Origin of the sequence: Pseudomonas sp. GZJR-8, from assembly GCF_002916705.1 — a bacterium.
In the GTDB taxonomy this organism is placed as follows: Bacteria; Pseudomonadota; Gammaproteobacteria; order Pseudomonadales; family Pseudomonadaceae; genus Aquipseudomonas; species Aquipseudomonas synxantha_A.
Map to the genome: position 1 here is coordinate 163,575 of NZ_JXSI01000010.1, position 57,671 is coordinate 221,245.

47 protein-coding genes and 3 pseudogenes (2 of these 50 cut by a window edge) are annotated in these 57,671 nt (G+C 60.1%); 20 read left to right on the forward strand and 30 right to left on the reverse strand.

The genetic code is table 11. The features are described 5' to 3' along the window. The 4 genes from proB to rplU all read right to left on the reverse strand — a co-directional run. Positions 1-28, reverse strand: partial view of a glutamate 5-kinase gene (gene proB / locus TK42_RS19795; protein ID WP_005791305.1) — the beginning only. 1,091 nt of this gene lie to the left of the window's left edge; 28 of the gene's 1,119 nt are visible here — the first part of the coding sequence; it begins with the start codon at positions 26-28; its stop codon lies beyond the left edge, outside the window. Between the two features lie 109 nt (positions 29-137). Next, positions 138-1,361, reverse strand: a complete 1,224-nt coding sequence (gene cgtA / locus TK42_RS19800; RefSeq protein ID WP_005791308.1) for an Obg family GTPase CgtA — start codon at positions 1,359-1,361, stop codon at positions 138-140. Between the two features lie 192 nt (positions 1,362-1,553). Then, complete coding sequence (rpmA, locus tag TK42_RS19805) at positions 1,554-1,811, reverse strand: 50S ribosomal protein L27 (protein ID WP_003176049.1); 258 nt, start codon at positions 1,809-1,811, stop codon at positions 1,554-1,556. A 34-nt stretch (positions 1,812-1,845) separates the two neighbouring features. Continuing rightward, a complete protein-coding gene (gene rplU, locus TK42_RS19810) occupies positions 1,846-2,160 on the reverse strand; it encodes a 50S ribosomal protein L21 (RefSeq protein WP_003176051.1) in 315 nt (104 codons plus the stop codon). Between the two features lie 239 nt (positions 2,161-2,399). On the opposite strand from rplU, the gene TK42_RS19815 reads away from it, so the two are divergent. From TK42_RS19815 to TK42_RS19825, 3 genes are all read left to right on the forward strand, one after another. Next, entirely contained in the window at positions 2,400-3,368 is a 969-nt protein-coding gene (locus TK42_RS19815; RefSeq protein ID WP_005791318.1) for a polyprenyl synthetase family protein, read from the forward strand. 181 nt (positions 3,369-3,549) lie between these two features. Continuing rightward, a complete protein-coding gene (locus TK42_RS19820) occupies positions 3,550-3,891 on the forward strand; it encodes a zinc ribbon domain-containing protein YjdM (RefSeq protein ID WP_005791320.1) in 342 nt (113 codons plus the stop codon). 159 nt (positions 3,892-4,050) lie between these two features. Then, positions 4,051-4,308, forward strand: a complete 258-nt coding sequence (locus TK42_RS19825; protein ID WP_005791321.1) for a hypothetical protein — start codon at positions 4,051-4,053, stop codon at positions 4,306-4,308. 60 nt (positions 4,309-4,368) lie between these two features. On the opposite strand, the gene TK42_RS19830 is transcribed toward TK42_RS19825, so the two are convergent. Next, the gene (locus TK42_RS19830) at positions 4,369-4,986 is read right to left on the reverse strand and encodes an FKBP-type peptidyl-prolyl cis-trans isomerase (RefSeq protein WP_014719893.1); all 618 of its coding nucleotides are present in this window, start codon (positions 4,984-4,986) and stop codon (positions 4,369-4,371) included. Between the two features lie 104 nt (positions 4,987-5,090). Continuing rightward, positions 5,091-6,314, reverse strand: a complete 1,224-nt coding sequence (locus tag TK42_RS19835; protein WP_371920274.1) for an OprD family porin — start codon at positions 6,312-6,314, stop codon at positions 5,091-5,093. 183 nt (positions 6,315-6,497) lie between these two features. Between TK42_RS19835 and TK42_RS19840 the strand changes: the two genes are divergently transcribed. The 5 genes and pseudogenes from TK42_RS19840 to TK42_RS27410 all read left to right on the forward strand — a co-directional run. After that, on the forward strand, positions 6,498-7,394 hold the full coding sequence (locus TK42_RS19840; RefSeq protein ID WP_032879529.1) for a LysR family transcriptional regulator: 897 nt from the start codon (positions 6,498-6,500) through the stop codon (positions 7,392-7,394). Positions 7,395-7,501: 107 nt separating this feature from the next. After that, a complete protein-coding gene (locus tag TK42_RS19845) occupies positions 7,502-8,929 on the forward strand; it encodes a YfcC family protein (protein WP_032879527.1) in 1,428 nt (475 codons plus the stop codon). A 19-nt stretch (positions 8,930-8,948) separates the two neighbouring features. Beyond that, positions 8,949-10,778, forward strand: coding sequence for a CocE/NonD family hydrolase (locus tag TK42_RS19850; RefSeq protein WP_103734922.1), 1,830 nt, complete (start codon positions 8,949-8,951; stop codon positions 10,776-10,778). Between the two features lie 166 nt (positions 10,779-10,944). Then, positions 10,945-11,961: pseudogene (locus TK42_RS27405) on the forward strand (methyl-accepting chemotaxis protein); the annotation flags it as partial. 306 nt (positions 11,962-12,267) lie between these two features. Next, positions 12,268-12,864: pseudogene (locus TK42_RS27410) on the forward strand (methyl-accepting chemotaxis protein); the annotation flags it as partial. Between the two features lie 626 nt (positions 12,865-13,490). On the opposite strand, the gene TK42_RS19860 reads toward TK42_RS27410, so the two are convergent. From TK42_RS19860 to TK42_RS19875, 4 genes are read right to left on the reverse strand one after another with little or no spacing between them, the layout of a single operon-like run. After that, on the reverse strand, positions 13,491-13,859 hold the full coding sequence (locus TK42_RS19860; RefSeq protein WP_032879523.1) for a glyoxalase superfamily protein: 369 nt from the start codon (positions 13,857-13,859) through the stop codon (positions 13,491-13,493). A 29-nt stretch (positions 13,860-13,888) separates the two neighbouring features. Beyond that, entirely contained in the window at positions 13,889-15,352 is a 1,464-nt protein-coding gene (locus tag TK42_RS19865) for an amidohydrolase family protein (protein WP_103734923.1), read from the reverse strand. Position 15,353: 1 nt separating this feature from the next. Then, a complete protein-coding gene (locus TK42_RS19870; RefSeq protein WP_032879520.1) occupies positions 15,354-16,214 on the reverse strand; it encodes a MurR/RpiR family transcriptional regulator in 861 nt (286 codons plus the stop codon). A gap of 25 nt (positions 16,215-16,239) precedes the next feature. Next, positions 16,240-17,589: a gluconate:H+ symporter gene (locus tag TK42_RS19875; RefSeq protein WP_256584611.1), complete on the reverse strand. Its 1,350-nt coding sequence runs from the start codon at positions 17,587-17,589 to the stop codon at positions 16,240-16,242. A 246-nt stretch (positions 17,590-17,835) separates the two neighbouring features. On the opposite strand from TK42_RS19875, the pseudogene TK42_RS19880 reads away from it, so the two are divergent. Further along, positions 17,836-18,217 (forward strand): annotated as a pseudogene (locus TK42_RS19880) (lysozyme inhibitor LprI family protein). 36 nt (positions 18,218-18,253) lie between these two features. Here the strand turns inward: TK42_RS19880 and TK42_RS19885 are convergent. The 4 genes from TK42_RS19885 to TK42_RS19900 all read right to left on the reverse strand — a co-directional run bounded on the left by TK42_RS19885 (position 18,254) and on the right by TK42_RS19900 (position 22,595). Continuing rightward, on the reverse strand, positions 18,254-19,699 hold the full coding sequence (locus tag TK42_RS19885; RefSeq protein WP_032879517.1) for a SulP family inorganic anion transporter: 1,446 nt from the start codon (positions 19,697-19,699) through the stop codon (positions 18,254-18,256). 195 nt (positions 19,700-19,894) lie between these two features. Next, positions 19,895-20,788: an NAD-dependent epimerase/dehydratase family protein gene (locus TK42_RS19890; protein WP_103734925.1), complete on the reverse strand. Its 894-nt coding sequence runs from the start codon at positions 20,786-20,788 to the stop codon at positions 19,895-19,897. 103 nt (positions 20,789-20,891) lie between these two features. Then, positions 20,892-21,788 (reverse strand): LysR family transcriptional regulator, encoded by an 897-nt coding sequence (locus TK42_RS19895; protein WP_103734926.1) that lies wholly within the window; start codon positions 21,786-21,788, stop codon positions 20,892-20,894. 42 nt (positions 21,789-21,830) lie between these two features. Next, a complete protein-coding gene (locus tag TK42_RS19900) occupies positions 21,831-22,595 on the reverse strand; it encodes a sulfite exporter TauE/SafE family protein (RefSeq protein WP_103734927.1) in 765 nt (254 codons plus the stop codon). 189 nt (positions 22,596-22,784) lie between these two features. Between TK42_RS19900 and TK42_RS19905 the strand changes: the two genes are divergently transcribed. Then, on the forward strand, positions 22,785-23,675 hold the full coding sequence (locus TK42_RS19905; RefSeq protein ID WP_078822291.1) for a LysR substrate-binding domain-containing protein: 891 nt from the start codon (positions 22,785-22,787) through the stop codon (positions 23,673-23,675). Here TK42_RS19905 and TK42_RS19910 read toward each other — a convergent pair. Beyond that, positions 23,621-25,027: an amino acid permease gene (locus tag TK42_RS19910; protein ID WP_103734928.1), complete on the reverse strand. Its 1,407-nt coding sequence runs from the start codon at positions 25,025-25,027 to the stop codon at positions 23,621-23,623. The genes TK42_RS19905 and TK42_RS19910 overlap by 55 nt on opposite strands. A 153-nt stretch (positions 25,028-25,180) precedes the next feature. Next, positions 25,181-26,431 carry a kynureninase gene (kynU, locus tag TK42_RS19915; protein WP_103734929.1) on the reverse strand — a complete coding sequence of 417 codons (1,251 nt, stop codon included), beginning with the start codon at positions 26,429-26,431 and terminating at the stop codon, positions 25,181-25,183. A 144-nt stretch (positions 26,432-26,575) separates the two neighbouring features. Here kynU and TK42_RS19920 point away from each other — a divergent pair, with 144 nt between their 5' ends. Then, entirely contained in the window at positions 26,576-27,049 is a 474-nt protein-coding gene (locus tag TK42_RS19920; RefSeq protein ID WP_103734930.1) for an Lrp/AsnC family transcriptional regulator, read from the forward strand. Positions 27,050-27,180: 131 nt separating this feature from the next. On the opposite strand, the gene catA is transcribed toward TK42_RS19920, so the two are convergent. The 3 genes from catA to TK42_RS19935 are packed head-to-tail and all read right to left on the reverse strand — an operon-like array spanning position 27,181 to position 29,581. Beyond that, on the reverse strand, positions 27,181-28,110 hold the full coding sequence (catA, locus tag TK42_RS19925; protein ID WP_032879505.1) for a catechol 1,2-dioxygenase: 930 nt from the start codon (positions 28,108-28,110) through the stop codon (positions 27,181-27,183). Positions 28,111-28,150: 40 nt separating this feature from the next. Further along, the gene (gene catC, locus TK42_RS19930) at positions 28,151-28,441 is read right to left on the reverse strand and encodes a muconolactone Delta-isomerase (protein WP_032879502.1); all 291 of its coding nucleotides are present in this window, start codon (positions 28,439-28,441) and stop codon (positions 28,151-28,153) included. Between the two features lie 12 nt (positions 28,442-28,453). Then, positions 28,454-29,581 (reverse strand): muconate cycloisomerase family protein, encoded by a 1,128-nt coding sequence (locus tag TK42_RS19935; RefSeq protein ID WP_103734931.1) that lies wholly within the window; start codon positions 29,579-29,581, stop codon positions 28,454-28,456. 114 nt (positions 29,582-29,695) lie between these two features. On the opposite strand from TK42_RS19935, the gene TK42_RS19940 reads away from it, so the two are divergent. Further along, complete coding sequence (locus TK42_RS19940; protein WP_032879497.1) at positions 29,696-30,571, forward strand: LysR family transcriptional regulator; 876 nt, start codon at positions 29,696-29,698, stop codon at positions 30,569-30,571. Between the two features lie 132 nt (positions 30,572-30,703). Here the strand turns inward: TK42_RS19940 and TK42_RS19945 are convergent, their stop codons facing one another. After that, positions 30,704-31,696, reverse strand: coding sequence for an AraC family transcriptional regulator (locus TK42_RS19945; RefSeq protein ID WP_103734932.1), 993 nt, complete (start codon positions 31,694-31,696; stop codon positions 30,704-30,706). A gap of 313 nt (positions 31,697-32,009) precedes the next feature. On the opposite strand from TK42_RS19945, the gene antA reads away from it, so the two are divergent. From antA to TK42_RS19965, 4 genes are all read left to right on the forward strand, one after another. Further along, entirely contained in the window at positions 32,010-33,401 is a 1,392-nt protein-coding gene (gene antA, locus TK42_RS19950; protein WP_032879492.1) for an anthranilate 1,2-dioxygenase large subunit, read from the forward strand. Beyond that, the gene (gene antB / locus TK42_RS19955; RefSeq protein ID WP_005791362.1) at positions 33,401-33,892 is read left to right on the forward strand and encodes an anthranilate 1,2-dioxygenase small subunit; all 492 of its coding nucleotides are present in this window, start codon (positions 33,401-33,403) and stop codon (positions 33,890-33,892) included. The genes antA and antB overlap by 1 nt, the downstream gene beginning before the upstream one ends. Before the next feature lie 18 nt (positions 33,893-33,910). Beyond that, positions 33,911-34,918, forward strand: a complete 1,008-nt coding sequence (gene antC / locus TK42_RS19960) for an anthranilate 1,2-dioxygenase electron transfer component AntC (RefSeq protein WP_032879489.1) — start codon at positions 33,911-33,913, stop codon at positions 34,916-34,918. A gap of 71 nt (positions 34,919-34,989) precedes the next feature. Then, positions 34,990-36,390 (forward strand): amino acid permease, encoded by a 1,401-nt coding sequence (locus TK42_RS19965; protein ID WP_005791366.1) that lies wholly within the window; start codon positions 34,990-34,992, stop codon positions 36,388-36,390. Positions 36,391-36,472: 82 nt separating this feature from the next. On the opposite strand, the gene kynA is transcribed toward TK42_RS19965, so the two are convergent. Then, positions 36,473-37,330 carry a tryptophan 2,3-dioxygenase gene (gene kynA, locus TK42_RS19970; RefSeq protein WP_005791367.1) on the reverse strand — a complete coding sequence of 286 codons (858 nt, stop codon included), beginning with the start codon at positions 37,328-37,330 and terminating at the stop codon, positions 36,473-36,475. Then, entirely contained in the window at positions 37,327-37,977 is a 651-nt protein-coding gene (gene kynB, locus TK42_RS19975; protein ID WP_005791369.1) for an arylformamidase, read from the reverse strand. The genes kynA and kynB overlap by 4 nt, the downstream gene beginning before the upstream one ends. Before the next feature lie 369 nt (positions 37,978-38,346). Here kynB and TK42_RS19980 point away from each other — a divergent pair, with 369 nt between their 5' ends. The 3 genes from TK42_RS19980 (at position 38,347) to TK42_RS19990 (ending at position 42,681) form a co-directional block, all read left to right on the forward strand. Next, on the forward strand, positions 38,347-38,691 hold the full coding sequence (locus tag TK42_RS19980; protein ID WP_003194115.1) for a cupin domain-containing protein: 345 nt from the start codon (positions 38,347-38,349) through the stop codon (positions 38,689-38,691). A gap of 506 nt (positions 38,692-39,197) precedes the next feature. Next, entirely contained in the window at positions 39,198-39,398 is a 201-nt protein-coding gene (locus TK42_RS27175; protein ID WP_005791371.1) for a hypothetical protein, read from the forward strand. Positions 39,399-39,798: 400 nt separating this feature from the next. Next, the gene (locus TK42_RS19990) at positions 39,799-42,681 is read left to right on the forward strand and encodes a Mur ligase family protein (RefSeq protein ID WP_256584612.1); all 2,883 of its coding nucleotides are present in this window, start codon (positions 39,799-39,801) and stop codon (positions 42,679-42,681) included. Here the strand turns inward: TK42_RS19990 and TK42_RS19995 are convergent. The 7 genes from TK42_RS19995 to TK42_RS20030 form a co-directional block, all read right to left on the reverse strand. Next, on the reverse strand, positions 42,678-43,574 hold the full coding sequence (locus TK42_RS19995) for a S9 family peptidase (protein ID WP_103734934.1): 897 nt from the start codon (positions 43,572-43,574) through the stop codon (positions 42,678-42,680). The two genes, TK42_RS19990 and TK42_RS19995, sit on opposite strands and share 4 nt — an antisense overlap. Positions 43,575-43,583: 9 nt before the next feature. Further along, positions 43,584-44,750 (reverse strand): HlyD family efflux transporter periplasmic adaptor subunit, encoded by a 1,167-nt coding sequence (locus TK42_RS20000; RefSeq protein ID WP_218276555.1) that lies wholly within the window; start codon positions 44,748-44,750, stop codon positions 43,584-43,586. A 50-nt stretch (positions 44,751-44,800) separates the two neighbouring features. After that, entirely contained in the window at positions 44,801-46,984 is a 2,184-nt protein-coding gene (locus TK42_RS20005; RefSeq protein WP_103734936.1) for a type I secretion system permease/ATPase, read from the reverse strand. After that, the gene (locus TK42_RS20010; RefSeq protein ID WP_050549390.1) at positions 46,981-48,378 is read right to left on the reverse strand and encodes a TolC family outer membrane protein; all 1,398 of its coding nucleotides are present in this window, start codon (positions 48,376-48,378) and stop codon (positions 46,981-46,983) included. The genes TK42_RS20005 and TK42_RS20010 overlap by 4 nt, the downstream gene beginning before the upstream one ends. 187 nt (positions 48,379-48,565) lie before the next feature. After that, complete coding sequence (locus tag TK42_RS27045; protein WP_218276554.1) at positions 48,566-52,801, reverse strand: BapA/Bap/LapF family large adhesin; 4,236 nt, start codon at positions 52,799-52,801, stop codon at positions 48,566-48,568. 927 nt (positions 52,802-53,728) lie between these two features. After that, on the reverse strand, positions 53,729-54,616 hold the full coding sequence (gene mmsB, locus TK42_RS20025; RefSeq protein ID WP_005791381.1) for a 3-hydroxyisobutyrate dehydrogenase: 888 nt from the start codon (positions 54,614-54,616) through the stop codon (positions 53,729-53,731). 15 nt (positions 54,617-54,631) lie between these two features. Then, complete coding sequence (locus tag TK42_RS20030; protein WP_032879481.1) at positions 54,632-56,149, reverse strand: CoA-acylating methylmalonate-semialdehyde dehydrogenase; 1,518 nt, start codon at positions 56,147-56,149, stop codon at positions 54,632-54,634. Between the two features lie 133 nt (positions 56,150-56,282). Between TK42_RS20030 and TK42_RS20035 the strand changes: the two genes are divergently transcribed. Further along, positions 56,283-57,230, forward strand: a complete 948-nt coding sequence (locus TK42_RS20035; protein WP_032879480.1) for a LysR family transcriptional regulator — start codon at positions 56,283-56,285, stop codon at positions 57,228-57,230. A gap of 127 nt (positions 57,231-57,357) precedes the next feature. Here the strand turns inward: TK42_RS20035 and TK42_RS20040 are convergent, their stop codons facing one another. Continuing rightward, a protein-coding gene (locus TK42_RS20040; RefSeq protein WP_032879478.1) for an OmpA family protein crosses the window boundary here: on the reverse strand, positions 57,358-57,671 show its 3' portion. Its footprint extends 178 nt past the window's final position; 314 of the gene's 492 nt are visible here — the last part of the coding sequence; its start codon lies off the right edge, out of view; the stop codon is at positions 57,358-57,360.

Here is a 57,671-nt window from a genome sequence, read left to right on the forward strand (position 1 = left end):
GCTGCGCACCTGTCACTTTGCTCCGCATCATCTTCAACCTTAGAGTGAGGGCCGCGCGACCCAGCGCCGCCCATAACGTTATACCCGGATACCAAAACGCCGCTCCAGGGAGCGGCGTTCAAGTTTATCGCAACGAATCAATCGCGCACGTAAATGATTTCCGGACCGTCTTCATCATCCACGTCTTCTTCGTCCCAATCATCGTCGCCGATGTCATGGACCGACTTCACGCCGCTGCGGCGCAGGGCACGCTGGTCGTCCAGGGCCTGCAACTGGGCACGGGCTTCGTCTTCGATCTGCTGGTCAAGCTCGGCAAGCTCGGCCTTGAATACCGGGTCGGCCGCCAGGCGGTCGGCTCGGTCTTCCAGGTAACGCATGATGTCGCGGGTCAGGCGTTCGGTGCCTTCTTTGGCAATGGCCGAGATCACATAGACCGGGCCTTCCCATTCCAGGCGATCGACGATTTCCTTGACGCGCTCTTCGTGCTCTTCCTCAAGGATCTGGTCGCACTTGTTCAGGACCAGCCAGCGATCACGCTCGGCCAGGGCCGGGCTGAACTTGGTCAGCTCGCTGACGATCACTTCGGCGGCATCCGCAGCGCTGGTGTCATCCAGCGGCGCCATGTCGACGAGGTGCAGCAGCAAACGGGTGCGGGACAAGTGCTTGAGGAAGCGAATGCCCAGACCAGCACCGTCGGAAGCCCCTTCGATCAGGCCAGGAATGTCGGCAACCACGAAGCTCTTCCAGCGGTCGACGCTGACCACGCCCAGGTTTGGCACCAGGGTGGTGAACGGGTAGTCGGCGACCTTCGGCTTGGCGGCCGATACCGAGCGGATGAAGGTACTTTTGCCGGCGTTCGGCAGGCCCAACAGGCCCACGTCGGCGAGTACTTTCATTTCCAGCTTCAGGTCACGCTGTTCGCCCGGCTTGCCCGGCGTGGTCTGGCGCGGCGCACGGTTGGTACTGGACTTGAATCGGGTGTTACCCAGGCCGTGCCAGCCGCCCTGCACAACCATCAGTTTCTGGCCGGCCTTGGTCAGGTCGCCAATCACTTCCTGTGTCGCGGAATCGATGATCGTGGTGCCGACCGGTACGCGCAGTACCAGGTCTTCACCTTTTTTGCCGGTGCAGTCGGTGCTGCCGCCGTTGGAGCCACGCTCGGCATCGAAGTGCCGGGTGTAACGGTAGTCGACCAGGGTGTTGAGGTTTTCGTCGGCCATCATGTAGATGGAGCCACCGTCACCGCCGTCACCGCCGTTCGGACCACCGTTTTCGATGAATTTTTCGCGACGGAAACTCATGCAACCGTTACCGCCGTCGCCTGCTTTTACTCGGATGGAAACTTCATCAACGAACTTCATAACAAAACGCCTCTCGCCGCATGGACGAGCTTAAGAAACCAAGACATAAGACTCTTGCAAAAATGAGCGCAGCGACCTCAATCAGCGACCGCAAACTTGCGCCTGAGCTCATCACAAACAGCTTTGCAAGAGACTCACTCCACAAACGAAAAAGCCCCGTCGCAAGACAGGGCTTTTCCAGCGATCTCGCAATTAAGCTGCGACAACGCTCACGTAACGGCGGTTGAACGCGCCCTTTACTTCGAACTTGATCACGCCTTCGATTTTAGCGAAGAGGGTGTGATCTTTACCCATGCCAACACCGTAACCGGCGTGGAATTGGGTGCCGCGCTGACGCACGATGATGTTGCCCGGAATGATTTTCTGGCCGCCATACATCTTCACGCCAAGGCGTTTGGCTTCTGAGTCGCGACCGTTACGGGTACTACCACCAGCTTTTTTGTGTGCCATGAGTCAATTCTCCTAGTGAGGAATTAGGCTGAAATTAAGCCTGAATACCGGTGATTTTGATCTCGGTGTACCACTGGCGGTGGCCCATACGCTTCATGTGGTGCTTACGACGACGGAACTTGATGATGCGGACTTTATCGTGACGACCTTGGGAGATCACTTCAGCCACAACGGTAGCGCCAGCAACAACTGGAGCGCCGATGTTCACGTCATCGCCATTGGCGACCAACAGAACGCGATCAAAAGTAACGGATTCGCCAGTAGCGATTTCCAGTTTTTCGATCTTCAGGTATTCACCTGGGGCGACTTTGTATTGCTTGCCACCAGTAACAATTACTGCGTACGACATGGTATTTCTCCGATAATCCTGCTCACCCAGCGCTTTATAAGAAGAGGTATTGGCTGGCATGGCTGCATGGGATGGACGTCCCGAATGCAATTGCGTAAGGCAGGTGCTGCCCAGGAAGTTCAGGGTGCGCGATTGTACGCAAGCTATGGGAGGCTTGCAAGGGGCCGTCTATCGCGCCTTGACACTGCGGGGTCAGGGTCCTAGCATGCCGCGCAACCCTTCTGGAGCGACTGTCGCTGATGCAACCCCAAGCTTTCTACCGCGCGGTCGCGGACGATTTTAGCGCCGTCGACGGCATCATCAAGCAGCAGCTGACGTCTAAAGTGCCGCTGGTCTCCAAAATTGGCGACTATATTACGTCGGCGGGCGGTAAACGCCTGCGTCCTTTATTAGTACTGCTGTGTGGCAAGGCGCTGGGCCGCGAAGGCGATGACCTGCGCTTGCTGGCCGCGACCATCGAGTTCCTGCACACCGCCACCCTGCTGCATGACGACGTGGTCGACATGTCCGGTATGCGGCGTGGCCGCGAGACCGCCAATGCCATGTGGGGCAACGCACCCAGCGTGTTGGTGGGCGACTTCCTGTACTCGCGCTCGTTCGAAATGATGGTCGAACTGGGCTCGATGCCGGTGATGAAGATTCTTTCACAGGCCACGCGCATCATCGCCGAAGGCGAAGTGTTGCAGCTGTCCAAGGTCCGCGACGCCAGCACCACCGAAGAAACCTATATGGAAGTGATTCGCGGCAAAACCGCGATGCTCTTCGAAGCGTCCACCCACAGCGCTGCCGCGCTGTGTGGCGCCACCGCCGAACAGGCCGAAGCCCTGCGTACCTTTGGCGATCACCTGGGCGTGGCGTTCCAACTGGTGGATGACCTGCTCGACTACAAGGGCGATGCCGAGACCCTGGGCAAGAACGTCGGTGACGACCTGGCCGAGGGCAAGCCAACCTTGCCGCTGATCTACACCATGCGCGAAGGCACGCCGGAACAGGCCGCCCTGGTGCGCAAGGCCATCCAGAAAGGCGGGATCGAAGACCTGGAGGCCATCCGTGCCGCCGTCGAAGCCTCCGGTTCCCTGGAGTACACCGCGCAACTGGCGCGTGACTACGTGGCGCGGGCGATCCAGTGCCTGGAAGCCTTGCCGGCCAGTGAATACCGGGATGCATTGGTGGAACTGAGTGAGTTCGCTGTGGCCCGTACTCACTGATTCCGCGTTGATTAATGTGGGAGCTGGCTTGCCTGCGATGACGGTAGTGAACTCACCATCGCTATCGCAGGCAAGCCAGCTCCCACATTTAGATCGCATTCACCACTGACCTCCCCGCTCTCGCCGCAAAACCCTATATAATGTGCGACTTTTAGTCATCCCTGAATCTCAAGGAGCTTTAGTGAGCACGTTGCCACCCTGCCCGAAATGCAATTCCGAATACACCTACGAAGACGGCACCCAACTGGTCTGCCCGGAATGCGCCCATGAGTGGTCCGCCAATGGCGAGGCCGAAGTGGCCGGCGATGAGACCGTGAAGAAAGACTCTGTGGGCAACGTCCTGCAGGACGGCGACACCATCACCGTGATCAAGGACCTCAAGGTCAAGGGCACCTCACTGGTGGTCAAGGTCGGCACCAAGGTCAAGAACATCCGCCTGTGCGACGGAGACCACGATATCGACTGCAAGATCGACGGTATCGGCCCGATGAAACTCAAGTCCGAGTTCGTGCGCAAGGTCTGAAGCTGCTGCATCCATCCCGCGCCCGCCGCGGGATGGCGTTTCGCCCTCCTGATTGATCGAAAACAATATCCACACAAAAAAACCCGGAAACCGCCAATAGATACTTGCTATTCTACGAATAAGAATTATTCTCATTGAAACTCATCAAGGAGAACGACCATGACTTATTTGATAGATGCCTGGCTGGATCGCCCCCACCCTTACCTGCGAATCCTGCATCGGGAAACCGGCGAAGTCTGTGCGGTGCTTGAGGAAGAAGCGCTGAACGAACTACAGGACCAGGGTGACCTGGACGTCAATGGCCTGAGTTCCAGTGAGCCTGGAGTACTGAAAGAAGTGGTGAGGAATTTGTTTCTGTTCTGCTATGCCCGAGCATTGCGCCCGGCGACCGACTTGAATGGCAAGTTCCATCCATGAAGAAACTGGCAAATGCCTGTTGGGGCGAACGCGTTCGTCCCAACAGGTAACCAGCAGGTCTTACAGAACGTCGAGCAGCTCGACGTCGAATACCAGAACGCTGTGCGGCGGGATGCTGCCAACGCCTTGAGCGCCGTAAGCCAGTTCGCTCGGCACGTACAGACGCCATTTGCTGCCGGCATTCATCAGTTGCAGGGCCTCGGTCCAGCCGGCGATCACGCCGCCAACCGGGAATTCTGCAGGCTGGCCGCGCTCGTAGGAGCTGTCGAACACAGTGCCGTCGATCAAGGTGCCGTGGTAGTGGGTACGCACTTGATCTTCACGGGTCGGCTTGGCGCCGGTGCCGGCAGTCAGCACTTCAAATTGCAGGCCGGAAGCCAGGGTGGTGATGCCATCACGCTTGGCGTTTTCAGCCAGGAAAGCCAGGCCGGCACCCGCGGCGGCTTCAGCCTTGGCAGCGGCTTCGGCTTGCATGATCTCGCGGATCACTTTGAAGCTGGCAGCCATTTGCTCCTGGTCAACACGGCTCGGCTGGCCTGCAAATGCGTCGGTCAGGCCGGCCAGGATTGCGTCCAGGCTCACGCCCGGCGGCGGGTTGTCGCGCAGTTGGTCGCCCAACTGACGGCCGATACCGTAGCTGACGCGGGTTTCGTCGGTGGACAGATTAACTTCGGACATGAAGAGGCTCCGCTGTAGGACAACAGGGTTTCCCGCGCTGCCCAGGACTAAAAGGGCCCGCAGACTAGCACACAAGAGCAGCCCATGATCAGCCCCCTCCCCGGCTACCAGAGCGCCAGGTCGTAGGTCAGGTACAACCGGTAGTTGTCCCGATCACTGGCATAAGTCGAGCGGTAAGTGGCCTTGCGCAACTCCATGCCCAGTCCTTTGAACGTGCTGTCCTGGACCACATAGCGCAGATTCGTGTCGGACTCCCACTCACGCGCCTCGCGCCCTTTGAACTCGCCGTTTTGCCCTTTGTAGTAGCGGGTCATGAAACTCAAGCCCGGCAGTACCGCCGTCAAGTCATAGTCGTAGCGCAGCATCCATGTCTGCTCACCAGCCTGGATGAACTTGCCAACACCGGCGTTACTGAAGGAATACACCGTCGACACGCTGGCATACGGCAACGCTGTGTCGCCGCTGACTTTCTGATAACCAACACCCAGCGCCTGCGGGCCCAGGCGGTAAGTGAACAGACCGCTGAACATGTCACTGTCGACCTCGCCGTTACGCGCCTCACCCGCTTCGTTACTAATGAAGTAGCGCAAGTCGCTGGTCAGTGTGCCGCTGCCCAACGGCTGCTTATGCACCAGGCCAAAGAATTGCTGGCGATAGAATTGGCGCATTTCACCGTAGTACCAGGTGCCGCTGAGCTTCGGCGTAAACGCGTAGCTAGCGCCGGCAAAATCGAAATCACTACCCTTTTTTCCGCTGTAGCCCTGGGGATAAATATCCACACTGTCAGTGGAGTTACGCAACTTGAATTTGTCCAGGTGCCCAGCGTGCAGGTACAGGTCACGAATACCACTGTATTCCACTTGTGTGCCCTGGAAGGTCTGCGGTAACAAGCGGCCATCGTTGTGCACCAGCACCGGGATTTTCGGCAGCAACGTGCCGGTTTTCACCACTGCATCGCCCCAGCGCATCTTGGCCGTGACGCCCAGGCTGGAAAACTCACTGGCCGCATGACCATCGTCGTGCACAGGTAACAAGCCCGTCCCGGCGTGCGTCGGGCTGGAGTCGAGACGCAGGCCCGCCAGCCCCAGGGCATCCAGGCCAAAACCCACGGTGCCCTCGGTATAACCAGACTGAAGATTAAGCAGAAAACCCTGAGCCCATTCCTTGCGGTCTTCACCACCGTCGCGGTAACCGTCGTTGAAGTAGAAGTTGCGCAAGGTCAATCGGCCGTGGGAATCCTCCCAGAAACCCTGGGCCATCAATGTCGGTGACAGGCTCGCCAGCAGCCCCGCCGAGACCATTCCCCCTTTCGTGAAAAACTCACGCATAAACCATTCCTCAATGCCGTGTTGTGTTTTTTATGGGCAGTTGCACCGCGCGGCAGGCTGGACGGCATGTCGCGTTGGAGCGGACACTAACGGCTCGTCGACAGCCCCACAACGTTATGCGAGAAGCGCATCAGGCTATGCGTGAAGTACCGGCCGCCCTTCCCAACCGACAGGAAAAACACGGTGAACCTCAAGCAACTCGAAGCCTTCAAAGCGATCATGGCCACCGGCTCGACCATCGGCGCAGCAACGCGCATGGGCCTGTCGCAATCGGCGGTCAGCCGCCTGCTGAGCCAGTTGGAAGAGCACTTGGGTTTTGCCTTGTTCCTGCGCAAGAAGGGCCGCCTGATGGCGACGCCCGAAGCCGAGGAACTGCTCGCCGAAGTCGCCGGACTGGTGGATGGCATGCAACGAATCCAGCGCCTGGCCGACGAAATGCGCGTGGGCCGCTCACGCAAGAGCCTGCTCAAGGTCGGGGTGCCCACCAGCATGACCCAGGAGCTGTTGCCGCGCATCGTGGCGCAGTTTCTCAAGGAGCATGACGACATTGTCGTGGAACTGCTGACCGGTTCTTACGACACGATCGAGCGTGCGGTGCTGGACCGTTCCGCCGACCTGGGCTTTGTACGCCTGCCCACGGAAATACCTGACTTCGATGTCGAGCCGGTGCTGCAAACCGAAGGCGTCTGCGTGATGCCCGCCGACCATCCGCTGACCCGTCACGCCTGCATCGAAGTGCAGCATCTGCGCGATGTGCCGTTGGTGATGCTCGGCCGGCAACGGGCATTGCGGGCCGAGCTGAACCAGGTGTTTCGTGCCGCCAACCTCACGCCGCAGGTGCGGGTCGAGGTGCACTCGGTCGGGGCTGCGTGCAGCTTCGTTGCCGAGGGGCTGGGGGTGTCGATCGTCAATGGTCTGCTGGCCAGCCACTTCCGGCACTTGCCCATCGTCACCCGCCCGTTTCGCCCGGCGCTGCCCTACGCATTCGGCCTGGCGTTTCGCGCCAACGAGCCCAGGTCGCAGCTGGTGAACGCGTTTGCCAAGCATCTCAAGCAGCGTCTGTCCGCACAAAACGCATAGCCCAACCCAACCCACGCATAACGTTGTCGCCGCGAAAACTTTGCCCTAGTGTCCGCCCCACACGTGTCACCCCTATAACAATAACGGCGCAAGCCGGGGCCACTAGCATGAGCGAATCCCAGAGCATCCCCACCCAAGCAGCGGTGGGAAATACCACGCAACGCAAGCAGATCAATCCCGCCATCATCCTGCTGAGTATCGTCCTGCTCGCAGTGGCGTTTACCTACGCCGTGAACTCGGGCACGTTCCAGCGCCAGAATGGCCTGGTGATCCCGGGCTCTTACCAGGTGCTGGAAAAACACGACTCCCTGAGCCAACTGTTCGCACTGGAACCACGCAAAGCCGGCGACACCGTGGCTCGCCCGGTGTCCCTGGTGGAAGGCTTCATGGCGATTCCCCAGGGCATCGAGAAGCGTGCGGCACTGATTTTCATGGTGCTGTTCATCGGTGGCATGTTCGGCGTGCTGAACAAGGCCGGGGTGATCGACGCCGGGCTGGAGCGCATGCTGGGTCTGACACGGGGCAATATCTATGTGCTGGTGCCGTGCCTGATGCTGGTGTTTTCCGCCGGCAGTACCTTCATGGGGCTGGCCAAGGAATTTATTCTCATCGTGCCGTTGATGGTTGCCATGGCTAATCGGCTGGGGCTGTCGAACCTGATCGGGCTGGCCATCGTCACGATCTCAGTCAAGATCGGCTACCTGGCCTCGATATCCAATCCAGTGGCGCTGTCCGTGGCCCAGCCGATGGTCGGGCTGCCGATCTTCAGTGGCCTGAGCATGCGTGTGCTCGCCTACTGCAGCTTCCTGCTGGTGGGCATTGCCTTCGTGCTGTGGAGTATTCGCAAGCACGGTTACGATGCTACGGCGCAGATCACTTTCGAAAGTACGCCGTTGCCCCTGCGCCATCTGATCAACCTGATCGTACTGCTGACGGGCATCGCTTTCCTGGTCTACGCCTCCAACCGCTGGGGCTGGAAATACCATGAGCTGTCGGCGTTCTACCTGCTGCTGACGCTGGCCTTCAGCGTGATCGCCGGGCTCGGCGCCAGCGTTGCCGCCAGTGCCTTTGTCGATGGAATGAAGAAGGTGCTGATCGCCGGCGTGCTGATCGGTCTGGCTACCGCCGTGGAGATCATCCTCAGTACCGGCCAGGTCCTGGACACCATCGTCAACAGCCTGGCCAACCTGGTGGGCGACCATGGTCCGATCGTGTCGGCCTACGGCATGTTCTTCGCACAACTGGGGCTGGATGTGCTGATCCCATCCACCTCCGGCCAGGCGGCGGTAACCATGCCGATCTTCGGGCCCTTGGGTCAGTTGTCCGGCGTCAGCCCGCAGACCACGGTGTTCGCATTTCTGATGGGCAATGGCCTGACCAACATGATCACCCCCACGTCCAGCGGCCTGCTGGTGCTGTTGGCCACCGCCAATGTCGGTTGGGGCCAATGGGCGCGCTACATCCTGCCGCTGTTCCTGATCTACGCCGTGCTGGCGATGGTGTTGCTGGCCATTGCGGTAACGAGCGGGTACTGAATCGATGAGTGTTCTCCCCATGCATATTCTGCACAACCAAATGATCCGGATGCGTGACGGCATCCACCTGGCCACTGACATCTATGTGCCGGAGGACAGCAATGGGCCGTTTCCGGTGGTGATCGAGCGCACGCCCTACGACAAGAGCAAACCCTCCCGCTCGGAAAAACAGCTCGACGGCCAACACATCTCCCGTGAGCAAATGGCCGCACGGTTTACCGAGCAAGGCTTTGTCGCAATTTTCCAGGACTGCCGTGGACGCTACGCCTCCGAAGGCACATTCACCAAATACACCGCCGAGGGCGAAGACGGTTTCGACACCCTGGCCTGGATCATCCAACAGCCCTGGTGCAACGGCAAGATCGGCAGTATGGGCTTGTCTTATGCTGCCCACACACAACTGGCGATGGCTTGCCTGCACCCGCCGGGCCTGAGCAGCATGGTGCTCGACAGCGGCGGCTTCGCCAACGCCTACCATTGCGGGATTCGCCAGGGCGGCGCCTTCGAACTCAAGCAGGCCACCTGGGCCTTTCGCCAGGCCAAGGAAAGCCCTGCTGCCCTGGCCGACCCGTTGGTTCGTGAAGCGCTGGAACAGGAAGATATTTATCAGTGGTTCACGCGTATGCCATGGCAACCCGGGCAATCGCCCCTGCGCCATGTGCCGGAATACGAAGCCTATGTGTTGGAGCAATGGGCTCAGGGCACCTTCGGTGAGTATTGGCAAAAGTCTGGCCTCTATGCCGAAGGTCACTACGCACAACTGCCCGATATCCCGGTGCTGTTCATGTCCAGTTGGTACGACGCCTACGTCAGTTCGACCCTGGCCAATTACCGCGCCTTCACACTCCAAGGTACGGCCAGCCAACGACTGGTGATGGGCCCGTGGCTGCACGGCGACCGTAATATCAGCCACAGCGGCGATGTGGAATTCGGCCCGCAAGCCGCCTTTGACGGCCAGGTCGATCAGGATTGGCTCAGTTGCCGACTGGCCTGGTTCGAGCAATCCCTCAAGCCGTCGCCGCGAACCACAACGGCCAGCGTACAGGTGTTTCTGATGGGGGGCGGCAGCGGTAACCGCGACGAAAACGGACGCCTGCACCATGGCGGCCGCTGGCTGCACACCACGCAATGGCCGCTGCCCGGCAGCCAAACACTGACCCTCTATCTGAATGCACACAGGCAGTTGAGCCACACGGCACCTGTCGAGGCTGACGCCCACTTGAGTTACCGCGCCGACCCGGCCCACCCGGTCCCGACCATCGGCGGCGCGCTAACCTCCGGTGCCCCCGTGTTTGTCGGCGGAGCCTTCGATCAACGGGAGCGCCTCGATTTTTTCGGCACCCAAGGGGACAACCGTCCCCTGGCCCAGCGCGATGACGTGCTGGTGTTCCAGACCGAGCCGCTCGACGACGACCTGATCGTCGCCGGTGACGTGCAGATCGAGCTGTGGATCGACAGCGATGCACCCGACACCGACTTCACCGCCAAACTGGTGGACGTGTACCCGCCCAGCGCCGACTACCCCGAGGGCTTTGCGATGAACATCACCGACGGCATCCGTCGCTGCCGTTATCGCGACTCATGGGAACAACCGACGGCCCTGACGCCGGGTGAGCGAGTGAAAGTGCTGATCGAGCCTTTCGCCACCTGCAACCTGTTCAAGCGCGGCCATCGGTTGCGCCTGGACATCGCCAGCAGCAATTTCCCGCGCTTTGACGTCAACCCCAACAGCGGCGAGCCTTCAGGCCAGGCCAGCCACCCTCGGGTTGCCCACAATAATGTGCACCTGAGCCACGCCGCCGCCTCCTGCCTCAGGCTTACCGTGGTGCCCAACACGGCGGAGTCCTGAGCGCATCGGATCGCCATTGCTGCACGGTAATGGCGACCCTTCGTCACCCCGCAAGAAAAGTACTTCAGAATCATCCTTTGCCGCCGATACAGCCCTACACATCTTGGCTGGCTCAAACAACAACACACCGTCCAGCAGACAGACATCACTCTTCAAGGAGCTTTCGATGAACAGCTGGTTCGGTAACATCAGCGTCAATCTCAAACTCGGCCTGGGCTTTGGCCTGGTGCTGGTCCTCACCTCGATCCTGGCGCTCACCGGCTGGACCAGCCTGGGCGGCCTGATCGACCGCAGCAACTGGATGAGCGACATCACCCAGCTCAACGCCTCGCTGACCAAGCTGCGGATCGTACGCCTGCAATACATGCTGGCCAATGGCGACGAAGCCGTGGCGCAGAATGTGCAGACCAGCCTGGATGCCTTCGCAGCTCAACAACAGAAATTGCTGGACAGCTTCAAGAGCCCGGAAAACCTCAAACTGCTCAATGACCAGAAAGCCGTCATCACTGCTTACCGCCAGTCCCTGAACAAAATGCGCGAGGCCTACCGCAATGGCAACGCTGCGCGCGACGTCATGGGCGCCAAAGCCGATGTCGCCAACGCACAAATCAATGCACTGGAAACCAGTGTGCAGCAGGCGCCCGATAGCCCGGAGCGCTTCACGCAATTTCTGGCCGTGACCCAAGCCAAGAATGAGTTCCAGCAAGCTCGCTACGAAGTGCGCGGCTATACCAATAGCCCCAACGCAGAAACCGAAGCCCGCGCTGCTGCGCAACTGGAAAAAGCCGTCGGCGGTTTGAAGGGCCTTAGCGCGGCGTTCGGTACCGGCCAGCAAAACGCATTGTCCGCACTGGAAGCCGCCCTCGGAGCCTATCGCAGCGCCGTGCAGAGCTACAAGGCAGCCAACGCCAATATCGTCACCGCCCGCGCCGAAATGACCACCCAGGGCGCCGATATCGTGACGATCAGCGACAAGCTGTACGACATCCAACTGGAACGTCGCGACGCTGAAAGCACCCAGGCCCGCAGCCTGCAATTGATCAGCACCTTGTTGGCACTGCTGGTCGGCGTGATTGCCGCCTGGGTCATCACCCGTCAGATCACCCGCCCGATCCAGGACACCCTGGCGGTGGTGGAGCGCATCGCTTCAGGCGACTTGAGCCACAACATCCAGGTGACCCGTCGTGATGAGCTGGGCGTATTGCAACAAGGCATCCAGCGCATGGGCACGACCCTGCGCGAGTTGATCAGCGGCATCCGCGATGGCGTGACCCAGATCGCCAGCGCCGCTGAGGAGCTATCAGCCGTGACCGAGCAAACCAGCGCCGGTGTGAACAGCCAGAAGATCGAGACCGATCAGGTGGCCACCGCCATGCATGAAATGACCGCTACCGTGCAGGAAGTTGCGCGCAATGCCGAGCAGGCGTCCCAAGCCGCCTCCGACGCCGACGGCCAGGCCCGCGAAGGCGACAAGGTGGTGGCCGAAGCTATCGCCCAGATCGAACGCCTGGCGGCCGAAGTCGCCCGCTCCACCGACGCCATGACGCACCTGCAACAAGAGAGCAACAAGATCGGCAGCGTGATGGACGTGATCAAGGCCGTGGCCGAACAGACCAACCTGCTGGCCCTCAACGCCGCGATTGAAGCCGCGCGTGCCGGTGAGGCCGGCCGTGGCTTTGCCGTGGTCGCCGACGAAGTACGCGGCCTGGCCCAGCGTACACAGAAATCCACCGAGGAAATCGAAGGCCTGGTGGCCGGCTTGCAGAACGGCACCCAACAAGTCGCCAGCGTGATGAACAACAGCCGCAGCCTCACCGACAGCAGCGTCGAACTGACGCGCAAGGCCGGGGTATCCCTGGAAAACATCACCCGTACGGTGTCGAATATCCAGTCGATGAACCAGCAGATCGCAGCGGCCGCCGAACAGCAAAGCGCCGTGGCGGAAGAGATCAGCCGCAGTATCGTGAATGTGCGGGACGTGTCCGAGCAGACGGCGACGGCCAGTGATGAGACAGCCAAGTCGAGTGTGGAACTGGCTCGATTGGGTAGCCAGTTGCAGCAGATGGTCAGTCATTTCCGGGTGTAGAAACCAAAAAGCCGCCTCGATCTAGACCGAGGCGGCTCCACCTCTCAGACCTTAACGGTCATCGAAGCTGTCCCGCAGGAACTTCCATACGTGATACGCACGCAGGCAGTTCACTACGAGGTTCCATGTACGTCGTGCAAACTTAGACATACTCGGCCCTCCGTGAGTTGGGCCTTACCTCCAGCGCACTTACCGGAACATGTGGGCCTTTGGATGCACACCAGTGCTCCTGTGAGGCGGCTGGGCTTATGGTCCTCCTGCGTGAATCCGGCACGGATTACTAGCCCGTGGCGGGCGGTCCAAAATTTGCGCGCGAACCCAGCCAACCTACTTCACGACGAACACAGAACGAGGGCGATACTAGCTCAGCACTCTGCTCCAAGGTGTAACGAACAACGGCCAGCTAGCCTTAAAATCTGTTGCTGTTTTTTGCAAAGTTAAACAACACAAAAGATCAATGCTGCCGTGAAAAACTCTTGTTCGTCTGATGTTGCATAACGCCCTAAAGCAGCAGTAGTATTGTGACCACGCCAGTGCTCCTGTGAAGCCGCAACCCCAGCCACTAACTGGGTTTGCAAAAAAAACCGCCCTATCAAGGCGGTTTTTTATTGCCTGCCATTTGCCACTTAGCCCTCGCTGTCCTCGACAAACACCAAGCGATTCCCGAACGGATCCCGGATGCTCATTTCCCGCGATCCCCAAGGCGTTTCCTCGACCCCAGGCTTGGCATAGCGGTAATCCTTGCCGAGCAATTGCTGCTGGTACGCATCCACCCTTTGCGCCTGGATCCGCACCGCCGCGCCCGGCGAAGCATCGCCATGGTGCTCGGACAAATGCAACACGCACTCACCCAGCGACACTTGCAGGTACAACGGGAAATTCGCCTCGAACCGATGCTGCCAATCGACCTTGAACCCCAGGAAGTCGACGTAGAATTCCAACGCTTTGGTCTCGTCGAAAATCCGCAGGATGGGGGTGACTTTTCCTAAGTGCATGGCGACCGCTCCGTGTATGAGAACGCCCACTATAAAGACGAAAAGCCGCCACGCAAATCCCCACTGCGCGCCAGGAATCGCCCTGGCCGCTGGCCGTTGGCCTGCCCATTGCTGTAGCTCAGTACGCCGTTAACCCACACACCGTCGATCCCTTCCGCTGCACGTTGCGGTGTGTTGAAATCTGCCACATCACGCACCCGCAACGGGTCGAACAACACCAGGTCGGCCCAGTACCCTTCGCGGATTTCGCCACGCTCGGATAAGCCAAAGCGCGCTGCCGACAGACCAGTCATCTTGTGCACCGCCGTGTGCAACGGGAACAAGCCGATATCGCGGCTGAAGTGCCCCAGCACCCGCGGGAACGCCCCCCACAAGCGCGGGTGGGGAAACGGATCTTCGGGCAAACCATCGGAGCCCACCATCGACAACGGATGGGCGAGGATGCGCCGCACATCGTCTTCGTCCATCCCGTAGTACACCGCTCCCGCCGGTTGCAGGCGACGGGCAGCGTCCATTAGCGAAACGCCCCACTCGGCAGCGATAGCCTGCAGATCCCGCCCACCCATTTCGGGGTGCGGCGTCGACCAGGTGATGGTGATGCGAAATGCGTCGGTGACTTGCTTGAGGTCCAGAGTCGAGGAGCTGGCGGCATAGGGATAGCAATCACAGCCCACCGGATGGTTTTTTGCCGCAGCTTCCAGGGCCGCCAACAACTGCGGACTACGCCCCCAGTTACCGGCACCAGCGCATTTAAGGTGGGAAATAATCACTGGCACCCTGGCATGTCGGCCGATCAGAAACGCCTCATCCATTGCCTCCAGCACCGGCTCGAACTCGCTGCGTAGATGCGTGGTGTACACCGCACCATAGGCCGTCAGTTCCTCAACGAGTTGCAACACTTCATCGGTCTCGGCGTTGAATGCGCTGGCGTAGGCCAGGCCTGTGGATAACCCCAGGGCACCGGCCTCCAGGCTCTCTTGCAACTGCACGCGCATGGCCGCGATTTCATACGGTGTGGCGGTGCGATGCAGGTCATCCATATGGTTGCTGCGCAGCGCGGTGTGGCCGATCAATGCCGCAACGTTCACTGCCGGATGGGCGCCTTGCACTGCGTTGCGATAATCGCTGAACCGCGGATAACAGAACTGCTCACGGCTGCCCAACAAGTTCATTGGGTCTGGCGGGTCACTGCGCAAACTCACCGGCGAAGCGCTGATGCCACAGTTGCCGACAATCACCGTGGTCACGCCCTGGCTGAGCTTGGGCAGCATCTGCGGCTGGCGGATCACCACCGTGTCATCGTGGGTGTGCACATCGATAAAGCCCGGCGCCAATACCCGGCCATGCGCATCGATGACATGCGCGGCCTCGTCGGCGGACAGGTCACCCATCGCCTGGATGCGCCCACCGCGCACGCCCACATCGGCGACAAACCCTTCGGTGTTGCTGCCATCAATGACCAGCGCCTGGCGAATCAGCGTGTCGTATTTCATATCAGTCTCCAAGCGGCAGGCTGTCAGGGCCGCCGCGGTAATCATCCAGGGCCAGCTTGATCCGGCGCAGGCGTTCCTGATTGTCGTCCGGCAAGGCCAGCGCCAGCTCGGTGGCAAGCAGGTCGATGGCCAGTAACATGCCGTAGCGGGCGGCGGTGGGTTTGTAGATAAAGCTGGTCTCCGCCGGTTGCAGCGGCAGCAACACATCCGCCAGTTCGGCCAGGGGTGAGTCCGCGAGGGTGAGGGCAATAATCCGCGCGTCGTAGTTGCGCGCCAGCTTCACCACATCCAGTAATTCGGGCGTACGACCGGTGAGGGAACAGACAATCAAGGCATGTTGCGGGCCCAGGGTCGCGGCCGTGACGCGCATCATCACCGGGTCATGGCAGGCGGCAATCGGGTAGCCCAGACGCACCAGGCGCACTTGCAGTTCATCACTGCACAGGCTGGAGGGGCCGCCCATGCCGAACGCGTGAATCATCCGCGCCTTGCTCAGCAAAGTGACCGCGTCGGCAAAGCTGTGCTGGTTGAAACCTGACAAATGCTGGCGCAACGTCGCTTCGATATCGCCCAGGATTTGCCGATGAAAGGCCGACTGTTCCGGCAGCCCCGCCGGGTCCAGGAAGCGACTGCCCACGCCACTGGCCTGGGCCAGTTGCAGGCGCAAATCGCGCAAGTCACGGCAGCCGACGCTGCGGGCAAAACGCGACAAGGTCGCGGTGCTGACCTCGGCCCGCTGAGACAACGCCTCCAGGCTGGCCGAGGCGGCAAAGCCCACATCCTCAAGCATCAACTTGGCGATACGCCCTTCGCCGGCGCTGAACGAGTCCTGGCGGGCGCGGATCTGGTAGAGGATGTCCATGGAGGCTCCGGTTAGAGGGTCAGGCTCATAAAACCAGTGACAGGCCGTAGGTCAGACCGAAGGCGACCAGCGAAATCAGGGTCTCCAGTACGGTCCAGGTCTTGAAGGTCTGGATCACCGTCATATTGAAGTATTCCTTGATCAGCCAGAAGCCGCCGTCGTTAACGTGGGAAAAAATCACCGAACCCGCGCCGGTCGCCAGCACCAGCAATTCGGGGTGTGGATAACCCAGGCCCAAAGCAACGGGCGCGACCACCCCGGATGCAGTGGTCATGGCAACGGTGGCCGAGCCCGTGGCGATGCGCATCAACGCAGCGAACAGCCAGCCCATCACCAGCGGCGACAAGTGGAACGTGTGGGCCAGGCCGAGGATTTCATTGGTCACACCGGCGTCCACCAGAATGCGATTCAAACCACCGCCCGCGCCCACCAGCAAGGTGATACTGGCGGTCGGCGCCAGGCATTCGTTGGTGAACTTGAGAATCGACTCCCGGTTGAAGCCCTGGGCCAGGCCCAGGGTCCAGAAACTCACCAGGGTCGCCACCAGCAGGGCAATTACCGAGTTACCGATAAACAGCAGGAACTGATTGAAACCGCTGCCCGGGGTGGAAATCACATTGGCCCAGCCGCCGATCATCATCAGTACCACCGGCAACAGGATGGTGCCCATGGTCAGTGCAAAACTGGGCAGGCGAGTACGCGGTTCGCGCTCGATAAACTGGCGCTCCAGCGGGTTCTCGGCCGGCAGGTGAATATGCGGCACGATGAACTTGGCGTAGACGGGGCCGGCGATGATCGCCGTGGGGATACCGATCAAAATCGCATACAGCACCGTCTGCCCGACCGAGGCGTTGTAGGCCAGCACCGCCATCATCGCGGCCGGATGCGGTGGCACCAGCGCGTGCACCACCGACAAGCCGGCGACCATCGGCAGGCCGACCATCAGGATCGATACGCCCACGCGCCGCGCCACGGTAAAGGCAATCGGCACCAGCAGCACAAAGCCGACCTCGAAAAACAGCGGCAGCCCCACCAGGAACGCAATGCACACCATCGCCCAGTGGGCGTTGCGTTCACCGAAGCGGTTGATCAGCGTACGCGCCACCTGCTCGGCGCCACCCGACTCGGCCATCATCTTGCCGAGCATGGTGCCCAGCGCCACCACCAGGGCGATATGCCCCAGGGTTTTACCGACGCCCGCCTCATACGACCCCATGATCGTGTCCGCCGGCATTCCGGCCATCAGCGCGAGGCCGATGGACACCAGCGTAATGACGATAAACGGGTTGAGTCGGTAACGTGCAATCAGAACGATCAATGCAATGATGGCAATGGCAGCGTATGCCAGTAGCCCGAAGCCCGGTAATGCGGCCATGCGGTACTCCTCGGAAAGGGTCACGTCGAATTGGTTGTGAAACTCATAAATCATTACCGAGGAGTATTTTCAATTTTCATGAAAGTAATTTTCGCCCACGGACAAGCGTTGTCGCATGGAGATATGTCCAGCGCCAGCCCATGAAAATACGGGGGATGTTCTTACATGAAGATCAGGAATGCCGGAAACTCAAGCGCCGCCCTTGAGTCATAGAATGCGCATCCACTCATGCTCAGGAAACCGCCCATGATTCGCACCACACTCGTCGCCAGCGCCCTGCTTCTCTGCTTGGGTGGCACAGCGTATGCCGCCGACAATGCCGCGTTGAAAAAAATGCATGGACAGCGCCAATACCACGGCAGACATGGTCAATTGCAACGCCAAACAAGCCAAGGTGCAGGACGAGCGCTTGAACCGCGCCTACAAGACCGCCCTCGCCGCCCAGGACGGCGCGCACAAGCAGCAACTGCAAGACGTGCAGCGCCTGTGGATCAAATACCGCGATGCCAACTGCGCCTTCGCCGGCAGCGCCACCGGCGGCACCATTGATCAGGTCAACGGCTCCGGCTGCGTGCTGGACATGACCCAGACCCGCGCCCAGGAGCTTGAAGACCTGGTAGGCCCCTGACTGCTGGAGCCGGTCTATTGTGGCGAGGGAGCTTGCTCAGTCATGGTGAACCCTGGCGCGCTTGAGCAGCTTCTTGCAGCGCTCGGATAAATGCAGCACCCGCAGATGCTTACCGGCCTTGGCATAGCGCTCGCGCAACGTCATCAGCGCAGCGATCGCCGAATAGTCGACAACACTCAGGTGGCGGCAATCCAGCGTCACCTGGGCCGGGTCATTGGCCGGGTCGAATTGGTTCAAGAACGGCGTGGTCGAGGCGAAGAACAAGGTGCCATGCACCCGGTAAAGCTTGCTGCCGTCGGCCTCCAGATGTTCATCGGCGTACAGCTCTCGCGCCTGCTGCCAGGCAAAATTCAACGCGGCGATGACGATACCGCACAGCACCGCGGTGGCCAGATCCGTGAACACGGTGATGATCGTCACCGCCATGATCACCAGCACATCATTGAGCGGCACCTTGTTGATCACCCGCAACGAGGCCCAGGCGAAGGTCTGCTGCGACACTACAAACATCACGCCCACCAGCGCCGCCAGCGGAATACGCTCAATCAGCGGTGACAGAAACAAAATGAACAGCAGGATCATCACGCCGGCAAACACCCCTGAGAAACGCCCGCGCCCACCGGAGCTGAGGTTGATCACGGTTTGCCCGATCATCGCGCAACCGCCCATGCCGCCAAACAGGCCCGAGACCATATTCGCTGCGCCCAGCGCCACGCTTTCGCGGTCGGGGTAGCCTCGGGTTTCGGTGATTTCGTCGGTGAGGTTGAGGGTCAGCAGGGTTTCCAGCAGGCCGACCATCGCCATCAGGAACGCGTAGGGCGCGATGATGCCGAGAGTGTCGAAGGTCCAGGGGATTTGCGGCAGGGCGAAGGTCGGCAAGCCACCGGCGATATGCGCCATATCGCCCAGCGTACGGGTAGGCAGACCAAGCAGGTACACCGCCAGACCAACGCCAAGGATCGCCACCAACGCGGGTGGTACAGCGCGGGTCAGGCGTGGCAGCAGGTAGACAATCGCCATGGTCACCACAACCAGGCCCGCCATCACATATAAAGGCGTGCCGCTTAGCCAGCGTTCGCCGCTCTTGAAATGTTCCAGTTGCGCCAGCGCAATGATGATCGCCAGGCCGTTGACGAAGCCGAGCATCACCGAGTGCGGCACCATGCGCACCAGCTTGCCCAGGCGCAGCAGGCCGAAGGCGATCATGATCAACCCGCCCAACAGTACCGTCGCCAGCAAGTATTCCACACCGTGTTGCACCACCAGCGCAACAATCACCACCGCCATCGAGCCGGCTGCGCCCGAGACCATGCCCGGGCGGCCACCGAACAAGGCTGTGAGGGTGCAGATGATAAAGGCGCCGTAGAGCCCCATCAGCGGGTTGAGGTGGGCCACCAGGGCAAAGGCGATGCATTCGGGCAGCAGCGCAAAAGACGTGGTGAGGCCGGCCAGGGCGTCGGCGCGCAGACGGGTGAGGTTCATGGAGTACCGGGGAATTGCGAGGGATGAGGCGAGGAATGGTACGGAATTGCGGCGAGTGGGGCTAGCCTCCAGAACTGAGTGGCCCCAATCGGGAGCAAGCCCCCTCCCACACTTGAATGCATTCCAAAGTTGGACATCGGTCAAATGTGGGAGGGGGCTTGCTCCCGATAGCTACACCCAGGTCTCAAGCCAACATCAGACCATCTCGTTGCGAATCCACTCCACCACCGACGTACGCTTGGGCACCCAGCCCAGCAGTTCGCGAGCGTGCTTGCCGCGTACGCGACTGTTGGAGCCCAACCCGTAGTTGGCCATTTCATAGCCCCACTCGGCTTCAGCCTCGGCCAACGGCCAATCCTGCGGTTCGCCCAGGTTCAGCGTCTGGGCAATCGCCGTAGTCATGTCGATAAACGCCGCTTCGCTGCTTTCCACAAAGTAGAAAGTATCCGGTACGTTTTTGGTCAGTGCCAGCAGATACAGGGTGACCACATCCTCAATGTGCACGTTGGACCAGATGTTCTGCCCGCTGCCCACATGGCGCACTACACCGCTCTTGCGTGCCTGCTTGAGCAAGCGTGGCAATTGCACGCTGTCACGCTTCACGCCCAGGCTGTGGCCGTAGATCAGGGTGTTGCAGATCACCGCCGAATTCACACCGTCACTGGCCGCCGCGAGGATCAGGTTGTCGATCGCCACCCGCGCGGCTTTGTCGACGGTCGGCTCAGGCAGGTTGCCTTCGAAGTAGATGACTTCACTGGCCTTGCCGCCCGACGCATCACCGACAATGCTCGACCCGCTGGTATGCAGGAACGGCTTGTTCGAGCCTTTCAAGGCGGCCAGCAAGGTTTCCACGGCGGCGCGATGGTCGCTGCTGGCAGCGTTGATCACCGCATCAGCCTTCTGTGCCTGCTCGGTCAATACGGCTGCGTCGTCGAGGGTGCCGATCACCGGCGTAATGCCCAGGGCGGTCATTTCGGCGGCTTGTTCGGCGCTGCGCACCAGGCCGGTGACGTCATGGCCAGCGTTGACCAGGCCGGTGGCGATGGAACCGCCGATAAACCCTGCTGCACCGGTAACGAATACATTCATGGAGGTTGCTCCTGACTGGGTAAGTGATGCACCCAGTATCCAGCCCCCACTGCTGTCGAATAAGCCCGTACGGCCCAATTCACTCTTGCGTGCAAGTCACGAATCAGCGCGCATACCGCGCCAGCTTGGCCTGAATGAAGTCCAGGAAGCACTGAATGCGCAGCGCCAATTGCGAGTTGCGATAGAACACCGCGTGGATCGGCTGGCGATAACCGCTGTTGGACGCCTCCAGCATGGGCACCAGGCGGCCGGCATCGATATCGTCGACCGTCATGAAATTCGACAGGCAACAAATACCCTGCCCCTGCAGCGCCAACTGGCGCACAGTTTCGCCACTGGATGCGCTGACACTGGGCTGGATCAGCCAGCGGTCACCTTCGCCATGACGCAGCGGCCAGTGGTTGAGGGTCTCGGTGTGAGTGAAGCCCAGCAAGGAGTGATCGGCCAACTCGGCAACGGTCGTCGGCGTGCCGTACTGCTTGAGGTAGTCGGGGCTGGCCAGGATATGCAGCGGCGTGCTGCCCAGGCTGCGCGCATGAAGGGTCGAGTCGGCCAGGGTGCCGATACGAATGGCGATGTCGGTGCTTTGTTCGAGCAGGTCGATGATCAAGTCGTCGCTGTTGAGCTCCAACTGGATATCCGGGTACAAGCGGCGAAACTCGGCGATGTACGGCACGATCCCGTGCAGCATGAACGGCACGGCGGCATTGATACGCAGGCGACCGGCCGGTTTTTTCTGGCGCGACGACAGGCGCTCTTCCAGCTCGTCCATCTGCGCCAGGATCACCTTGGCCTGCTCGAAGAAGTACTTGCCCTCTTCAGTCAGGTCCATGCGTCGCGTGGTGCGGTTGATCAGCGTGGTGTCGAGCTTGGCTTCCAGGCGCGACAGCGTGCGGCTGACCGCAGACGGCGTTTGCCCGACCTTTTCGGCGGCGGCAGAAATCGAGCCGCATTCAATCACGCTGACGAAGATCTGTAGCTCATCGGAACGGGCTTTCACGGGCGGTCCTTCATTTATCGGCGGGCACAGGCACAGTCATTATTAACCAGCCAGCAACAAATGGCCTCCCAACAACGCCATGCCCGTGAAAAACCCACGCTTGAACCACAGCGCACTGATGCGTCGGCGAACCACTTGGCCCAGCCACATCCCCAGCAATGCCGGCACCAGCGCCAACACTGACGCACCGATTTCACCACCGCCCAGGGCTCCGCGCCAGGCCAGCCCGGCGGCCAGCGCCAGTGTCGACACCGTGAACGACAGCCCCAGCGCCTGCACCAACTGATCACGGCTCAAGCCCAGCGCTTGCAGATACGGCACCGCAGGGATCACGAAAACACCGGTGGCCGAGGTGGTGATGCCGGTAATCAGCCCACACAAGGGCCCCAGCCAGCGCTCGGTCCGGGGCGCGACCTTGAAGGTCGGCAGGAACAAGCCGCTCAACGCATATACCAGCAACGCCGCACCCAACGCGCGGACCACCCACGGCCCACCGTCCATGCCCAGCCACACGGAGCCTAGCCCGGTGCCGCAGAAAATAAGCAACAGCATCGGCCACAGGCGTTTGAGCAAGGCACTCAAATGACCGCCAAACGTTAGCTGCCAGAGGTTGGTGATAGTCGAAGGAATGATCAGCAGAGCCGCTGCCTGCGCCGGTAACATAGCCAGACCGAGCATACCCATGGCTACGGTGGGCAGGCCGAGGCCGATGATGCCTTTGACCGTACCGGCCAGCAGGAAGGTGGTAATGACCAACGCCGTCAGGGTTGGACCGAGGTTTTGGTAAAACGCTAGGAAGGTATTCATGCACCGATTGTGCAGGGCGGGAGAGAGGCTGAAAATTCGCCATATACTGAGGCAGCCTCTTGTTTTTTGTGAGGCTGATGCCGTCATCGCAGGCAAGCCAGCTCCCACATTTTGAACTGTGAATACATTCAAGTGTGGGAGCTGGCTTGCCTGCGATGACGCCCGCCCAGTCACCGGAAACCTGCAGCCATGCACTTTGACCTGATCGACCTGCGCCTCTATCTGCACATCCTCGACAGCGGCAATATCACTGCCGGTGCAGCCCGTAGTCATTTATCCCTGGCGGCCGCCAGCGCACGCATCCGGGCAATGGAGTCTTCACTGGGCATCGCGTTTCTTGAGCGTGGCCGCCGTGGCGTCACCCCAACGCCGGCAGGCAAAGCCCTGGCTCGGCACGCTCGCCTGCTGTTGCAACAGGCCGAACACCTGCAACAGGACCTGGCCGAATACGCCAATGGCGTCAAAGGCCAGGTACGCTTGCTGTGCAATACCACCGCCCTTAGCGAGTACCTGCCTGAATTGCTCGCACACTTTTTGCGCGAGCACCCCAACCTCGATATCGACCTGCAAGAATTGCCCAGCCTGCGCATCACCCACGCCTTGCGCCAGGGCACTGCCGACCTGGGGATTATTTCCGATGCCGTGGACACCCACGGCTTGCAGACCCTGGCGTTTCGCGATGATCCGCTGGTGCTGATCATGCCCCTGGACCACCCGTTGACCCGCCCGAGTTTTATCGACAGCTTGCAATACGACTACGTGGGCCTGGCGGCCAACAGCGCGCTGGCGGTTTATCTGGAAGAGCAGGCACTGCACACAGGCTTTCGCTTGCAGACACGCATTCGCGCCGACGGTTTTGATGGGTTGATTCGCATGGTCGCCGGCGGTGCGGGCCTGGGCATCGTGCCTCAGGCCGCCTTGGAGCGCTGGCCGTCAGAACGCCGTTTCAAGGCCCACCCCCTGCAAGAGGAGTGGGCCTGCCGCTCGTTGCTGTTATGCGCACGCTCGTTCGAGCAACTGCCGGGTTACGCCAGGGCTTTGTTCGACGCCTTGGCCCTGCCCTTGCGGAAGAACCCGTAATACACCGCCGACAGAATCAACAGGAATGGCACGCCGAATACCAAGGTCATCTTGAACGCTTCGGTGAAATAGGTGGTGATCATTACCGCCCCCATCAGCACCAACCCCAGCAGCGTACTGTAGGGAAACAGGCGCAACTGGAACGACAACTTCGCCCCGCCATGGCGCTTGCGATAGCGACGAAAGAACAGGTGCGTGAGGAAGATCATGAACCAGGTGAAGATCGCGCCAAACATCGAGATCGCCATCATCAGGGTGAACGAGCTTTCCGGGTACACCACATTAAGCAAGGTCGCCAGGGCGATGCCCGAGCTGGACAGCAACAAGGCATTCAGCGGGATGCCGTTCTTGCTCAAGGCGCCCATGGACTTGGGTGCAAAACCTGCGCGCGACAGGCTGAACATCATGCGCGTGGTGATGTAGAGCTGGCTGTTCATCGCCGACAGCGCTGCGATCAGAATCACGAAATTCATCACCCCGGTGGCGCCGGGAATGCCGATGGTCTGCATCACCGTCACGAACGGGCTCTGGCTCTGACCAGCCTGGTTCCACGGCACGATGGCAAGCATCAGCGCCAGGGTCAGCAGGTAGAACACCACCAGCCGCACGATGGTTGCGCGAAAGGCTTTCTTCACCGCCTGCTCCGGGTCGGCGGCTTCACCGGCGGCCACGGCGATCATCTCGACGCTGAGGTAACTGAAGATCGACACGATCACCGCGATCCACATGCCACTCAAGCCATGGGGAAAAAAGCCCTCGTGGGCCGTGTAGTTCTGCACGCCGTACTGCGGGTTGCCAGAACCGAACACCACATACACCGCCAGGATGATGAAGCCGACAATGGCGCTGATCTTGATGGTCGAGAACCAGTATTCGAAGTTGCCGAAGGTCTTCACGCTGATCGCATTGAGCACAATCAATACACTGGAAAACGATACGATCCATACCCATTCCGGCACATTGGCGAACCAGTACTTCATATACATCGCCACCGCCGTGACCTCCGCGCCCACCGCCAGCACGATCGCCGCCCAATAGGCATACCGCACCAGGAACCCGGCCAGCGGGCTGATGTAGAACTCGGCATAGGCGCCAAAGGAGCCGGAGGTGGAATGGGCTACCGTCATCTCCGCCAGGCAGCCCATCAGCAGCAAGGTGATCAAGGCGCCGATGGCATAGCTCACCAGCACGCTGGGCCCGGCATAGCCGATGGCGTAGGCGCTGCCCATGAACAGCCCGGTGCCGATGGCGCCACCGATAGCGATCATGCTCATCTGGCCGGAAGTGAGCTGGCGCCTGAGGCCCAGTTCGCGGTGGGTGATTTCTGCAAAGCCGTTGTCTGGCGTGGTCACTGGAGTGCCCCTTTATTATTGTGATGGTTGCTGCTGGCGGTGAATCCTGTGGGAGGGGGCTTGCTCCCGATAGCAGTGTGTCAGTCACTGATATGTCAACTGACACACCGCTATCGGGAGCAAGCCCCCTCCCACATTGGGTGTGTGGTGCTATTAAGTAACGCTGTTTCGGACTTTGAATTGCGGCTGGTCCCAGGTGCGGTTGTCGAGAATTTCACCAAGGATTTCCACCGCGTCCCACACCTCGGTAAAGCTTGTGTACAGCGGCGTGAAACCAAAGCGCATGATCCGCGGCTCACGGTAATCGCCGATCACGCCTCGGGCGATCAGGGCCTGGATCACCGCGTAACCTTCGGGGTGTTCGAAGCTCACATGGCTGCCGCGCCGGGCGTGCTCACGCGGTGTGATCAGTTCCAGGCCATGGGCGGCGCAGCGGCTTTCGACCAACGCGATAAACAGGTCGGTCAATGCCAGGGATTTGCTGCGCAGGCTGGTCATGTCGGTCTGGGCGAAAATGTCCAGGCCGCATTCCACCATGGCCAACGAAGTGATCGGTTGGGTACCGCACAGGTAGCGCGCGATGCCGGCGCTGGGGGCGTAGCTCGACTCCATGGCGAATTGGCGGGTATGCCCGAACCAGCCTGACAACGGCTGGCGCACCACATCCACCAACGCCGGGTTGACCCACACAAATGCCTGGGAGCCCGGGCCGCCATTGAGGTATTTGTAGGTGCAGCCAATGGCATAATCAGCGCCGGCCTGGTGCAGGTCCACAGGCACCGCGCCCGCTGAGTGCGCCAGGTCCCAAAGGCTCAGCGCGCCACACTCGTGGCTCAGCGCAGTCAGCGCCGCCATGTCGTACATGTAGCCAGTCTTGTAGTTGACGTGGGTGAGCATCACCACCGCCACGTCTGCGTCGATGGCCTGGGGCAGTTCGGCCGGGCTGTTGACCAGGCGCAGGGAATAGTCTTGTTGCAGCAGTTCGGCCAGGCCCTCGGCAATATACAAATCGGTGGGAAAGTTATTCGCTTCGCTGACGATCACCTTGCGCGCCGGGGAGCGTTGACGCTGCACACTCAACGCCGCGCTCAGCACCTTGAACAGGTTGATCGAGGTGGTATCGGTGACCACCACTTCGTCCTCACGCGCACCGATCAACGGTGCCAGGCGATTGCCCAGGCGCTGGGACAAATCCGCCCAGCCTGCGCTGTTCCAGCTGCGAATCAAGCCATTGCCCCACTCTTGGGCGATCACCTGCTGTGCCCGTTCCAGCGCTGCCACCGGGCGCGCGCCGAGGGAGTTGCCGTCGAGGTAGATCACGCCCTCGGGCAGGGCGAATTGGGCACGCAGGGGTGCCAAAGGGTCCTGGGTGTCGAGGGCTTGGCAATGGCTTCGAGTGGTCATGGGTCGTCCTGGTTTTTATAAGTGAGGATGGACCAAATAATGAACGAACTTTTAGAGAATTTTCGTGCAAAGTGGTGGGCAAACGGCTATTTAAGCTGTAGGAAATTCGAATTTAATCTCAAAATACGCGGATATCTTCCAAGCATGATTCTCGACGCCACCGACCTGCGCCTCCTGCATTTTCTGCAACAGGATGGCCGTATCAGCAACCAGGAACTGGCGGAAAAAGTCGCGCTGTCACCCTCTGCCTGCCTGCGCCGTTTGCGTTTGTTGGAGAGCGAAGAAATCATCAGCGGCTATCGCGCGGTATTGAATGCCGAACAGTTGGGGATCGAACTCGAAGCCATCGTGCACCTGTCGCTGCGCCAGGATATCGAGGACTGGCATGAGACCTTTATCAAGAAGGTGCAAGGCTGGCCAGAGGTGGCGAGCGCCTATGTGATCACCGGTGCCAGCAACTATGTGCTGCGGGTGCAGGCACGCAACCTCAAGCACTTTTCGGACTTTATCGTGAACCACCTGAACCGCACGGCGGGGGTGATGGATATTCGCTCTGAAATTGTGCTGCAGAAGATCAAGGATCGGGATGAGGTGCTGGATCTGGTCCTGCGCAAGTAACCCATCACTACAGATCAAATGTGAACTAAATGTGGGAGGGGGCTTGCTCCCGATAGCGGAGGATCAGTTAGTAAATAAGTGACTGACACACTGCTATCGGGGGCAAGCCCCCTCCCACATTCTGCCCGCGCTCAGTCCTCGAGAGCCCGTGTGCGTTGCATGCGCTTTTGCTCCACCGGCGCATCAGCCACCTGCAACTCAAAGTCAAAATCAATCTGCGCAAACCGCCCTTCCACGCCAAATTCCCGCGCCAGTTGCGGATCGTCGCTGAAGCGGATCTCGGCAATCAGTTCATCGCGGGTGGCATAGGCAAAGTCATCATGCAGGTACGGGTCATCCGAGAGGTTGATCTGGGTGGTCAGGTGCCGATGCCCGGGCGCCGAGATGAAAAAGTGGATATGCGCCGGCCGTTGCCCGTGGCGCCCCAATTGATCGAGCAACTGCTGCGTCGGCCCGGTCGGCGGGCAGCCGTAGCCCGAGGGTACGATGCTGCGAAAACGGTAGTGGCCCTGGGCATCCGTCTCGATACGTCGGCGCAGGTTGAATTCAGACTGGTTCGGGTCGAACCACGAATAAGTACCGCCCGTATTGGCCTGCCACACATCGACAATCGCCCCCGCCAATGGCTTGCCCTCGGTATCGCGCACTTGCCCGCGCATGAACAACGGCACCGCGTCGTCCTTGCCATCATCCAGCCGTGCCTCGTATTTGGACAGCGGCGCGCCGGCCACGTACAGCGGGCCTTCGATGGTGCGCGGTGTACCGCCGGACTTGCCCGCCTGCTCATCGGCGGCGTCCATCAACAGGTCCAGGTAATGCTCCAGGCCCAGGCCAGCGGCGAGCAGGCCAGCTTCCTGGTTTTTACCCAGATCATTGAGGTAGTTGACCGCCTTCCAGAACTCCTCGGGGGTCACTTCCAGGTCTTCGATGATGTTCACAGTGTCGCGCAGGATCCGGTAGATCAGCGCCTTGGCGCGCGGGTTGCCGGCGTCATTGAGGTTGCCGCTGGCTTCTTCGAGAAAGCGTTGGGCGTGGGCAGTCTGGGACAGGCGGATGGACATGGTGCACTCCTCATCTTGTAATTATCAGGTTGAAACCGGCTTAGCGGTCGTCCGCATGGATGGACGACGGGTGCCGGCACAGCGCATTCACTTCGATAGCCATGTAAGGAAACAACGGCAGTTGCATCAGCAGGTCATGCAGGTCCTGCACGCTGTCGACATCGAACACGCTGTAGTTGGCGTAGTGCCCGGCGATGCGCCACAGGTGGCGCCACTTGCCCTCTTGTTGCAGGCGTTGCGCCAGGGTTTTCTCTTCGGCCTTGAGGCTGTCGGCACGCTCGGGATGCATGTCGAGGGGCAGGTTCACAGTCATTTTTACGTGGAACAACATGGCAGGCGCCTCTTAATATTTGTCACGGCTAAAGAACGCCAGACGCTCTTCATCGAGCGCCAGGCCCAGGCCCGGTGCAGTGGAAACATGCAGCTGGAAATCGCGGTACACCGGTGGCTCGGCAAGGATGTCTTCGGTGAGCAACAACGGGCCGAACAGCTCGGTGCCCCACGCCAGTGTGCTCAGCGTAAGGAAGGCATGGGCCGACGCCAGGGTGCCGATACCGCCTTCGAGCATGGTGCCGCCGTACAGGCCGATGCCTGCCGCCTCGCCGATCGCCGCCGTACGCAGCACGGCGCGGGGGCCGCCGTTCTTGGCAATCTTGAGGGCAAACACCGAGGCCGCGCCTTCACGCGCCAGGTTGAACGCATCTTCGACACACTCGATAGACTCATCGGCCATGATCGGCACCGGGCTCGACAGGTTGAGCCGGGCCATACCGCCACGGTTGTTGCGTGAGATGGGTTGCTCGATAAGGTCGATACCGTTGTCGCCGAGCACCTTGCACGCCCGCAGCGCCACGGCCTCATCCCAGGCCTGGTTGACGTCGACACGCACACTGGCGCGCTCGCCCAAAGCTTTTTTGATCGCGATCACATGGGCCAGGTCGCGGCTGACTTCACCGGCGCCGATCTTCAATTTGAAGATGCGGTGACGGCGCAGGTCGAGCATTTTCTCGGCCTCGCTGATGTCCTGTTCGGTATTGCCGCTGGCCAGGGTCCAGGCCACCGGCAACGCGTCACGCACGCGCCCGCCCAGCAGTTCGCTGACCGGTAGGCCCAGGCGTTTGCCGAGGGCGTCGAGCAAGGCGCTTTCGATGCCGGATTTGGCAAAGGTGTTGCCGCGAATACTGCGCTCCAGGCGCAACATGGCGGCGTTGATGTTGTTCGCATCCTGGCCGATCAGCAGCGGCGCGAAATGGCGGTCGATGTTGACCTTGATGCTGTCGGGGCTTTCATTGCCATAGCTGAGGCCACCGATGGTGGTAGCTTCGCCGATGCCTTCAATGCCGTCGGTGCACCGCAGACGGATAATCACCAGGGTCTGGTTTTGCATGGTGTGCATCGCCAGCTTGTGCGGGCGAATGGTGGGGAGATCGACGATGAGGGTGTCGATCGACTCGATGGTGCAAATCGGCATGGCAATACCCGTTGGGTTCTTTATAGATTTGCGTCGATTCTGTTCCGCATTTTTTCGGGCTTCCAATATAGAATTGGTCTTGTGCGATACCCTCAAGGTATGAAAGGAGTCGATATGGAACTGCGTCACTTGCGCTATTTCCAGGTGCTGGGCGAGACCCTTAATTTCACCCGGGCTGCCGAACGCCTGCACATCGCCCAGCCGCCCTTGAGCCGGCAAATCCAGCAGCTGGAGGATGAACTGGGGGTGCTGCTGCTGGAGCGTAGCCGACCGTTGCGCCTGACCGAAGCCGGGCGGTTTTTCTATGAACACGCCAATGTGCTGCTTGAACAGCTGGGCACGGTTTGCGACAACACACGGCGCATTGGCCTGGGCGAAAAGACGTGGCTGGGCATCGGCTTTGCACCCTCGACCTTGTACGGCGTGCTGCCGGAACTGATTCGCAGGCTGCGCAATCACGAGGCCCTGGAGCTGGAGTTGGGCTTGTCGGAGATGACTACGCTGCAACAGGTCGAAGCGCTCAAGGCCGGGCGCATCGATGTGGGTTTCGGGCGCATTCGCATCGACGACCCGGCCATCGTCCAGCGCGTATTGGTGGAGGATCGCCTGGTGGCCGTGCTGCCCAGCGGTCACCCCTTGCTGGGTGCCCCTGCCACCCTCGCCCAGTTGGCCACCGAGCCCTTTGTGCTCTACCCAGGCAACCCGCGCCCCAGTTATGCCGACCATGTGATCGCGCTGTTCGACGCCCACGGTTTGAGCCTGAAGGTGGCGCAGTGGACCAACGAGTTGCAGACCGCCATCGGCCTGGTAGGCGCCGGTATGGGTGTAACGCTGGTACCGGCGTCGGTGCAGGTGCTGCATCGGGCGGATATTGGCTATACGCCGGTGGTGGAGGCGACTGCGACCTCGCCGATCATTCTGAGCCGACGGGTGAATGACCAGTCGCCGGGGCTGACTCATTGCCTGCAACTGGTGGAAGAGTTGATCTGAGATTCCATATGCACTGAAAATCCAATGTGGGGGGGGCTTGCTCCCGATAGCTGTGGTTCAGTCAACTTTTCCAGTGCCTGACACACCGCTATCGGGAGCAAGCCCTCTCCCACATTTTGATCTTCATCAGGTTCAAGTAATGCGCATGCGCTTGCGCTGCTGTGTCTGACTGGGCGACTCATCAAACAACTTGCGGTACTCCGCCGAAAACCGCCCCAGGTGAGTAAAGCCCCAACCCAACGCAATTTCAGAGATAGTACGCACCGAGCCCTGTTCAAGAATCTCCTGTCGCACCGCCCCCAACCGATGCTTCTTCAGATACGCCATGGGCGACAAGGCGAAGTACTTGCGAAACGCATCGAACAGCTTGAACCGCGACACCCCGGCCGCCGCTTCCAGGTCTTCCAGGTGCAGCGCTTCACGGGCGTTGTCGTGGATGTACTGGCGCGCACGAATCAGGTAGTGCGGCAGTTTTACCCCCAACACCTCGCGCAACTCTTCAGAATAGTTATTCGGCTGGGCCAGGATCAGCCCTTTGATCAGCGAGCTTTCCAGGTCCCGGGTAAATGCTGCCTGCTCGTACAACTCGCTGCTGCATTCCAGTTCGGCGATGAAGTATCGTGCCATGCGCCACCACGAAGCCGGGGCGCCGTCCACGGCATCCATCACCGATTCAAAGCGCAGCGGCGCATCAATGGGCCGTTGCAGCAAACCTTCCAGCGACTCGCTCATCGCCGTACGGGTGATCACCACCTGCAACTTGCGACAGTCACCGGAAATCGCCAGCACCTGGTGCTCGTTGGGTGAAATGATCACGCCCTGGTCGCGGTTGGAACTGAGGCGTTCACCGTTCTTGCTCAGCTCCTGTTCGCCCACCAACGGCAGGCTCAGGCTGTAGCTGCTGAAATGCTCGGCGTCTTCGATGTCGATGGTCACGTCGGTGCCGTACTCAATCACACCCAGGGTGGTGGCGCGGGACTTGAACACATTGGCGCTGTGGTGAAATCGCAGGCGCTCGGGGGTAGCCGTCGCCAGGCGATGGGGCCCGCAGATGCCGGACATCCAGCTGCGGGCACCTTCGAGGTCAAAGCGTTGAATATGAATATCGTGTGTCTGGCTACTCATCGGGCTGCACCCACGGCGGTTAGGCGTTTGCGCGCTCTGGCGGCGCATCGTTGAACATCGACAGCAAGTTCCAAGCCACGTCGGCGCCGTTGCAACCACGTGGATAGCAACCGTCGACTATGTGGATAAATTCAGGTTTTCTGCGACCGTCACCTGCAATGACAGTAGCCCATTGCGTCACCGCGCCGCACCGTGTTGAGTATTTGCTGCCCAACTTTGCGGCCCATCTTCCCCCATTAAGCGGATAGCCCACCGCCCTTCTGCAGCGCCTTAATGGCTCACCCGTTTTAGCCATTATCAAAAGGTGCCTCCCATGAGTGGTGCAAGAACCGTCGAGCAGTGGAAAACCTTTATCGAAAGCTGCCTGGACTTTCGCCCGGCAGATGAAGTGTTCCGCATCGCCCGCGACATGTTCACCGAACCCGAGTTGTTCGACCTGGAGATGGAACTGATCTTCGAGAAAAACTGGATCTATGCCTGTCACGAAAGCGAACTGGCCAATAACCACGACTTCGTGACGATGCGTGCCGGGCGCCAGCCGATGATCATCACCCGCGACGGCGAAGGCCGGCTCAACGCGTTGATCAATGCCTGCCAGCATCGCGGTACCACCCTCACCCGCGTGGGCAAGGGCAACCAGTCCACCTTCACCTGTCCGTTCCACGCCTGGTGCTACAAAAGCGATGGCCGGCTGGTCAAGGTCAAGGCGCCGGGGGAATACCCCGAAGGGTTTGATAAAGCCACCCGCGGCCTGAAAAAGGCGCGCATCGACAGCTACAAAGGCTTTGTCTTTATCAGCCTCGACGTAAACGGCACCAACAGCCTGGAAGATTTCCTCGGCGACGCCAAAGTGTTCTTCGACATGATGGTCGCGCAATCGGCGACCGGTGAGCTGGAAGTGCTGCCGGGCAAGTCGGCCTACACCTACGACGGCAACTGGAAGCTGCAAAACGAAAACGGGCTGGACGGTTATCACGTCAGCACCGTGCACTACAACTACGTGGCCACGGTGCAGCATCGCCAGCAGGTCAATACCGAGAACGGCGCAGGCGCAAGCACAACGCTGGACTACAGCAAGCTCGGCGCCGGCGACGCGAATACCGATGACGGCTGGTTCGCCTTCAATAACGGCCACAGTGTGTTGTTCAGCGACATGCCCAACCCCAGCGTACGTTCCGGCTACGCCACCATCATGCCGCGCCTGGTGGCCGAACATGGCCAGCAAAAGGCCGAATGGATGATGCACCGCCTGCGCAACCTGAACATCTACCCCAGCCTGTTCTTTCTCGACCAGATCAGTTCGCAGCTGCGCATCATCCGCCCAGTGGCCTGGAACAAGACCGAGATCATCAGCCAATGCCTGGGGGTCAAGGGTGAATCCGACGCGGATCGCGAAAACCGCATTCGCCAGTTCGAAGATTTCTTCAACGTCTCGGGCATGGGCACGCCGGACGACCTGGTGGAGTTTCGCGAAGCCCAGCGCGGTTTCCAGGGCCGCCTGGAACGCTGGAGCGATATATCACGGGGCAGCCACCGCTGGGAGACCGGACCCACGCCCAACAGTGAAGCCATCGGCATTCAACCAGCCATGACCGGCACTGAATTCACTCACGAAGGCTTGTACGTCAACCAGCACCGCAATTGGCAACAGTTTCTGCTCAAGGGTTTGGACCAGCGGGCCCTGAGCCTGCGGGAGGTGAAGTGATGAATGCGCAATTGCAGTACCGGGTCGAGCAGTTTTTTTACCGTAAATCCGAACTGTGCGACGCCCAGGACTGGGACGCCTACGTGCAGTTGTTCGACCCCCAGAGCGAATTCCATTTGCCGCAATGGGACTCGGAACACGTCTACACCAAAGACCCAAAACGTGAGATGTCGTTGATCTACTACGCCAACCGTTCGGGCCTGGAAGACCGCGTGTTCCGCCTGCGCACCGGCAAGGCTGCCTCGGCGACGCCAATGCCGCGCACTCTGCACCTGATCAATAACCTGCGCATTTCAGAGCAGGCTGATGGCACGTTGGAGGTGCGCTTGAACTGGCACACGTTGTTCTATCGCCTGGCCACGTCCGAGCAGTTCTACGGGCATGCCACGTACCACCTGAAGCCTGCGGGCGACAGCTGGCTGATCATGCGCAAGCACGCCTTGCTGCTCAACGACACCATCAACTCGGTGCTGGATTTCTATCACCTATAGGCACCGGGAGTTTTTCCAATGAATCACAAAGTGGCCTTCAGCTTTGCCGATGGCAAGACCTTGTTCTTCCCGGTGGGCGCCAATGAAATCCTGTTGGATGCAGCCCTGCGCAACGGTATCAAGATCCCGCTCGATTGCCGCGAAGGCGTGTGCGGAACCTGCCAGGGGCGTTGCGAATCCGGCGAGTACACCCAGGACTATGTCGACGAAGAAGCGCTCTCCAGCCTCGACCTGCAGCAACGCAAGATGCTCAGTTGCCAGACTCGGGTGCAGTCCGACGCCACCTTCTACTTCGACTTCGATTCAAGCCTGTGCAATGCATCCGGGCCAGTGCAGGTACGCGGTACGGTGAGCGACGTGCAGCAGGTCTCCACCAGTACGGCGATCTTGCAGGTGCAACTGGACCAGCCACTGGATTTCCTGCCTGGCCAGTACGCTCGTGTCGCGGTGCCCGGCACCGACAGTTGGCGCTCCTACTCCTTCGCCAATCGGCCGGGTAACCAACTGCAGTTCCTGGTGCGCCTGCTGCCGGATGGGGTGATGAGCAACTACCTGCGCGAACGCTGCCAGGCGGGCGACGCGATGCTGCTGGAGGCGCCATTGGGGGCGTTCTACCTCCGGCATGTCACCCGGCCGCTGGTGCTGGTGGCGGGCGGTACCGGGTTGTCGGCGTTGCTGGGTATGCTCGATGAACTGGCGGCCAACGGCTGCTCGCAACCGGTGCACCTCTACTACGGCGTGCGCAGTGCCGAGGATTTATGCGAAGCGGCGCGTATCCAGGACTACGCGAGGACAATCCCGGGCTTTCGCTACACCGAAGTACTCAGCGATGCTTCATCCGAATGGCCCGGCAAGCGCGGCTACCTCACCGAACATTTTGACCTGGCCGAATTGCGGGACAGATCGGCGGATATGTACGTGTGCGGCCCCCCTCCAATGGTCGAATCCATTCAACAATGGCTGGTGGATCAGGCACTTGATGGCGTTCAGCTGTATTACGAAAAGTTTACGCAGAGTAATATCTGACCCTCAGCAGTTCTGAGGGGCCGATGCGGCGTGCAATCACCCTTGAGAAAAACAAGTAGAAGGGAATGTTAATGGCGGATGACATGGTTAACCCGGTGGGCCTCAAGCGTGGCCTGAAGAACCGGCACATTCAGCTGATCGCCTTGGGAGGCGCGATTGGTACAGGCTTGTTCCTCGGCTCGGCCGGGGTACTCAAGTCGGCGGGGCCGTCGATGATCCTGGGCTATGCGGTGGCCGGCTTTATCGCGTTCCTGATCATGCGCCAGCTCGGCGAGATGATCGTCGAAGAGCCGGTGGCCGGCTCCTTCAGCCACTTTGCGCACAAATACTGGGGCGGCTACGCGGGTTTTCTGGCCGGCTGGAACTACTGGGTGCTCTACGTGCTGGTGGGCATGGCCGAGTTGACCGCGGTGGGCAAGTACATCCAGTTCTGGTGGCCGGAGATTCCAACCTGGGTCAGCGCGTTGGTGTTCTTTGTTGCGGTGAACCTGATCAACACCCTGAACGTGAAGTTCTTCGGTGAAGCCGAGTTCTGGTTTGCGATCATCAAGGTGGTGGCGATTGTCGGCATGATCGTGCTCGGCTGCTACCTGCTGTTCAGCGGCACTGGCGGCCCGCAAGCGTCGGTCAGCAACCTGTGGAGCCACGGCGGTTTCTTCCCCAACGGCGGCATGGGGCTGCTGATGTCCATGGCCTTCATCATGTTCTCGTTCGGTGGCCTGGAACTGGTCGGCATCACCGCCGCCGAAGCCAGCGAACCGCGCAAGGTCATCCCCAAAGCGATCAATCAGGTGGTGTACCGCATCCTGATTTTCTACGTCGGCGCGCTGACCGTGCTGTTGTCGCTGTACCCGTGGGATCAATTGCTGCAAACCCTCGGCGCGTCGGGCGATGCCTACAGCGGCAGCCCGTTTGTGCAGATCTTCTCGTTGATCGGCAACGACACCGCCGCCCACATCCTCAACTTCGTGGTGCTGACCGCGGCGTTGTCGGTGTACAACAGCGGCGTGTACTGCAACAGCCGCATGTTGTTCGGCCTGGCCGAGCAGGGTGACGCGCCCAAGGCGCTGATGAAGCTCAACAAACAAGGCGTGCCGCTGCGGGCCCTGGCGATTTCGGCGTTGGTGACAATGCTGTGCGTGGTGGTCAACTACGTCGCGCCGCACAGTGCGTTGGAGTTGCTGTTCGCGCTGGTGGTTGCTTCGTTGATGATCAACTGGGCGCTGATCAGCCTGACCCACATCAAGTTCCGCAAGGCCATGGGCGAGCAAGGCGTGACACCGTCGTTCAAGACCTTCTGGTTCCCGTTCAGCAACTACCTGTGCCTGGCGTTCATGGTGATGATCATTGGCGTGATGCTGGCGATTCCGGGGATTCGCGAGTCGGTGTATGCGATGCCGGTGTGGGTGGGAATTATCTACATCGCCTATCGGTTTCGGATCAGAAACGGGAAAGTTGCAGTAACCCAGTAAACTCTGTGGGAGGGGCTTGCTCCCTCCCACATTTTTAGCTGCATTCCAAATGAAAAGCCCCGCAGATCCGGGGCTTTTTTGTTTAGAGCGTGGAACGTACTCGCCAGAGTTCGGGAAACAGTACCGTGTCGAGCATCTTGCGCAGGTAACCCACGCCTTCGGTGCCGCCGGTACCCGGCTGGAAGCCGATGATGCGCTCCACCGTGGTGACATGTCGGAAGCGCCATTGGCGGAACGAATCTTCCAGGTCGATAAACTTCTCGGCCAACTGATACAGGTCCCAGTACCGATTCGGGTCGCGATACACCTCGCGCCACGCCGCCTCCACGGAGTCGTCATGCACTGTGGCCGCCGTCGGGTCGCGTTCGGCGCGCTGCGGGTCAATCGCCAGTCCGGCCTTGACCATCAGGTTGACCGCTTCGTCATACAGCGACGGCGTGGCAATTGCCACCTGCAATTGCTGCAGCAAATCCGGGCGATGAGCATGGGGCCGCAGCAGCGCCGGGCTTTTGTTGCCCAGGATGAATTCGATCTCGCGGTACTGGAACGACTGAAACCCCGACGACTGCCCCAGGAACGGGCGAATCGCCTTGTACTCCGAAGGCGTCATGGTCGCCAGCACGGCCCAGGCGTGTACCAGTTGATCGAAGATCCGCGACACCCGCGCCAGCATCTTGAACGCTGGTGGCAGCTCACCCAGGCGCACATGTTCGCGGGCAGCCTTGAGTTCGTGAAGCATCAGCTTCATCCACAGCTCCGAGGTCTGGTGCTGGATGATGAAGAGCATTTCGTTGTGGTCTGGCGACAGCGGGTGCTGGGCGCTGAGGACTTTGCCCAGGTCCAGGTAATCGCCATAGCTCATGGACTCGGAAAAATTCAGTTCGGCGTTATGCCATTCTTCCGGCGGTTGGTAATCAGCTGAGAAAGGACATTGGCTCATCGCGTGGGCTCCTTGAGCGGGCGGAGAATGGCGCGGACCGGGCTGGCATCGAGATGGGCAAAACGTAGCGGCAGCGCGATCAGTTCATAGTCGCCCTCCGGCACTTCATCGAGCACGATGCCTTCGAGGATCGCCATGCCATGGCGCGCCACGGCGTTGTGGGAATCCATGGTCTTGGATTGTTGCGGGTCCAGGGACGGCGTATCGATACCGATCAGGCGAACACCCAGGCCGGCGAGCAGCTCAATGGTTTGCGGGGCGATGGCAGTGAAATTCGAATCCCATTCAGTCAGTGGCGCTTGTGGATAAGTACGCAATAGCACGCGCTCCGGCAGGTTATCCACACGCCCTTGCAACTGATGCGGCTGCACCAACGCGCCGCTGCCCAGGCAATGCAATACCCGGCACGGGCCCATATATACATCCAGCGATACCTCGCCAATCGGCGCGCCATCGGCGCTGTAATGCAGCGGTGCATCCACATGGGCGCCGGTGTGCGGCGACAGGGTTACGCGCCCCACATTTACCGGACACTCCGGGCCGAACTGCCACACGCGCTCTTCCTGGAACGGCGTATCGCCCGGCCAGGTCGGGGTCGCCGTGCTCAAGGGCGGGCTGATATCCCACCACGTTTTTATTGGGTTCATTGCAAGGCTCTCACTGGGTACTGGGGTGAATGATACGAGGGCCAGCTCTGAATTTTCTTGCGAATTCTGGCGTGAGATGGGAAATGTTTCGCACTTACTGCGAGAAAATGGTCAGTTACTGCACAAATCTTTCGTTTAGACATGCCCCTTGTGGGAGCCGGGCTTGCCCGCGATGACGATGGCGCAGCCAGCCTCTTCATTGCCTGACACTCCGCTATCGCGGGCAAGCCCGGCTCCCACAGGGATGGGGGTGATTTCCAGTTCATCACATGACCTGCGCTTCTGGACATCCCGATGTCGAGTTCAGACCACTGGCGCAGCGCCCAAGGCCTTAGGGTTGAGCTTTCCCTTCCCTGCCTCGGAGTCATCATGTCCAAGCCCATCACCGTACTGCGCGACACCCACCCACTGCCGGTCCTGGATGCCTGCAAATGGGAAAAGCTTGAAGGCGACCCGCACACCGTCAACCTCAACGCTTATACCAGCGAAGACGGCAGCAAGATCATGGGCACCTGGATCTGCACGCCGGGCAAGTGGTACGTGGAGTACGTGAAGTGGGAATACTGCCATTTCCAGGAAGGCTACTGCGTGATCACGCCTGAAGGCATGGCGCCGATTCATCTGCGCGCAGGGGATATCTTCGTGGTGGAGCCAGGCATGAAAGGTACCTGGGAAGTAGTGGAGACCGTGCGCAAGTACTTCGTTTTTGCTTGATCCCTTCACCTGAAAAAGGGTCATCCTGGCCCTTTTTGCTTCAACGCCCCGGCGTCGTGCCAACTGCCCCGCTGCCCCCCCCAAACCACAAAAAGTAAAAACAAACAACAGCCGTTTTTTCGAGTTGTATTTTTCGGCGAAACACTCCAAAAAAAACCGGCATAATGAAAAAAAGTCGCCTGCCTACATTATCAGCGCGCCCATACACTACTTTAGTTATAGATAGTATTAATTTTGACAGCTGCGCCTGCTTCGTATAATTTCATTGGAGCCTTGTTAGTATTCAGGCTCATTGGATTACAATCGCATGATAATAGGGATATAGGTAAAAGGTGCAGAAGCTCACATTATCTGAACTTTCAATCACCTTCTGTAGAAAATGCCAGGAGAGTTGAATTAGAATCCCGGCGTATTGACTGCACGGCTCTAAGCCTTCAACACTTCTCGCATCACGTGCTGCCCGCGGCAGTTGAGACCGCGCTTTTGTATGTAAAAGGACTAGAAAAATGCCTGATAAAACTACGCGCCTGACCATCCTCATCGACGCGCCGACCAAACAACGGCTGGAATCCTTGTCCAACGACGTTGACCTTACTATCTCTCAGGTCATTCGCAAACTGATTCGCGATCACCTCCAACAACACGAAAACCTAGTGGCCTCACCTGTCCGAGAGCCCGCAAAGGAAGACTCTTCGATGTACTCCTGATATATAAATTCGAACATCAGCCTATGGACGGACAATAACTTCTGCTGCGAGAAAGTTTGCTTTTTTGACGTACCCACTCGTCAATTAACAATAGCCATCGCCAAGTTATGATGCATGGAGAGTTTCGCCTGTGAAACAGCAACTGCTCGCTTGCTACACTCTTTTGAGCAAACACGTTAACGAGCCGGGTGCCTCATCCAATTCCCCGCCTACCTGCACTTTATTTTTTTCAATAAGTGATAGCACGTACCGTGCAGTGGTATTTCATATTACGGCTGACAACTTCGAAACTGCGTGGCGATTGGGTGAGATTGAACTGCTACATCGCGACAAACAGGCTGTTCTCCAAGGGACTCATAAAACAGATCGTTGGTGGATCCGCGTCGAACGTGCATTCAACGTGACGCCAATAACCTGGGAACAGTTCAGTGAACGCCTCAAGCGCCACAAGCGCAATTACTTCAGGCACGGCCTTGCATTCGATGCCGATATGCAGCTGGCAATCACCGAACAGGAATTGAATGCCAATGCCATCCTGTACGGCGGCAGCGACATTGCCCACGCGACCTTCAACACCAATAACTTCGTCACCTATGCCAAGCGACGGTTCAGCGGCTCACAGGCCACAGCCATCGTGGCAGCGCTTGCCCCCGAAACCCGCGTGTTCACCTTCAACACCACCGGTGTGTTCTGCGCCGAAGATGGCGTCGCCCACCCCCTTAACAGCAGCGGGCCGCAAACCGGCTGGCGTGCCCTGGGAGCGCTCGCACCTGATGATGTTCGGGCGTGTATAAACAGCGCATCCAGCTACCTGAGCACGCAGGTGCAAGACAGCGGGCAATTTATCTACGGCTACTTCCCCTGCTTTGACCGAACCATCAAAAACTACAACACGCTACGCCACGCAAGCACCACTTACTCGATGATCGAGGCCTGGGCACTGACCGGCGATGAACAGCTCAAGGCAGCGATCGAGCGCTCGCTGACTCACCTCGCCGAGGTACTGATCAGGCCCTCGTTGCTGCCCAATGGCAGCGTGGCGGCGTTTCTCATCGACACCGACAACGAGATCAAGCTGGGCGGCAATGCGGTGTGCCTGCTGGCACTGGTCAAGTACAGCGACGTCACCGGCACTCGCCGTTACCTGCCGCTTCTTGAAGCCCTCGCCAACGGCATGGCCTGGATGCAGGATCCTGTCAGCGGGGCGTTTGTGCACGTTTTGCATGCCCATGACCTGAGTGTCAAAGAACCATTTAGGATTATCTACTACGATGGCGAGGCCGCTTTCGGGTTGATCCGTCTCTATGGGCTGACCCGCAACGAGCGCTGGCTGGCCGTGGTGGAAAAAGCCTTCGACTATTTCATCGAGAAAGAGCACTGGCGCGAGCATGACCATTGGCTCAGCTACTGCGTGAACGAACTGACCCGCTACCGACCTGACGAAAAATATTTTCGCTTTGGCCTGAACAACGTCGCCGGCTATCTGGGGTTCGTCCAGCAACGCATCACCACCTTTCCGACGTTGCTGGAGTTGATGATGGCAGCGCAGCAGATGCTGACACGCATCGCCCAGCAACCATCACTGCGCCACCTGCTTGAAGAGATTGATCTGCACGCGTTCTACCGCGCGCTGCATCATCGCGCCCGCTATCTGCTCAATGGCTATTTCTGGCCGGAACTGGCGATGTATTTTGCCAACCCGGCGCGCATCGCCGGGGCCTTCTTTATTCGTCATCACGCGTTCCGGGTACGGATCGACGATGTAGAACACTATCTTTCCGGGCTGATCGCTTACCACCGTTATCTGCTTGATGGTGCCCCTCAGGTCAGTTGGGTCCAGGCCGCAACCGGCGTGGATCGAGCCTGGAACGCAGATACCCTGGCGCAAGTCACCCAGGGCACGTGGGCAACCCCAACGCCGCCCGGCTGGCGCGCAACGGGGCTGACGCCCTCCATGCAGTTCTTCAAGCCGCAGCGGATCCTCAGTCGCCATCCCAGCCGGGTCGGCCCCAATGAAGCGCAATCGGCGCAACGCTGGGCCCAGGCCAAACCCGAACGTCGACCGTCAGCCTTCCTGTGTGTAGACCCCACCCCCTACCTGAGCAGTGGGCTGCCGGTATTGCAGGTTGCCGACACCAGCGAGGCCATGTTGCAGATGGGCCGCCACGCCCGGCAGCACTTCAGTGGAACAGTGTTTGGCGTTACCGGCAGTTTCGGCAAGACCACTGTGGTGGCAATGCTTGCCCAGGCGTTGAAACCCTGGGGCAACGTGGGCCAGACCGAAGCCAACGCCAACCTGCCCCACGGCATTGCCTGGAACCTGGCGAGCATGACTGAGCCGGCAGAATTCTGGGTGCTGGAAATGGCCGTTGGGCGTATGCCGATCAACTCGGCGCTGGTTCGCCCGCAGATCGCCGTCGTCACCGGCATCGCACCGGCGCACTTGGAGTATCACGGAACCCTGGAAAACCTGGCGCGCAAAAAAAGCGCAATATTCGCCTCCATGGCCCCGGGCGGTCACGCGGTACTCTGTCGCGACATGCCTTACTACGAGCTGTTCGCCGAAGCCGCCGAGGTGGCCCACTTGCACGTGATCAGCTTCGGCGAACACCCCGAAGCGGACCTGCGCTTGCTGGATTGGAACAGTGAAGTCCATCAAGTAAACGTCAACGCACTCCTTGCCGGGCAACCCTTGAATTTCAGTCTGAAGGCGCGCGGCAGGCATATGGTAATCAACGCGTTGGGAGTACTGGCGGCCCTGTCTGCACGCGGGCTTGCGGTCGAGCAGGCGCTGGAAACCCTAGGGACCTTCATGCCCGTCGAAGGCCGCGGCAATACCCTGTCAATTACCTGCACAGGCGGCCATTTCCAACTGATCAACGATGCCTACAACGCCAACCCTGGCTCGATGAGTGCCGCGCTGCGCTCAATGACCGATCTGCCTGCCCCACCGCAGCACCGTGTGCTGGTGCTGGGGGATATGCTCGAACTCGGGCCCGACGCCCAACGTTATCACCTGGAGATGGCCGAGCCTTTGCGGGCGGTGGCGCCACGGCATGTGGTGCTGTGCGGCCCGTTGATGTACGCGCTGTACCTGTCGTTGCGTGACGAGCTGCCAGTGCAATGGTTCGAGAATGCCAAGGCGCTGAACCAGGCACTGGCGAACGACCCGCAACCGTGGTTTCAGCCTGGCGATTGGGTCATGGTCAAGAGCTCGGGCGGGACGGGGCTGTCGCAGCTGTGTGATTGGTTGACCTCACGCGAACAGGCGGTGCCGGTCTAGCCCGCGCACTGCGCCGCCGTCTTCAGCCCGATGTCATGGCGCAACTGGTGAAAGGCCGTCGGCACGCCCAGCGCCTTGATCAAATGCGCCTGGTGCCCGGCCCGCATCAGTGCCTGGAAGAAAGCTTCCTGCAGGGCGAACGGTGCGACTTGATCGTCCGGGCTGCCAATCACATACAACTGCCGTGCGGGTGCGACGGCTATGCCATCGATGTGCCGGGCCGGATCATAAGGGTGCAGCAACCCATTGGTGTCACGCCCAGGCCTTGAAGGCAGGCCCTTGCTCTGGCGGATCATCTGCGCCCGCTGCACCAGCGAGAAAGCACCGGAGGTCATCACCGCGCATTTCACGTCGGTACGGCCCAGCGTCAACAGTGCAGCGGCAACCGTAGCGCCACCACTGTGCCCGAGCAACACGAACTGCCCAATGCCATAGCGCTCGCGCAACTGATCCAGCGCCCCATTGAGCGCAATGAACTCCTGCGCCTGACGCCGTTGCCCGTGGTTGCCGCTGGAACCGTAGGTGCCGGGGCGCGCTACGATCACCAGGGGCACACCCGCGCGCTTGGTCAGCATCGTGGCCTGGCTGACTTTGGCGGCCAAGGTGTTGCCGGCAATCGCCTGCGGCGCACGATGCATCTCGCTCGTGCGATCACCGTGGAACATCACAATCACCACGGGCGCACGCTCCAGGGCGCCGCCAGCGAAGTAACGAATGCAGGCATCGCCTCGGGCAATCTCGACCCACAGCGCCGAACCTGGCTCAGTGCAGGTAGCGCGGTCGGCGGGCGCATTCCAGCGCAGTGGGGTCGTCGCCTCATCGAACGCCTGCGCCCAGGACGTACAGGCCATCGTCAGGCCCAACAGCACACCGATGCCGAACGTTCTACCCATCCTGCCTCCTTAGCGTTCTCGCAACGCTTCGCGTGCCCGGTTCATCGGTTTGATCAGGTAGTCGAGCACGGTTTTCTGACCGGTCTTGATGTCTACCGAGGCGATCATGCCGGGCACGATCGAGAACGTCTTGCCGGCCTTGTTTTTCAAGGTGTCGGCATCGGTGCGGATAAACACCCGATAGTAAAAAACTTCCGGTTTGACTTCGTCCTGAATGGTGTCCGGCGAAATGGTCACTACCTTGCCGTCCATGCCGCCGTAAATGGCATAGTCATAGGCCGTGATCTTGACCTTGGCCATCTGGTCGGGATGGATGAAGGCAATGTCCCTGGGCGAGACTCGCGCCTCGATCAGCAGCTGTTCATCCAGCGGCACAATCTGCATCAGCCGCCCATTGGGAGGGATGACGCCGCCGATGGTCGTGACCTCGATATCCTTGACGATACCGCGCACCGGCGAGCGCAAGGTCAGGCGGGTTACCGAATCCGAACGCCCGCGCATCACCGACGACAGCGTCTGCACATCCGCGTTGACCTTGGCCAGGTCCTCACCGGCGCGCACCAGGTAATCGGAGCGCGCCTGGCTGAGTTTCAATTCCAGCTCGGCCTTCTGGCGCTTGAGGCGCAGCACCTCGACATTGCTGGCGGCCCCAACCTTGGCCAGGTTTTCGGTAATCTCCAGCTCACTGCGCACCAGCCCCAGGGAAGAGCGTACACCGGCCAGGGATTCCTCAAGGCCTTTGCGCCGGGTGTTGAACAGATCGGTTTCAGCGCTGATCAGCGCCGGGTAACGTGACAGCTCCGCCGGGAATGCCAACGGTTTGCCGTTCACTTCCGCCTGCAACCGCGCCACGCTGGCCAGGGACGCACGGTACTTGGAAGCGCTTTCATCGAAGTTGGATTCGGTCTTGGTCGGATCAAGCCTGGCCAGGACCTGCCCCTGTTTGACGATATCGCCCTCCCCCACATTCAGCTCCGTGACGATCCCGCCTTCCAGGGACTGAATGATCTGCTCGCGGGAGGTGGGAATGACTTTGCCGCTGCCGGTGGACACCTCGTCCACTTCAAACACGGAGGCCCAGGCGCCAAACGCGACAAGCATGACGGCCACCCACGCCACCACCCGTGTAGCGCGCAGCACCGTACTGTCATCCACGCCCGCGTGGGGGCGGCCGATGTGTTCGTCTTCACTGGCAAGCAGGGGGATTGTTTTCAGCGCATGGGTTTTCACTGGTTTTTCCCCTTGGGTCTGGATAGCCGTGCAATGGCGTTGTCCTTGCTGTCATCGACGATGACCTGGCCGTTGTCGACCACAATGATGCGGTTGACCAGGCTCAATACACTCATGCGGTGGGTGGCGATGATCAGCGTGCGATGGGCCGCCCAGCGATCCAGGTTCTGAATCAATTGGCGCTCGGTAGCTTCATCCAGGGACGCGGTGGGCTCGTCGAGCAAGACAATATGCGGTTGGCGAATGATCAAGCGTGACAAGAGCAACGATTGGCGCTGGCCGCCAGAGAGGCCTAGGCCGCCTTCGAGGATCAGGTGGTCCATGCCGTCGGCGAATTTGCCGATGAAGTCGGCGGCGCCGGTTACCGCCAGGGCCTGGAGGATTTCCTCATCCGATGCATGCGGCGCCCCCATGATCAGGTTGTCACGCAGGGTGCCGTGGAACAGACGCGAGTTTTGCGTCATCAACCCCACATCCCGGCGCACGTCCGCCGGGTCGAGGTGGCCCAGGGCAACCCCGTCGAGGCTGATGTTGCCGCTCTTGAGGTCGAGCATCCCGGCCAGGGCCTGCAGCAAAGTCGATTTGCCCGCGCCGTTACGGCCGAGAATGGCGATGCGCTCGCCCGGCTGGATCTGCAGATCCGCCACCAATAACGCCGGCACCGGCGCTTCGTCGCAATACTGGAAGGCCGCCTGTTTGAGCACATAGTGACCGCGCACCAGCGGTAAATGCACGCGCTTGCTGCCTTCAGCGTGGTCCACCGGCAATTCCATGATGCGGTTCAAACTCTGCAATGCCACCTTGGCCTGCTGCCAGCGCGTGAGTACCTGAGTGATCTGCGACATCGGCGCCATCATGCGCGAGGCCAGGATCGAGGCGGCCACCAGGCTGCCGGTGGTCATATCGCTGGCCATGACCATGGGCGCCCCGAATACGACGACCACGGCAAACACCGAGCCCTGGACGTTGTTGCTCCATGCCACCAACTTATTGGTGAGCAGGCGCAGGCGCAGGCTGGCATCGCCACAAGTGGCGTTGTAATGGTTCCATTGCTGCGAAAAACGCTGCTCGGCTTGCAGGGCCTTGATGTCGTCGAGGCCTTGTACGGTTTCAACCAGCATCGCGCTGCGCAACGCGCCTTCGCGCATCGACTCAGTGGCCAACGCCGCGAGTTTTTTCTGCGCCAGCAGGCCCGGCACCACCAGAAACAGCACGGCCACCAGGGGCACAGCGACCAACGGACCGGCGATCAACCAATAGATCACCAGAAACAGCAGGAAAAACGGCAGGTCTGCCAGCGCGGTCGCCGTGCTTGAGGTGATCAGTTCACGCAGTTGTTCCAATTCCTTGAGTTGGGAAATGAACGAACCGGTGGACTTGGGTCGGGCGCTGTTGCGCAGGCGGATGGCGTGCCCGAACACCAGGTCCGAGACGCGCAGGTCGGCGCGTTTGCCGAGCATGTCAGTGATGCGCACGCGGGTGATGCGCATGATGAAATCAAAGACCAGCGCCAACATCACGCCGCCGAACAGCACATACAGGGTGGGCATGGACTCGGCGGGAATAACGCGGTCGTACACCTGCATCGAAAAGAGCACCCCGGCGAGGCCGAGTACGCTGGTGACCAGGGAAACCAGCATCACGTAGCCATACGGCCGCAGGTCGCGCAGCACGATGGCACTGAACCAGTTCTTTTGGTACGGCTTGATGTAATCATCGACGCGAGTGTCGCGCACCGCGCGCATTGGCCGCAAAATCACCGTCTTGCGTGCCTGCTCAAGCAATTCGCGGCGGCCCAGACGGCTTTGCAAACCGCCATCACCGCTGTAGGCGATGCCGATGCTGTCATCCTCACCGATGAGCTCCAGCACACCGACCTGCCCATCCGCAAACTGCACCACCATCGGCAACTGGCGCTGCATCAGGGTCGAGGCGCTAAAGTCGCCGATCACGCAATTCAACCCGGCCTGACGCGCCATACGCCGCACCACGTCTTCCACCGACGCGCTGTCAGTCCATTGGGCTGCCAGGCGCACGCTTTGCGCTGAACACTCCAGGCGGTAATGGCGGGCCACCCCCAGAATTGCCTCCAGCCATACCTCGTAATCAAAGGTCGGCGGCGGTGTGTGCTGTGTGGGCGCTGCACTCAAGTCGTCATCCAGTTTCACGGCTTCATTCATGGCCGAATCTCCACACCCTGCAGGGTGCTGTTGTCCAAATGGAACGCCGTGCGAAGCCCGCCCGTGTTGTAGAGGCAATCGATATTCAGGCGACGCAGGTCTGCCGCCGTGTTTTCCCGATCCATGCGCGCCTGGTGGATTTCCTGCTCGGCATTGAGCAAGTCGAGTAACGGCCGCGTGCCCAGCTCAAGGTATTGCTGGCGATAAAGGTCACGGGTTTCGGAGATGCTGCGCTCACGAAAATCCAGGGTCGACAGACGTTGCGACAAGCTTGATATCTGGTCGCGGGCTTCGAGCAAACCCTGGCGAACCGCAAGCCGTGCGGCGTCGTTGGCCGCCTCGGCCGAGCGCAGCGCCTGCTGCGCCGCGGTTTTGCGCGCGGTGATTGCGCCGCCCTGGTACAGCGGCATCTTCACGTTGAGAAACACGCCGTAGCGGGTGCGATCGCGGCCGCCGGGCAGGTTGCTTTCATCGTTGTTGTCCAGGTAGTGCGTGATGGACGGGTCCAGCGACACCGTGGGCAAGGCTTCGGCACGCGCCTGTGCAATCAGTGCCAAGGCATCGACCCGCTGGGCCTGGGCGATCAGCAACGTCGGGGTGACGGCGGCATCGGGCACCACGCCCACGCAGGACTGTTCCAGGCTGGCAGGAAAGCCGCTGGCCACGTTCACCGGCGACTGGGCCCCCAGCAAACTGCTCAAGGCGCTGCGCCAGCGGTTGAATTGCGCGGTGAACTGCATTTGGGTGGCCATTGACGCCTCGACCCGCGAACGGGCCTGGATCAAATCGGAACGGGTGCTGGCGCCCATGTCGCTGCGTTTTTTGGCCAGTTCGGCAATCGCCGAAATCCCCTCGATCTGCTCGCGGGCCACAGTCACCAAACGTTGCGAGCGTTGCAGTTCGATCATTGCAAACGAGGTGTCGCGGGCCACTTGGTCAATCGACAACAAGATCGCCGCCTGGCTGCCGCTGACCCGCGCCAGTGCGCTGTCCACTGAGCTGGAAACCTTGCCGAAGTCATAAAGCATCTGCGACGCCGACAACGAAAACGCTCGGCTTTGGCCATTGCCACTCAAGCCGCTGTCATAGCCCGAATTGAAGCCACCGCTGACTTGCGGGTAATACCCGGACCGGGCGATGTTCACGTTCTCGTTTTGTTGGTACAGCTGGCCGATCGCCTCGGCAATCGCCGGGTGCCACTCTACGGCCAACTGAATGGCGCGCATGAGGTCGAGGTTGCTCGGTATGTTGCGCTGGGGTGCCACCGGTGCGCTGACGCCCGCTGGCCCTCCCGGTAAATTCGTGCCCAGGTTGCTGGGGCTGATGATGTTGACGGGTTCTTCATCGTCGAAAAGCGACGTGGCCATGACCGGCTCAATCCCTGGCGCGATCATTGCGACTGCCAGAACCGTGGCAGACAGTTGGTTGGCCAAACTCTTATGCCTCACTGCAAGTCACCTGACTGTTGTCAAACCGGAGGGGGACAACAACGAACCGTGACTGGCATCAGTCACGGCCCATCGCTGCAAGCTTGTTGGTAAGGAAAACCGGGCATTGCGGCCCGGTTATCGGGAAGTGGCGTTACACCACGTTGATGCCGCTTTGTACCCAAAGCTGATGGGCCTGATCTTCCGCACTGGTGTAGACCACGTACTCCAGACCGTTCTCTACTTGCGTCACACCGCCAGTCCAGTCGCCGGTCAGGTGCACGCTGTCCTGATCGTCGCCCTGAATCATCAAGCGATCCGACTCAGGCCCGGTGATGGACACCAGGTCTTCCAGGCTCAACGTCAGTTCCACTGCGCTGATATCGTTCAGGTCGATACTCTGCACATCGCTGACTTTGCCGATCAGGTCGGTGAGGTTGATGGCAGCATCCCCCCCTTCCCACAGCAACCCGTTTGCACCCGCGCCCGCATCGACGTGGGTGAAGTCGGTGTCATCAACCACCACCGCATCGTGGTGCTGAGCATCAACGCTGGCGGCGTCATCCGCGGCCTGATCCACCGCCCCCAGGGCTGCGGCAAAGCCGACACCCTCAGTGGCAGGCGCGCCCGGGTTGGCGTCGTCCCAGACCAGGTCACGGTCTGGCGAGTCGATGCGGATGTACACGTCTGCGGTCTCTTCCTGACCCGTCGGCGTGGTGAGTTTGTAGGTGAATTTATCCACCTGGCCAATCTCATCCAGCGTCAGGCCGGCATTCGGCGTGTAGACGTATTTGCCATCGGCAAAGACGGTCAACGTGCCGTGCTCACCGACGACTTGCGCCCCCGTCTGCCCAGGCACCACATAGGCCCCGCCTACCAGCACGCTCAACACAGTCAATGGCGAACCGAGCACATCCGGTCCGGCCAGGCTGCCAGCCAACAAGTCGCCGGTGGCGTTGGTCATTTCACCGGCCACAAATTGCGTGGTGAAGGTGGTAGTCAAGGTCTGAGCCACCGTGATGGTCGACAATGACAGCACCGAGCCTGTGGATGCGGTGACCCGATACGAACCGGCGTCCAGCCCGGTGAACGTATGCGACGACTGGGTGGTGGTCTGTTGCGTTTCCCATTGGCCTGCGATCAGTTTTTGCAGATTGACGGTGGTGGACGGCAACAGGGTCAAACCGGAAGCGCTGACATCGACCTTCAACACAGCCGTAGAGTCGGCCGCGACGACTATGACTTGGCCCGTACCCGAGCCCGTGCCGATCGCCGGCAGGTTGTAGGTCAAGGCCGGCGCGTCGCTCTCTGTCACCAGGTTGACGATCGCTATCTGCGCCGAGCCCAGATCATCGTTCGCTACCGGGCTGACCGTGCCTGGAGCCGATGGGTCTGTTGCGTTCCAGGTCACGTCGACACTTGGGCTGTCGATGCGCACATACAAGGTGGCGGCGGCAGAACCACCCGCACCATTGACCAAGTGGTATTCGAACGCATCCACTTTGCCGATGTTGGCGACATCGCCGTTCGGGGTGTACTTGTAGTCACCATTGGCAAAAATAGTCAGTTGACCATATTGGCCTTGCAGCACCGTGCCGGTAGTGGCGTCCGCATCGACGAATTCACCGCCGACCTCGACCTGCACCTTGACGGGCCCGCCGTTGCCCGGCACATCCGGAGTGCCTCCCACACCCGGGTCGGTGATGACGTTGCCGGAGACTTCGGGACCGGCTTCGCCAGTGAAATCAGTCAGGCTGTTGTTGGTGATGCTCAATACCGCCGTCGCCCCCGCACCGATGCTGACCAGGTTTGGGTCCAGCTGGAGGGTGAAGCGGTATTGCCCGGCCTGCAGCCCTTCGATCTCGGCAGTGGTGCTTTGACCGAACAGGCCCAACAGATCCAGCAAGCCCGAACCGTTACTGCCCTGTTGAACCGGCAACCAGCCACCCGCGCCGTCGCTCACCTCCAGGACCGCAGTGAAACCGCCTCCCAGCAGCGAAACCAGATCCGCCTGGGCAAACTGCAGATTCAGCGTGCCGCTGGAACCTTCGGCAACCGTGAACTCCTGCGCCTTGGTGTGATCGCCCAGGATGATCCCGCCAACACCCAGCAGAGTGAAGACACGCATATCAGCCAGGTTGGTGTTGGATGTAACGGGTTTGATGGTCACTTCGCTTGTGGCGAGGTCGTCGAAGGCTTCTAGGTCGGCATCGGCGTCAGCGTCAGCGTCAGCATCAGCATCAGCGTCGGCATCAGCATCAGCATCAGCATCAGCATCAGCATCAGCATCGGCGTCGGCATCGGCATCGGCATCAGCATCAGCATCAGCATCGGCGTCGGCATCAGCGTCAGCATCGGCATCGGCATCAGCATCAGCATCAGCGTCGGCGTCGGCGTCGGCATCAGCATCGGCATCCGCATCCGCATCGGCATCCGCGTCGGCGTCGGCGTCGGCGTCCGCATCGGCGTCAGCATCAGCATCAGCGTCGGCATCAGCGTCGGCATCAGCATCGGCATCGGCATCGGCGTCAGCATCAGCATCAGCATCAGCATCGGCGTCGGCATCGGCATCGGCATCGGCATCGGCGTCGGCATCCGCATCGGCATCGGCATCGGCATCGGCATCAGCATCAGCGTCGGCGTCGGCGTCGGCGTCGGCATCAGCGTCAGCATCGGCGTCGGCATCAGCATCGGCATCCGCGTCGGCGTCGGCGTCGGCGTCCGCATCGGCGTCGGCATCAGCATCAGCATCAGCATCGGCATCGGCGTCCGCATCAGCATCCGCATCCGCATCCGCATCCGCATCGGCATCGGCGTCGGCATCAGCGTCAGCATCGGCGTCGGCATCCGCATCGGCATCCGCATCGGCATCCGCATCCGCATCCGCATCAGCATCAGCATCAGCATCAGCATCAGCATCAGCATCAGCATCAGCATCGGCGTCGGCATCAGCATCAGCGTCAGCATCAGCATCAGCGTCAGCATCGGCATCAGCATCAGCATCAGCATCAGCATCAGCATCAGCATCAGCATCAGCATCAGCATCAGCATCGGCATCGGCATCGGCATCGGCATCGGCATCGGCGTCAGCATCAGCATCAGCATCAGCATCGGCGTCGGCGTCGGCGTCAGCGTCGGCATCCGCATCTGCGTCCGCGTCGGTATCATCAATATCAACGGCGACCACGTTAGTCGGGACAGACTCATTCCCCGCAGGGTCCGTCAAGGTGACGGCAAGCGTTTCACCGTTAACCTGAGGCGTGTTCAAGGTAACCTGGAAGGTGCCGTCATCTCCCACTGCCCCGGTGCCGATTACATTGCCATCGGTATCCTTTATGGTCACCGTGGCATTGGGTTCGCCTTTACCGCTGAGCGTTGCGCCGTCGGGGCTCAACGCCAGGTCGGTCGGTGCGGAAGGTGCGGTGGTATCACCCGCCACCACAGGGCTGGCAGGGGATTCATTGCCGGCAGCGTCTTTGAGAATGACGCTCAGCGTTTCGCCGTTAGTCTGCGGCGTGTTCAAGGTGACCTGGAAGCTGCCGTCATCCCCCACCGTGCCGGTGCCGATTACATTGCCATCGGCATCCTTTATGGTCACCGTGGCATTGGGTTCGCCCTTACCGCTGACGGTCAAACCGTCAGGGCTGACCTCCAACTCTGAAGCGGCGGCAGGTGCCGTGGTGTCACCGGCGACAACGGTTGCAGGCGGCGAGACTTGGCCCAAGGCATCCTTGAGGGTGACTTGCAGCGTTTCACCATTGGTTTGCGGTGTGCCCAGGCTGACCTGGAAATTACCGTCTGTGCCAACGGTGCTGGTGCCGAGCACATTGCCCGCAGCATCTTTGACCGTTACCGTCGTACCGCTCTGGCCTTTACCGGTGAGGAGCGTGCCCGCACTGTTGACGGCCAGACCGCTCGCGGCTCCTGGAGCGGCGGGTGGCGAATCGTTACCTCCGCCTCCGCCGCCGCCGCTCATTGCCGCCGCAGCACCGCCCACGGCGAGTAGCCCCAGCCCCCACAGCACCCAGCTCGGGATGGAACTGTCTGCGGCAATGGCGGCCACACCCAGCTCGTCGAGGGTCGAAATTTCAGTAAAGGTGAAGCCCGAATAAGGCGTGGAATAGTTGCCAAGCAACAAAGTACCGTCTTCACCCTCCAGCACCAGTTGGTTTTTCGCACCGTCGGCGCCCACCACAAAAAAGTTCTGAACCGTGACGGTCTCACCTGACTTCAGCGTGACTACCAGATTCTGCCCGGACTGTTGAAACGACTGAACGCTTTCCGGCCCGAAGGGCAACTTTACAATGCTGGTGTCTTTGAGGCTGGTAGTTCCCAAGGCATGTTCCGTCGCCGTCCCCGTCGCCTTGTCGACAATTGTTATATTTTTCATCTCTCACCCGTTTCAATTTATGGACACACAAAGCTCAGCGCGAGCGAATGCCCACGACAGTGATTACCGTCGAGCGCTAAATTTGTTTTTGCGTTATTGGTGAACTGTTCGGACTAAGTGGCGATCACCCAACGCCCGTTTCTTCACGCAGTCGCGCGTTGATGGGCTCGGACTCGCGACTCACAGGCGGCAATTGATGTGACAGGCAGGTAAGCCTGGAAGGCGCCGCCACCGGCAATGAGTGGGTACGCCCGCAAGCCCACAACTCAAGCAATCGGGAGAGATGGAGAGCCATGAGACTGGCCTTGTCGAGTCCCTGACCGGTGTGGGCCAAAGCAGCTGATCGCTCGGCAATACTCGCTGTCCGCTTCCTTTCGCTAGCCATTTTTAAGGCACCTGCACAACCTGGAAAAAATAAAACACTGCGGAGAAAACTGTGGAGGCATACCCAACTGAAAACGCCCGCCAGCCAGATACTAGCGAGGCAATAGCCGACATCAAAGGGAAAACTAAACAGGTATTAAGCACGCCTAATTAACGGTCATGCCCATCACATATATGACGCCCATCAATTATTTTTTCATCATCACACCATGATAATTAATCACTCCACATATGCGACCCACATGATGAATCAATGATCAAAAACCGAGAAAAACCATCAAACCTTTTCAAGTTGTAATAATTTATTTCAAGGTGGTACACACCTCAAACAGGCTCATGCGAACCAGTTAGTTGATTAGTAATAAAAACGCATATAGCAGCGAAGCTCGCGTAATGCGAGGCAGCAAAAGTTGTAATCACGATGGGGACAGGTATTAGGGGATATATCGAGGGGGCAGGTGCACAAGGCGCCTGAAATACTGCGAACGCATAGACAAGCCAACCTCCGAGAACCCACCCAAAGGGGGCTCTCGGAACTTGCCTTTATTGAGGTTTGCGATAGCTATTGATGATGGCCGAGAAGTCTTTACCCCCCTCCCCGCGCTGGCTCATCGACTGGTACAACTGCTGGGCCACTGCGCCGAGGATCACCGGCTGATGCGCCTGGCGTGCGGCTTCCGTGGCCAGGCCCAAATCCTTGAGCATCAGGTCGGCACCAAAGCCACCGGTATAGCCACGTGATGATGGCGCGGTTTCGATCACACCCGGCCAGGGATTATAGGTATCGGAACTCCAGCAGCGCCCGGTGGAGCTGTTGATGATGCCGGCCAGCACTTGCGTATCAATGCCGAGCGCATCGCCCAGGGCCATGGCCTCACTGACGCCGACCATGCTGATACCCAGCAGCAGGTTGTTACAGATCTTGGCGATTTGCCCGGTGCCGACATCGCCGCAGTGCACGATGTTGCGGCCCATCTGCGCCAGCACCGGTTGCAGGGTAGCGAATAATTCCGGGTTGGCGCCGACCATAAAGGTCAGCGTCCCGGCCTGGGCACCGCCGGTGCCACCGGAGACCGGTGCATCGGCCACTGCCACGCCTTGTTTCGCTGCCGCTGCAGCTACATCACGGATGGTTTGCGGATCGATGGTGCTGCAATCCACCGCTGGGACGCCTTTGCCGATGCCCGCGAGCACACCGTCGTCATTGAGCCATACGCTGCGCACGTGAGCAGCGGCCGGCAGCATGGTAATCACCAGTTCTGCGCCCTGGGCCGCATCACGCGGTGAGCTGCTGATGGTGCCGCCCAGTTCGGCGAGTTCCTTGAGTACCGCCTGGTTCAGGTCGAACAGGTTAAGCGCGTGCCCAGCCTTGATCAGGTTGCGGGCCATGGGCGCGCCCATGTTGCCCAGGCCGATAAATGCAATCTTCATGGTCGTCTCCCAGGTTCAGCGCAGGTTGATGGTGGTGTTGACGCCATCGTTGACCGTGTCGTCATCGAACCAGCGGCTGGTGACGGTTTTGGTCTGGGTGTAGAACTGCACCACTTGCTTGCCGTACGGGCCCAGGTCGCCGAGTTTGGAACCGCGCGAGCCGGTGAAGCTGAAGAACGGCACTGGCACCGGAATCGGAATGTTGATGCCGACCTGGCCCACATCGATTTCGCTCTGGAATTTACGCGCCGCCGCACCACTTTGGGTGAACAGGCCCGTGCCATTGCCGAACGGGTTGGCGTTAACCAGGGCGATGGCTTGGTCGAGGGTGTCGACTTCCAGCACCACCAGCACCGGGCCGAAGATTTCCTCGGTGTAGATGCGCATGTCGGTGGTCACGCCCGAGAACAGAGTCGGGCCGACAAAGTTACCTTGTTCGAAGCCCGGCACCTTGATATCGCGGCCATCCAGCTCCAGCTTGGCGCCTTCTTTCACGCCGCTTTCGATCAGTTCAAGGATGCGTGCCTTGGCGCGCTTGGAGATCACCGGGCCGACATCCGTGCCGGCTTCGCTGCCAGCATTGACCTTGAGCTTTTGTGCCAGGGCCTTGAGATCCGGCAGCCACTGCTTGGACGCGCCCACCAGCACCACCACCGAGGTGGCCATGCAACGCTGGCCCGCCGCGCCGAAACCGGCGCCGACCAGGGCATTGAGGGTGTGTTCACGGTTGGCATCCGGCAGCACCACGGCGTGGTTCTTGGCGCCCATCATCGACTGCACGCGCTTGCCGTGTTTGCCGGCCAGGTCGTAGACATGGGTGCCGACGGCGGTGGAACCGACGAAGGACACGGCCTTGATATCTTTGTGAGTACAGAGTGCATCCACCACATCCTTACCGCCGTGCACCACGTTGAGCACACCGGCCGGTACGCCGGCTTCCAGCGCCAGTTCTACCAGCAGCATGGTCGACAACGGGTCTTGCTCGGAAGGCTTGAGGACGAAGGTATTACCGCAGGCAATCGCCATCGGGAACATCCACAGCGGAATCATCGCCGGGAAGTTGAACGGAGTGATGCCGGCGCACACACCGATAGGTTGGCGCAGGGTGTAGGTGTCCACGCCACCGGCCACGTTTTCGGCGAATTCGCCCATTTGCAGGGTGCCGATGGAACAGGCGTGTTCGACCACCTCCAGACCACGAAAAATATCGCCCTCGGCATCGGCAATGGTCTTGCCCTGCTCGGCGCTGAGGACCACGGCGATACGCTTGGAGTGTTCACGGATCAGGGCTTGCAGCTTGAGCATGATGCGCATCCGCGCACCGATCGGCGTCAGCTTCCAGGTCTGAAAGGCGCGATGGGCGGCGTCGATGGCAGCGTTGACTTCATCGGCAGTGGCAAACGGGACCTTGGCCAGCACTTGTTGGGTGGCCGGGTTGACGATGTCTTGCCACTCGGTGGTCTTGGATTCGACCCACTCGCCGTTGATCAGCAACTTGACCTGTTGCACGGAAATATCGGCAGATGCGTTCATGTGGTCTCCAGAATCTTGTAGTTATGCAGAGAACCAAGGCGTTGAATCGCCTTGAAGAATGAGGCGTTCGGACTGTTTTTGGAGTATAGATGTGCAAACTTCTAATAAGAACGCACATAAAAGCCGGTCCAATATGCAAAAAAACATCACCTCTCTAGGCGCCCTGAACTGGGATGACCTGAAGTTTTTCCTCGAAGTGGCGCGCACCCGCAAGGCCAGCGTGGCCGCCAAGCGCCTGGCGGTGGACTACACCACCGTGTCGCGGCGCATCAGTTCACTGGAAGTGTCGCTCGGTACGTTGCTGTTCGAAAAATCCCGGACCAACGGCTTCGTGCTCACCACCGAGGGCCAGCGTTTGCTCGGCTACGCGGAGTCCATCGAAAGCACCCTGCACATGGCCTGCGAACAAGTCTCCGGCTCCGGCGTGGCGCTGTCCGGCCATGTGCGCATGGGCTGCACCGAAGGGTTCGGTAGCTTCTTCGTCACCCCGCAGTTGAGCCATTTCGTCGACACTTATCCCGCGATCTCGGTAGACATCCTGCCCCTGCCCCACTTCATCAGCCTGTCCAAGCGCGAAGCCGACATCGTCATCGCCCTGGAGCGCCCGGAACACGGGCCGTATGTGTGCTGTAAACTGTGCGACTACAAACTGCAGCTGTACGCCACCCAGGACTACCTCGACCAACACCCGCCAATCCGCAAACCTGCGGATTTGGCCGAGCATCCGTTTATCAGCTACGTGGATGACCTGGCCTTCAGCTCGGAGCTGCTGTACCTGGCCAACGTGGTGCCCGGCGCCAGCGCCAGCCTGCGCAGTACCAGCGTGATCGCGCAGTACGTGGCGGCGCAGCAGGGCCGGTCGATGGCGATATTGCCGTGTTTTCTGGCGGCGCAGGATCCGCGCTTGTTGCCGGTGCTGGGAGAGCAGATTGCGATTACGCGGCAGTTCTGGATGTATTGCCGGGAGGATTTGAGGAAGTTGAAACGGATTACGTTGTTGTGGGATTACATCAGGGAGGTGACTGAGCAGAATCAAGGGTTGTTGATGGGGCAGACGCGGGAGATGCGGTTTGCAGGCTGAATGTGGGAGCTGGCTTGCCTGCGATAGCGGTGTATCAGCAAAAGCTATATCTACCGATCAACCGCCATCGCAGGCAAGCCAGCTCCCACATATTGAATGCATTTCAGCTGGGGGAAGGTGAACCCGCTTAGTCTGCGATCACAACAATCGACACCCGGCGATTCTCGGTGCGGCCTGCTGTGGTCGTATTCGGCGCCACCGGCTCGCTGCTGCCCAAACCGCGCAGTTGGATGTTTTCTTCTTTCATACCCACGCGGGTCAGCACCTTGCCCACGCTCTTGGCGCGGCGCAGGGACAGCGCCACGTTGTAGGGTTCTTTGCCCGAGGCGTCGGTGTGGCCGTCGACACGTACGCGCTCGATGCCCGCGCCTACCAGGGCCTGGCCGATGCGTTCGACGATGTCGGTGCTGGGTTTATTGAGGGTTTCGATGTCGCTGCCAA

Coding starts and splice junctions, on each gene's coding strand:
- TK42_RS19865 (WP_103734923.1), bottom strand. CDS start 15,352: ATGAAATACGACACGCTGATTCGCCAGGCGCTGGTCATTGATGGCAGC.
- TK42_RS19815 (WP_005791318.1), top strand. CDS start 2,400: ATGCAACCCCAAGCTTTCTACCGCGCGGTCGCGGACGATTTTAGCGCC.
- TK42_RS19995 (WP_103734934.1), bottom strand. CDS start 43,574: ATGGGTAGAACGTTCGGCATCGGTGTGCTGTTGGGCCTGACGATGGCC.
- TK42_RS27045 (WP_218276554.1), bottom strand. CDS start 52,801: ATGAAAAATATAACAATTGTCGACAAGGCGACGGGGACGGCGACGGAA.
- TK42_RS19920 (WP_103734930.1), top strand. CDS start 26,576: ATGATTCTCGACGCCACCGACCTGCGCCTCCTGCATTTTCTGCAACAG.
- TK42_RS19875 (WP_256584611.1), bottom strand. CDS start 17,589: ATGGCCGCATTACCGGGCTTCGGGCTACTGGCATACGCTGCCATTGCC.
- TK42_RS19850 (WP_103734922.1), top strand. CDS start 8,949: ATGCATATTCTGCACAACCAAATGATCCGGATGCGTGACGGCATCCAC.
- cgtA (WP_005791308.1), bottom strand. CDS start 1,361: ATGAAGTTCGTTGATGAAGTTTCCATCCGAGTAAAAGCAGGCGACGGC.
- catA (WP_032879505.1), bottom strand. CDS start 28,110: ATGTCCATCCGCCTGTCCCAGACTGCCCACGCCCAACGCTTTCTCGAA.
- TK42_RS20030 (WP_032879481.1), bottom strand. CDS start 56,149: ATGAACGCATCTGCCGATATTTCCGTGCAACAGGTCAAGTTGCTGATC.
- rplU (WP_003176051.1), bottom strand. CDS start 2,160: ATGTCGTACGCAGTAATTGTTACTGGTGGCAAGCAATACAAAGTCGCC.
- TK42_RS19885 (WP_032879517.1), bottom strand. CDS start 19,699: ATGAACCTCACCCGTCTGCGCGCCGACGCCCTGGCCGGCCTCACCACG.
- mmsB (WP_005791381.1), bottom strand. CDS start 54,616: ATGAAGATTGCATTTATCGGCCTGGGCAACATGGGCGCGCCCATGGCC.
- antC (WP_032879489.1), top strand. CDS start 33,911: ATGAATCACAAAGTGGCCTTCAGCTTTGCCGATGGCAAGACCTTGTTC.
- TK42_RS19835 (WP_371920274.1), bottom strand. CDS start 6,314: ATGCGTGAGTTTTTCACGAAAGGGGGAATGGTCTCGGCGGGGCTGCTG.
- antB (WP_005791362.1), top strand. CDS start 33,401: ATGAATGCGCAATTGCAGTACCGGGTCGAGCAGTTTTTTTACCGTAAA.
- rpmA (WP_003176049.1), bottom strand. CDS start 1,811: ATGGCACACAAAAAAGCTGGTGGTAGTACCCGTAACGGTCGCGACTCA.
- TK42_RS19890 (WP_103734925.1), bottom strand. CDS start 20,788: ATGAATGTATTCGTTACCGGTGCAGCAGGGTTTATCGGCGGTTCCATC.
- kynU (WP_103734929.1), bottom strand. CDS start 26,431: ATGACCACTCGAAGCCATTGCCAAGCCCTCGACACCCAGGACCCTTTG.
- TK42_RS19825 (WP_005791321.1), top strand. CDS start 4,051: ATGACTTATTTGATAGATGCCTGGCTGGATCGCCCCCACCCTTACCTG.
- TK42_RS20035 (WP_032879480.1), top strand. CDS start 56,283: ATGCAAAAAAACATCACCTCTCTAGGCGCCCTGAACTGGGATGACCTG.
- TK42_RS19965 (WP_005791366.1), top strand. CDS start 34,990: ATGGCGGATGACATGGTTAACCCGGTGGGCCTCAAGCGTGGCCTGAAG.
- TK42_RS19900 (WP_103734927.1), bottom strand. CDS start 22,595: ATGAATACCTTCCTAGCGTTTTACCAAAACCTCGGTCCAACCCTGACG.
- TK42_RS19945 (WP_103734932.1), bottom strand. CDS start 31,696: ATGAGTAGCCAGACACACGATATTCATATTCAACGCTTTGACCTCGAA.
- TK42_RS20005 (WP_103734936.1), bottom strand. CDS start 46,984: ATGAATGAAGCCGTGAAACTGGATGACGACTTGAGTGCAGCGCCCACA.
- TK42_RS19870 (WP_032879520.1), bottom strand. CDS start 16,214: ATGGACATCCTCTACCAGATCCGCGCCCGCCAGGACTCGTTCAGCGCC.
- kynB (WP_005791369.1), bottom strand. CDS start 37,977: ATGAACCCAATAAAAACGTGGTGGGATATCAGCCCGCCCTTGAGCACG.
- antA (WP_032879492.1), top strand. CDS start 32,010: ATGAGTGGTGCAAGAACCGTCGAGCAGTGGAAAACCTTTATCGAAAGC.
- TK42_RS19940 (WP_032879497.1), top strand. CDS start 29,696: ATGGAACTGCGTCACTTGCGCTATTTCCAGGTGCTGGGCGAGACCCTT.
- TK42_RS19935 (WP_103734931.1), bottom strand. CDS start 29,581: ATGCCGATTTGCACCATCGAGTCGATCGACACCCTCATCGTCGATCTC.
- TK42_RS20010 (WP_050549390.1), bottom strand. CDS start 48,378: ATGATCGCGCCAGGGATTGAGCCGGTCATGGCCACGTCGCTTTTCGAC.
- TK42_RS19845 (WP_032879527.1), top strand. CDS start 7,502: ATGAGCGAATCCCAGAGCATCCCCACCCAAGCAGCGGTGGGAAATACC.
- TK42_RS19905 (WP_078822291.1), top strand. CDS start 22,785: ATGCACTTTGACCTGATCGACCTGCGCCTCTATCTGCACATCCTCGAC.
- TK42_RS19980 (WP_003194115.1), top strand. CDS start 38,347: ATGTCCAAGCCCATCACCGTACTGCGCGACACCCACCCACTGCCGGTC.
- TK42_RS19860 (WP_032879523.1), bottom strand. CDS start 13,859: ATGCACTTAGGAAAAGTCACCCCCATCCTGCGGATTTTCGACGAGACC.
- TK42_RS19830 (WP_014719893.1), bottom strand. CDS start 4,986: ATGTCCGAAGTTAATCTGTCCACCGACGAAACCCGCGTCAGCTACGGT.
- TK42_RS27175 (WP_005791371.1), top strand. CDS start 39,198: ATGCCTGATAAAACTACGCGCCTGACCATCCTCATCGACGCGCCGACC.
- catC (WP_032879502.1), bottom strand. CDS start 28,441: ATGTTGTTCCACGTAAAAATGACTGTGAACCTGCCCCTCGACATGCAT.
- kynA (WP_005791367.1), bottom strand. CDS start 37,330: ATGAGCCAATGTCCTTTCTCAGCTGATTACCAACCGCCGGAAGAATGG.